This window comes from Anaerobiospirillum thomasii, from assembly GCF_900445255.1.
Classification (GTDB): domain Bacteria; phylum Pseudomonadota; class Gammaproteobacteria; order Enterobacterales; family Succinivibrionaceae; genus Anaerobiospirillum_A; species Anaerobiospirillum_A thomasii.
Window position 1 is genome coordinate 55,947 of record NZ_UAPU01000005.1, and the last position, 57,671, is coordinate 113,617.

The window sequence follows — 57,671 nt, forward strand, 5'->3', positions numbered from 1 at the left end:
TCACCTGGTAGATCATCACAATAATCGTAGCACTCTGCAGGAAATTAGATTTATGCTCAATTGCGAATTTGATTCTGGCAATCCTCTGAGTCTAATCCTCTCTGGCCAGAACGAGTTATGGGACTTGATAGCACATAAAGATCATAAGGCTATTATTCAGCGCATAGATCAGATCTGCAAGATTCCGGCTCTGGATAACTGGCAGGTTGCTCAGTACATAGAGACACATCTCAAATATGCAGGAACCGATGACACCATAATTTCATCGGCCGCTATAGAGATGATAAGTAACGCCTCAGCTGGCGTGCCTAGAGTTATCAACAAAATCTGCACACATTCTCTGATCTATGCAGCTAAATGCAGACAGTCTGTGATCAATGAAGATCTTGTTAGAGCTGTCATTGAAAGAGAACTGCCACCAAACATGTGTTTGGGATAAAGAAGATAATACAAGAAGGATAATACACGAAAATGGTCCCTATATGGGATCATTTTTTTTATGTGCTATTTGAGGTTATTTAATACAATTAGAACAAAATGCTTTAAAGGCATGACAAAATGACTTAGCTAAAATGCGTCATTCTCATTTAGCAGTGACAGCACTAGATTTTTTTGATTTATTAGTTGAAATGCCAATACCCGCCAGACAGAAATTTAAAGAAAATCTAAAGAAAACAAATGTTTTAATTCTGGATGATTTTGCATTAAAGCCAATGGAGGAAGATCACCGGTTAGAGCTATTTTCTGTTATTGACGATAGACAACGTCTAGGATCAACAATTATTTCAACCCAACTGAATCGCAACGGGCTTGAATACTCAATGGGACAAGATACAAAGGGAGAAGCAATATGTGATCGACTGTTTAACCCATGCATTGAGGTTGAGCTAAAAGGCCCTTCCAGACGGCAGGAGATGTCAAACGTAATATAAAATAAAACAAATGTAATAAAAAAATGGTGGGCAAAAAAACCTGCCATTTTATTTTTTGACAACAAAAATATTGGATTGTGATTTAATTTTAAAAGATGCAAATTTAATTATATTGGACTAATGATTAAAATTAATGAAATTTAGTTGAATGAAATCCGGAATTCTCAACTGCAGAAGAGGCCATGAAATTTCTTTTAAAATGAAAGTAGAGTTCTCTAATAAGTTTTACAAAAAATTTAAAAAACTTAAAAAATCAGCCCAATTTGAAAAAAACAAGTAAGAATTTTAAAGAGGTGCTTGATTGCTTTGAGTCTAATAAATCCATTCCGTCTAAATTTATCAACCATAAGCTTAATGATGATAAATATTACAAGGATTGCTGGGAGTGTCATTTGTTACCCGATGTGCTTGTTATTTATCAGTATATAGATAACAGAGCAGTAATTCTTTTTATTAACATTGGCACACATGAACAACTTTTTTAATTGGGTTAGATATGAAATACAGAATAGGTTGGCCTTTTTGGAAAACTGTTTATAAGCTTGGTTTCCCTATGTATTATAGGTATAAAATTTTATTTGATGTTGACTGTAAAAGATACATAGGTAGAAGCCCTGATATTAAAGGTCTTATTGCTGAATGTGACACTGTTGAAGAAGTTCAAGATGTCATTGAAAGCAATGCTAAAGATCTAGCTAATTGGGATGTTTTTAAAACTTTAACGCCGAATGTTAAACACTCTCAAATTAACGGCTCTCAATCGCTAGGACATTTAATTCATGGGTAGTGGTTATTATAATGATATTATTAAAATCTTAAAAAGGCATGGATTTAGATATATTGATAACTTAAAAGGATCTCATTAGTTATGGGCGCACAAAGACGGTAGGAGAGCTCATGTTCCTTACTCAACTAAATCCAAATTTACAGCTCAATCTGTATTAAAACAAGCAAATATAAAAGAGAAGCTTTAGTTAAATGAAATACAGAATAGGTTGGCCAGGGTGGAGACTTATCTATAAATTAACCAACTGCACCCTTGAATATAGGTACGATATATATAAAAGTAAAGAAAGCGGTGATTTCTTAGCAGATAGCCCTGATATTAAAGGGCTGTTTGTTGAATGTAAAACCTTAGACGAGTTGCTAGAGTTAACGCCACAACTGGCTCAAGAGTTAGTTGCAGATATGCTTTACGAAGATAGGCAGATAAAACTTGTCGCTATTTCTCCAATAGGTATAGTTTGATGGGTTCTTCTTATCTTAATGATGTCGTTGCTTTACTTTTAAAAAATGGCTTTGAGCAGATAAAAGATGGTGATGCTATTGTAAGCTCTTATTTCCCATCTAAAGATATGACAGATAAAATACGTAAGGCAATTGATGAGGCCTATGCTAGCCCAAAATTTCAGGGAAGAGACGCAGATTTTAGGCAGTTATATACAAAGCTATAGATCAAAAGTGGCCAATTCACATATATAAATATCATTAAATATATTTAAATCAATGGTTTATTCATAGTGGGAATTCTTATCTAATATAAAACTTGCACATTTTTGCAAAAGCATATAAAACTTATAGCTTTAATAAAGATAAGATTTGTTCGGAGATCGTATATGAATATAGTGCATGATGAGCAGAAGATGCAGTTTAGCTGTGTAGTAGATGGTTTTGAATGTGTGGTTGGTTATGAGCTGCATGGCCATATCTTTGATGTGGTTAAAACCTTTGTGCCAAAAGAGGTTGGTGGCAGAGGTATTGCCGGAGCTCTGGTCAAGGCTGCTTATGACTATGGCAAAGAGCAGGATTATGAGCTTGTAGCCACCTGCTCTTATGCTGTCGTCTGGCTTGAGCGTCATAAGGAATATCAGGGCAGAGCCAGCGACAATTATGTTGAAGGTGCCTGCAGAATCTAAAGCAGTATCTTATTCACAAGCGCCTCAAGCTCTTTTCTTTTAATTTTATAGGTTTCTGTCATAGGGATTTTATCTATAAACACAGTATGCTTGGGCCTGTGGTAGCGTGGCAGAGCCTCAATTTTTGCTTCAAGAGCCTTATTGTCTGTAAAGTCAGAGGAGCTGCCTTCTATAACAAGAACTATCTGATGCCCATACACGTTATGTGCCACCTTTGAGATGGCAAAGGCTCTCTTGCTAAAACCATACAGTGCCTTTTCAAGATCCTCTGCTAAAACCTTGATGCCACCGGTATTGATAACATTATCAATACGTCCTGTAACTCTAAAGTGTCTGTCATCTATAAGCTCTATAAGATCATTGCAGACAATATCCTCATCACAAAGATGTCGGGCCTGAATAATGGCAGTGCCGTTTTGCGACAAAGACAGTTTTACATTATCAAAAAGGGTGTAGATATCACCATCATGTCTTATATCTAAAAGAGCTATATGTGAGAGAGTCTCGGTCATGGCATAACTCTGATAGATGGCATTAGGACTTTTTTGTAAAATGGCCGCTACATCTGCATTTAACGGTCCGCCGCCTATAATAGTATTTTTGCAGGCAAAAAGTCTCTCAAGACTTTCATCATTCTCTAAGATACAGGCAGCCTGCATGGTGGTAATGGCTATAAAGTCAAAATGGTGCGGATAGTCTATATTTAAAAAAGGATCGCGCCCTGGATTTGCTGTATACAGTTTAAGCTCTCCGAGCAAGGCTCTTAGTGCCATCATCTTGCCTGCTATATAATCAAGCGGCATGCACAAAAGAGCGCTGTCATCAGCTTTGAGCTTAAGATAGTTTAATGTGGCACGCGCTGAGTTTTGCATATACTCTTTTTTAACGCTCATAAGCTTGGGAGTGCCGGTTGAGCCTGAGGTTTTAACCTGCATACAGGGGTTTTGGTTTAAAAAGTCCTGATAAAAGAGGGCAAGCTTTTGTAAAAAGCTGTCTTCTGGTGCCTTTGCATACAGCGCTGACGGTCTGCTGTCAGAACCTTTCAAACTTTGAGCAGAGTAAAAAGTATCGTTTATATAAAGACCTTTCATCTTTACATTACCCTTGAGCTGTCACTTAAAAACTTTTCATAGTCAATTGCTGCTATCAAAGATCTGTCAAAATAGAGTTTCTCTCCTCTGACAGAGAGTGGATAGTCTATATTGTTTGAGTATAAAAGACCTGTACCAAGACCCTGCGGTATAGTTATATTATGCATAAAAGCATATTGAGCAATGGCATTAAGACCTATATTTGATTCAAGAGCCGAGGTCAGCCAGAAGCCAATATCTCTTTGACGACAGAGTTTTATAAACTCGCTGCATCCGGCAAAACCACCATGTAAACTTGGTTTTAACACTATGTAATCTGGCCTGATGCTATCTAAAAGCTCTGCCTTGTCTTTTAAATCATGCACGCCAATGAGCTCCTCATCAAGAGCTATAGGAATGATTTTAGCCTCACACAGACTTTTCATCAGAGCATAATTGCCAGTCTTGACAGGCTGCTCTATAGAGTGCAGATCATAGCATGACAGAGCCTTTAGCTTATCTGTGGCCTCATGAGGTGCAAAAGCACCGTTGGCATCAACTCGTATTTGAATGGTATTTTTATCAAAACGCGAGCGAATCTTCTCTAAAAGCTCAAGCTCTTTGTCAAAATCAATGGCACCAATCTTGATTTTAATACACTTAAAACCATCATTTATCTTGCTCTCAAGTCTTTGAGCCATGGTTGCAAAATCACCCATCCAGATAAGACCGTTGATAGCAATAGGCTCTGATTTACTGGTAAACGGACTGTCAAAGAGCACAGGTGAGCGGTGGGCAAGAGATAAAAGTGCTGTCTCAAAGCCAAAGATTATAGATGGATAGCTTTTGTAGGTATCAAGATCAAGATGTCCTGAGGCCATGACAGCATGGGCACACTCTTTGAGTACATTTTCATAATTGTCATTATGATCGCAGCTAAGATCAGGCAGGGTGGAGCACTCGCCATAGGCACTAAAGCCACTTTGATCTTCTATCTTTACAATGTAGGTATCTTTTGTAGTGTAATAGCCGCGTGAGGTGCCGGCTTTAAAGGTAAAATTTAAAACTTTTTTATAAATACTGATGTGTAGTGGCATTTTTCTTAATATATAGACCATTGAATAAAATAATTGCAGCCGAAGCTGCAATTTAACCTTTAAGATCCCGTTGTTATGGACATCTTGGATCTTTGTTGAAATTAGGCTTTCTCTTTTCTAAAAAGGCTCTGCCGCCTTCTTTGGCCTCTTCTGTCATATAGTACAGCATAGTGGCATCACCGGCCAGCTCCTGAATACCTGCCTGACCGTCAAGCTCGGCATTAAGACCTGCCTTAATCATACGTATGGCCAGAGGACTGTGCTCCATAATGGTTTTAGCCCAGGAAACAACCTCATCCTCAAGTCTGTCAAAAGGCACCACAGTATTGACAAGACCCATCTCAAGAGCCTGAGCTGCTGTGTACTGACGGCACAGATACCATATTTCACGGGCCTTTTTCTGACCTACAACGCGGGCCAGATAGGATGAGCCAAAGCCTGCATCAAATGAGCCTACCTTAGGGCCGGTCTGACCGAAGATGGCATTGTCAGAGGCAATGGAGAGATCGCATACTACCTGCAGTACGTGACCGCCGCCTATGGCATAGCCGTTGACCATGGCAATAACAGGTTTGGGAATGGATCTTATCTGCTTTTGCACATCAAGAATATTAAGACGTGGTACGCCATTTGAATCAATATAGCCACCATCGCCTTTGACATGCATATCGCCGCCTGAGCAGAAGGCTTTGTCGCCTGCACCTGTGAGCACTACAACGCGTATATCGCCACGCTCACGGCAGATATTGAAGGCATCAATAAGCTGCATTACAGTAGTTGGTGTAAAGGCATTGCGATAGCGCTCACGATTGATGGTGATTTTGCCAATACCCTCAAAATACTCAAAGAGAATATCTGAATACTCTTTTATACTTTCCCACTTTCTGCTCATGTTTATTCCTCAAATTTATGTTTTACATCTGTGTAATATTGTTTCAGTAACTCTATATCCTGCCCATTGTCGGTAAATACCTCAAGCAACATGGCTCTTTCACTGCCTTCTTTTAAAGCTGCAACTGAGGCTGTAAGATCCTCTGTATTGTGCGCCTCAAGATACACAAGACCTGCACTTTGAGCCCAGCCTTTAGCGCTGAACTGATGGGGAGCTACAATATAGCGTGAGCTCTCATCATTAAGAGACAGACCTGGCAGGGCAGCGAAGATCTCGCCGCCTGCATTGTTTATAAGCACTATACGTACATTGCGTGGCACATGCATATTAAACAGGGCATTCATATCATAAAAGAAGCTTAAATCGCCTATTATGATATAGCTTAAAGATGATGTGGCACATGAGGCGCCTATGGCTGTAGAGAGTGAGCCTTCAATGCCGTTGACGCCACGGTTACCCTGAATACTTACATCCCTGTCAATGCCAAAGAGCTGGGCATAGCGCACACTTGAGCTGTTTGACAGGTGCAAAGAACTGCCATCACTCAAGGATGCTATGACAGAGCCTATTGCCTGTATATGACAAAAAGGCAGAGCAGGCGGCGTAATTTTCTCTGACAGAGCATAGAAATTATCTACATAATCCTTATTGGCTTTGAGTGTGGCATTTTGCCCAAGTACAAAGGATAGAGCCTTATCCACTGTGGCATTGATATGATAGGCAAGAGAGCAGAACACATCTGCAATCTCATCTCCTGGCATAATATTTACATGCAAAAAGGAGCAGGAGCGCAAAAAGATCTTGAGCTTTTTGGACAATATATGCCCGCCAATGCTTATAACAAGAGTAGGTTTGATACTCTCTTTTTGCTCATCGCTCAATGATGCAAGTAAAAGCTCAATATTATCTATGCCTCTGACATTATGTATATTGCTAAGATGCTCTTTGATAAAGACAAAGTTGTCTGTATTGCCATTTAACTTTAAAACATGCTGATTCTGACCTGCTATGACCATAATCTTTTTGTGCTCATGCATAAGTTTGTGCAGATGTTCAAAGTCAGTATAGCGTATGGTACGAACGCATGGCAGATTAGGCACATCCTCTTTGAAAAAAGGATCTGAGATTGGCACATTGATATGCACAGGACCTGTGTCATCAAGGCTTAGAGCTAAAAGAGCCTCATTGATAAGACGGTTGCACAGCCAGTGTGAATCGTTATCATGAATTTCAGGTAAAGACACCTGCTTTTTGGTAATATCAGGAAAGATTCTCTCCTGATTTATAGTCTGACCATCCATCTGTCCTATAAAGCTTTTCTGCCTGTCTGCTGATATGACAAGCAGCGGCAGTTTCTGATAGAAAGCCTCTGAGATGGCAGGTGCTGTATTTAAAAGAGCTGAACCTGATGTAATACACAGGGCGCATGGCTTTTTAGTCTCAAGAATAAGGCCCATGGCAAAAAAGGCAGCTGACCTTTCATCTGTTATTGAATAGCATTTAAACAGCTTGCTTTTGGCAATGCTTTTGACAATAGGTACATTGCGCGAGCCCGGGCAGAGCACAATATGCTCAATATGGTGAGCATGCAGCAAGGAGACTAGCTCCAGAACATTTTTCTTATTGGTATACATATACAAACAAAAATTACTGGGAGCCTTGGCTCCCCAGGATATCAATAGCTTTTACTTGTTTTTCAAAAGAGTCTTCATGGTTTCAAGCTTATGACAGGTTTCATCAAACTCATCTTCAAAGTTTGACTCAGGAAGTACGCCGCCTCCGACATAAAGCGATGCAGTCTGTTTGATAATACGCATACAGCGCAGATTTACATAGAAGGAAAATTCACTGTTGTTGATATAGCCTACCATGCCAGAGTAATACTCTCTGTCATAACCTTCATTTTCAACTAAGAAGGCTTTAACCTCATCCTTTGGCAGACCGCAGACAGCAGGGGTTGGATTTAGCTCGCGGGCTAGCGACAGAGCAGTGTGCAGATTGCCAACATGGGCCTTAAAGTCTGTCTTTAAGTGCATGACAGGACCTGCCTTGGCAGTATAGACATCACTCTTGTGATAGGAGGAGGTGTATTTTTTAACTACATCCTCAATATAATCTGTTACAAGCTGCTGCTCTTTCTGATTCTTTTCAGACCATTTGGCAAGAGACAGATCTTCAATTACAGGCATGGTTCCTGCAAGTGATACTGTTGAGAGCACATTGTTGTTAAAGCTTGCCAGAATCTCAGGTGAGGCGCCAATCCATATGCCTTTGACATCATTTTTAATAAGATAGGTAAAGGCTGTATCTTTATACTTGCCAAGACAGGCATCAAAGACAGAGCCCACACTCTTTTCAAATTCAAAGTCATTGCGGCGTGAGAGTACAAGCTTGCGGCACTCATTCTGACGTATAAAGGTTGAGGCACGGTCAAAGGCATGACGATATATATCCTTTGACAACTCTTCCTTGATAAAGTCGGCACCGTCGGTGAAGAACTCAGGCATGCTCATCTTTATATAGCGATAGAATGAATAGATATCATAATTGCGCTTTATAGCCTCTGAGTTATGCCTTTGAATATAGATCATGTACAAGACAAGATTGCAGGTCTTTTTAAGATCTGGCAGTGAGTTTAATGAGGCATGCAGGAGCATACGTGAGTAGACATTAAAGAGCAGATTGATAGCAAAGTTAATAATATTGTCCTTGCCTATAATTACATTGTTGTCCACCTTGAAAAAGACATTTTCATTATTGTGGTTGGCACAAAATGGGAAGAAGATAAAGCCGCTCTGTCCTGCAAGATTCTCAAGGGTGCAGTCATGTCTTACATGTGATGGATTAGAGACAATAAGACACAGCTCGCCGCTCTCCTTTAAAGGGAAGATGGCAAAGTTTTTATATAAAAGATTTAAAACATCAACAGCAAAGCCGATGTTAAAGACTCTGACCTCATTGCTCTTGTTGATACGCTGTGAAAGCTCATTGTTTCTGACTAAGTTTAAAATCTTGCACAGTCTGTCAATAGCCGGTGACTTTTCATGAATGTGCAGACGAATTAAATCTAAAAACAGCTGTGAGTATAAAAGATTGAGGGCATCAAGCTCTTTTTTAAAGTCAAATGGGACTTTGCTGGCACTGTAGTCGCGTTTGCTGTCCTGTGCCTTGCGCTCAAGATCGCCACGCTTTTTCAAATAGCGGTTCATGACACGTTTGAAGCGCTTTTTAAATTCAGGATCCTGATCGACAAGATTAAACTCTTTAATAGGATGCTGAATATTAAATGGTGAGAATTTGGCCGAGCTTGGCATAAGCTCAAGTGTACTCTCAGGTACTCTTGAATTGTGCACCAGCATCTTGATGGTGGACATGGCAATATTGTCATAATATGACTTGTGGGTGGAGTGATTTAAAAGTGAATTGAAAATCACATCAGCCTTGTAGCGATCTATAGAGCTTTGATATTTGACCAGGGTCTCAGGTATGGCCACATTGGCATCCTTTAAATCCTCAGCATCTGGGGCAAGCTCATTCTCATCCTTTAAAGAATAATTACTCTCATCCTTTGCTGTATCAGTGCTCTGAGCGTGGGTAACAGTCTCTGCTGTCTGTGCTTCTCTGACAGGGCTGTTACTCATATCAAAAGGATTTGAGTTGTCAGATAGGGTAAATGGCATATCATCAGCGACAGTGGTATCATCAAAGGACTGTGCCTCGGCAGCTGTCGGCTGTGAGGAGGTCAGCAGTTTGTTTTTATCAAAGTTTTCAATGTATCTTGCAGCGGCTGCATTGGTTTTGGCAAATTTCTTTTGCAGTGCAGTTTTTGAGACAATGGTATTGGTAATCTGCAGTGTACTTATAATTCTTTTGTCTGAATTATAGATTTTTACATCCCAGATGTGATGAATGGAGCCCTGATGCACAAGTGTGGCAACTGCCAGAATTACAGAGTCAAGCGGGGCTGTATTTATATGATTGGCATGCACTGAGCTGCCAAGAGCTACCTTGTCATCAGGCAGAATATAGGTTGAGGCCGCCCCTGAGAGTATTTCAGCCATGGCCAGCAGCGCGCCGCCATTGACAAAACCAAAAGGCTGTATAGTGGCTGTTGATACCTTCATACGCGCCATAGCCTTGTTTGAAGAGAGCTCTAAAAACTCTATACCCATGTGATCTTGCATACTCTGCATTGGCACTTCACTCATTTTTACAATCCAACCTGAAAATATATGTAATAGATTCGATATTATAGCGAAAAACTGCGCATCAATCAGCATGGCAGTGCACATTTAATGAATGATAAAACTGACAAAAGTTAGCAACTGTCATCTGCTATTATTGCTATAGGGTATCTTTTAAGATAGGGATGAGCAGGGTCATTGAAAAAAGAGGTTTATCAGTTAGGGTCAATATAGTTGCACAGTTGCAACAAAAAAGTTAAGAAAAATGGCTCAAGGAAAAAATCTGTCGAATTTTTCTTATGCAGAGTATTTTTTGTCTTGATGTATCCATTAACTTTTTAAAGCTTTAGCAAATACAAAATACTGTCAGTCAATGATTGGCAAAGTCACCCTTAAGGCTTGTCATTGACAGAGTGTATTTACATTTTTATCTGGTTATTATTAATATAGGGGAAAGTGCCCACATTGATGCACAAAGAGTAGATTTTTTAGTGCTATGAAAACTATTTCGGCGTAAAGAATATGTTTCGGAATCTTTTATATTTTATTAATAAAGTTGATGAGTTTTTTTGATGGCGTTTTTCTACTTAGAAATGCATTTGCAATAATATTTGTGTGGTTCTTTTTATTTTTAATGAGTTTATATTTTTATATAGTAACTCCGCCATCTACTATATTCAGGTACGAAGAAACAGTTGCATTACTAACAGGGGTTTACTTTCCGATATTAGTTGCCTATAAGGTAATGAATGAAACGGCTTATTATATTACATTTGCTTTGTATTTTATTTATATTTTAAAGTCAAAGATAATCTTTTTAATTCTTAGTATATTACCATATGTTTTTAGTTTTTTTATATAGTTATTGTTTACAATGGGGCATGGAAATATAGTTAACTAATTAAAGCTATTTTTGAATATTGCAAGGATAAAATGATTATCTGTACAAAAAAACAAGATTACTAGATAAGTGATAGTTTAGGACTCTTAGGTATTATTTTTTGTCTCCTGCGCACAAGACGCAGGAGGCATATATTTATTTCAATGGTGAGTTACCAATACTCTGTTCATAGCCTACAGGAGTTGGCATCTGATCAGGTGGATTGCCCTTTATAGGATCCCAGCCCAACAGCAGCAGGTAGACACCAAAGCCAAAGATAAAGGCTACAGGAATATGCCAGCCATAGCGCAGCCAGTTCATAAAGCTTCTGGCCTTAGGGAACATATCGCACACAGCAACACCTGCAGAGGAGCCAAACCAGATCATGGAGCCGCCAAAGCCTACAGCATAGGAGAGCAGCGGCCAGTCATAACCACCTTTAATAAGGGTCAGCTGTGTCAGAGGTATATTGTTAAATACAGCAGAGACAAAGCCTATGGCCATGGTTGAGAGTATGGAGGCCTCAGGTACAGACTCAAGTGGAACAAGCTCGGCACAGAATACCAGGGCTACCAGGAAGATGGTTGAGTCTGTAGCATTGATGGCTACCTTTAAATTGATCTTGGTTATAAACAGACCTGCCAAAATACCCATCCATATACCAACGGCAGGAAGCTCAAAGAAGTAGTTGAAGAATATGGTTAAAATCAGAATTAAAAATACTACAAAGAGTTTTTTCTTGTCTGCTCTTATATATTCAGAATCCAGACTTACAGCAGGGCTGTAGGCATGCTGCTGACGTGAGGCAAAGAAGGCTACAATGACAAAGGCTGCAAGGGCAGGGATAAAGGCCTGAGCCAGTACCAGAGGATCCTTGCCAAAAATCCAGATAATTGTAGTTGTGGTATCACCTACAACAGATCCGGCACCGCCTGCGTTGGCGCAGGCACAGATGGCTGCCACAAAGCCTATGTGCACCTTATTTTTATACACGGCTGCAGCTATGGAGCCACCAATCATGGCAGCTGCAATATTGTCTAAAAAGGAGCTTAGTATAAAGACAAAGAATAAAAGCACAATGCCAGAGGCCATATTTGATGGCAGATAGCGCGGAATTAAAGATGGCACCTTGGAGTGCTCAAAGATGTCAGCTAAAATGGCAAAGCCTGGCAGCATTAGAATAAGATTAAAATAGGTGCGCCAGGAGCCGTGGGTTACAGTGCCATCAGACAGTGTCTGACCAAAAAGGCGATCTAAAATAGAAAAACCCTCGGTGAACTCATATTTAAACAGACATAAAAGCACAAGTCCTGTTATGGCTACCTGACGGGTCTTGGTATAGAAAACGGCAACGCCTGCGAGCATCAGACCGAAAATAATCATCTCATAGCGTACGCCATAGAGTGCTGTTTTAGTAAAAATCTCCTGGGCGCAGCCAAGCGCTGGTGTCAGCAGCAGGCTAAGAGTAAAAAGAAGTTTTGACATGGTACTATCCTAGATTTTTCTTTTATTATCATTTTGTGCAGCATTAGTGCGCTTGTGACCCTCAGTCTCATCATAGACAGGATTTGGGTATTTTTTCTCAGAGCTGCCAAAGAGGATCTGACTTGCATCCTTGTAATCTTCGTGAAGCTCAAGTCTTTGTATCCAAACAAAGAAGGCCAGGGCAATATAGTGGGCAAAAAGAATGCGGATAGTTAAAAGACCATATTCTTTAAACATGGTAATAACCAGAACGGCAACAAGCGGGCCTAGCATCCAGCCGCAGAGCACCATAAAGTATTTACCTTTACGGGCTACTGTAATCTGACGTCTGAAGTTTTCATAAAAGTAGACACAAAGAGCGGCTATGGCCACAAACAGACCTATCATAAACATAGCCTTGTTGATGGTAAGGGCCACAAAAAGCATACCTATCATAAAAATAAGCACATCCTGCTCATAGATGGCTTTTGCTCCATAGCGCGGCACCAGATAGCGCAGAGCCACCATGGCACAGACACATGAGAGTATGAAAGAGGCGCTTATGCCCAAAGACGCCTGCATGAAACTTACCTCAAGATAGGAGGTAAAAAGAGGAATGCTGGCAAAGACAGAAAATACTGTACCTGCGCACAGATAGCCTACGCTCATAAAGACTACAAGACGTATAAAAGATTCGCTTTTAAACATTGTTTTATCCTGCTTTTTTTGTTAATACCCATAAAATTATAGGCATTAGTGATTATAGATCAACATGGTGCACAAATGCTTTAAAAAAACTGCATTTTATGATATAAGAACTTTGATTTTTAAGGCTAAAATACTAAAAAAGCTGTGCTGCTGTCTAAAAGCTGTGCACTGCATTGATGCAAGAGCCTGTACTGCCTTTAGTCAGCATAAAATACAGCACAAATGCAAAAAGCCGGCTCATAATCAAGCCGGCTTTTATAAATATTTAAAGCTTTAAAACTTCAAAGAGTGAGATTAGATGTCTTTTGCAAAGGTTGCAGCTCTGCCAATATAGCTTGCAGGGGTCATAGCCTTGAGTCTGGCCTTGGCCTCTTGTGGTATTTCAAGAGTGTCTACAAAGTTTTGCATAATCTCCTGAGTTACTCTCTGACCGCGGGTTAGTTCCTTTAATTTCTCATAAGGATTGGCAATGCCATAGCGGCGCATTACAGTCTGATATGGCTCGGCTAAAACCTCCCAGTTCTCATCAAGCTCTTTTAGCACATGATCTTTGTTGGCCTGCAGTTTGGATATACCCTTTAAGGTTGAGGCATAGGCTAAGATTGAATAGCCACAGGCCACACCAAGGTTGCGCAGTACTGTAGAGTCGGTAAGATCGCGCTGGAAGCGTGAGACTGGCAGTTTCTGAGCTAAGTGGCTAAAGAGGGCGTTGGCAATACCTAGATTGCCCTCTGAGTTTTCAAAGTCAATAGGGTTGACCTTGTGTGGCATTGTGGATGAGCCAATTTCACCTGCAATGGTCTTTTGAGTAAAGGTACCATAGGAGATATAGCCCCAGATGTCACGGTCAAAGTCTAAAAGAATAGTGTTAAAGCGCTCGATGGCGTGGAAGAGCTCGGCTATATAATCATGTGGCTCAATCTGTGTGGTATAAGGATTGAAGGTAAGGCCAAGATCCTCTTCAAAATCCTTTGAAAACTTGTACCAGTCAATCTCAGGATAGGCACTTAAATGGGCATTGTAGTTGCCAACGGCTCCATTTATCTTGCCAAGAATCTCAACCTCTGCAATCTGCTTTCTCTGACGGCGCATACGATAGACCACATTGGCCATTTCCTTGCCAAGGGTGGTAGGTGAGGCCGGCTGGCCATGGGTTCTGGCTAAAAGCGGCAGATCGGCATAATCGTGAGCAAGCTTGGTTATAGCCTCTATAATCTCATCAATCTGAGGCAGAATAACCTCATCTCTTGCTGTCTTTAACATAAGAGCATGAGAGTTGTTGTTGATATCCTCAGAGGTGCAGGCAAAGTGGATAAACTCTCTGACACGGGCAATCTGCTCGTTTGAGGCTGTCTTATCCTTTAAAAAGTACTCTACAGCTTTAACGTCATGATTGGTCACAGCCTCACGTCTTTTTATATCCTGTGCATCCTCTTCACTGAAGTTTTTGATAATTGAGTCAATAAAGTCCAGAGTCTCTTTGGAAAACTCCTCAACCTCGGTGATTTCTTTACATAAAGACAGATGTTTGAGCCATACAAGCTCAACCTGTACGCGAAAGCGCATCAGACCGTATTCAGAAAAAATTGATCTTAGCTCTTTAACCTTTGATGCATAGCGGCCATCTAAAGGAGAGATGGCAGTTAGGGTTGATAACTCCATAATTAAACCTCAAGTCAGTTGAATTTATGTAAAGATGAAACTGTGTCACGGGCGCACTGAATAATGGCATTGCGTCTGAAAATAAGATAACGGCGGCGGCCTCCGAGCTGACGCCAGAGCACTATGGCACGGATGGCGGATAAAAGCAGAGCTCTTATTTTGGACTGATTGCTGTCCTCCTTTAAATGCTCAGGGGCACCATAGATGACAAGCTTTGGAAAGTTTGGACTTATAATGGACTGATAGAGTGATGAAAACTCATTGAGGCAGTCTTCACTTAAAATCTCACTGTCTGATGCATTTTCATAGTCGCTGTGACGCGAGAGTATGCTCTGACGCACCTTGTCAATGTTCTGTCCTAGCATATTAAAATAGTGCTGATTCTTCTCTATGGCCTGCTCTAGCGTGATGAGTTTGAAGGCAATAGTGGTAATTTCAAGCACATCAGGACTTTTCTCCTTGGAGCCAAAGCCAAAGGAGGCAGGGATCTGCCTGTAGCCCTGGGCCAGGGTTGATGACTTGTAGATATCCTCGCAGCTTTTTGGATTGGTAATAATAAGACCGCGTATTACAGGGGCCATGGCGCTTTCATCGCCCTGACCTGTTCTTGCAATTCTCTGGATCTGTGCACATGATTGAAACAAAGCTGCAAGTGAAAGTGTTTCATTAAAGATGTTGCTCATTGCTACTCCTTGTGAGCTTTATCAATGACAGCACCGCCAAGGCAGATGTCACCATCATAAAAGACTACAGACTGACCTGGGGCTACAGATGAGACCAGATCTTTAAATTCAACATAAAGACCGTTTTCATGCTCATGGATAATGCATGGCACATCAGGTTGTCTGTATCTTATCTTGCAGCTGCACTCAAACGGCAGTTGCGGGCGCCTTACAATCCAGGTGTCATCAGAGGCAAAAAGTCCTTTTGAGTACAGTGATTTGTGATCATGACCCTGTGCAATAATAAGGGCATTGTTTTTAAGATCCTTGTCAACCACGTACCACGGCTCACCGCTGCCATCGCTCATACCGCCTATGTGCAGTCCTTTTCTCTGTCCTATGGTTGCAAACATAAGACCGTCATGCTCGCCTACAACCTTGCCCTCAACAGTTACAATAGGGCCTTTTTGTGAAGGCAGATAGCGCTCAAGAAATTCATGAAAGCGCTTTTCACCAATAAAGCAGATGCCGGTTGAATCCTTCTTTTTGGCAGTGACAAGATCAAGTGAGGCTGCTATGTCTCTGACCTGACTTTTTTGTATATCGCCTACAGGAAAGAGCACCTTGTTTAAAATGCCAGGGCCTATGGCATGCAGAAAATAGCTCTGATCCTTGAGATTATCAAGACCGCGCATCAGATAGGCATCATCTGTCCCAAATGAGCGGCGGGCATAATGACCTGTGGCTATAAAGTCGGCATTGAGATACTTAAGGGCATAGTGTAAAAAGGCTTTGAACTTGATTTCCTTGTTGCACAGAATATCAGGATTTGGAGTACGGCCTTTTTTGTACTCTGATAAAAAGATCTCAAAGACATTATCCCAGTATTCTGCTGCAAAGTTTATGGTCTTAAGCTCAATGCCAAGTCTGTCACATACAGATTGCGCATCCTCTCTGTCCTTGGCTGCGGCACATACTGTATCAGTGTCATCCTCCTCCCAGTTTTTCATAAACAGGGCTGTGACTTTAAGGCCATGCTCTTTTAATAAAGCGGCACTTACAGATGAGTCAACGCCGCCTGAGAGTCCAAGCACTACATGGGCGCCTTTTAAATCCTTATAGGGAATGCTTGCATCTGGGCTCATACTATGGCACCACTGTGGTCAAATGAGACAGGCTTATGCTCTTGCCATTTAAATAATCATCAAGGTTGTAGCCTATAAGACGGGTACGCCAGCTGTCCTTTTGATCTAGCATCTCATCCTTTGAGTACCACTTTATAGCAAGAATATCACCGTCAGGATCGGCAGGGGTCAGGGACATAAGATCGTGTGCATCTTTAAAGTGGGCTTTAAATAAAAAGCGCAGTATGGTTTCATCATCCTTGACATAATCATAGATACCAACAAGATGGTCAAGCTCCACCTGACGACCTGTCTCTTCAAATCCTTCGCGTATTGCGGCCTGCACTATACTCTCTTTGGCATCGACATGACCTGCAGGAAAACCAAATACCAAATTGTCGTATTCGTCCTTTTCCTCAACTACAAGAAATCTGCCTTCGTGCTCAATCATAAGAGCTACAGTAAGGTATGGCTTAAAGCGTGATGACATATGTATATAGCCTGAAAATCAACATGTAAAAAATATAATTTGAACATTATAGCAAAATACAACTAAAAACTTAATGAGGCATGTCAGATGCAAGCCTTCAGTGCAATAGCTTGATATACTATGGCCTGAATAGTGTAAGACGTGTATTATATGACAAGATTTACAAAGGCACGTCATGCATACAAGGCAGACATGCGCGTCTTAAATCAACTTTCACAAGAGATAAGCAGGCATTTTAATTTGAGGAGCAAATATGTCATTTGTCAGCAAGGTTCAGATCCCAGATGGTAGCAAGATTAGTGTAGATAGCAACAATAAACTTATTGTACCTGATAATCCAATTGTGCCTTTTATCCGCGGTGACGGTATAGGCGCAGACATTACTCCTGTCATGCGCAAAGTTGTGGATGCAGCTGTAGACAAAGCCTATGGCGGTAAAAGAAAGATTGCCTGGATGGAGATCTTTGCCGGCGGCAGATCAACTGAGGTCTATGGTGAGGGCGTATGGATGCCTGATGAGACCTATGATTTTATCAAAGACTATCATGTGGCTATCAAGGGTCCTTTAATGACACCTGTAGGCGGCGGCATGAGATCACTTAACGTATCACTGCGTCAGACCTTGGATCTTTATGTCTGTCTGCGTCCTGTACGCTACTTTAAAGGAGTTCCTTCTCCTGTGCTGCACCCTGAGAAGGTGGATGCCGTAATTTTCAGAGAAAATGCCGAGGACATCTACTGCGGTATTGAGTGGGAGGCAGATTCAGCTGAGGCCAAGGCTGTCATTGAGTTTTTAGAAAACAAGATGGGCGTTAAAAAGATACGCTTTACCGATATGTGCGGTATTGGTATCAAGCCTATGTCACGTCAGGGTACAGAAAGACTTATTCGCGCAGCTCTTGAGTACGCTATTGATCATGACAGAAAGTCACTGACCATTGTCCACAAGGGCAATATTATGAAGTTTACCGAAGGTGCCTTTAAAAAGTGGGGCTATGAGCTTGCAGCCCGTGAGTATGGCGCCAAGGTCAACAACAGCGGTGTCATGACCTTTACCAATCCAAAGACAGGACGTGAGATTGTCATTAAAGATGTGATTGCCGACGCTTTCTTACAGAATATTCTGCTCTATCCTCAGGATTATGATGTAGTAGCCTGCATGAACTTAAACGGTGATTATGTATCAGATGCCTTAGCTGCCGAGGTTGGCGGTATTGGTATTGCCCCTGGAGCCAATATTGGTACAGGCGTTGCCATCTTTGAGGCCACCCATGGTACAGCACCTACCATAGCAGGCAAGGGTCTGGCCAATCCTGGTTCTATTATTCTCTCAGCTGAGCTTATGCTGCGCTATATGGGCTGGGAGGAGGCCTCAGATCTTATAGTCTCTGGTATGGAAAAGGCTATTCTCTCAAAGAGAGTAACTTCAGATTTTGCAGGTCTCATGGAAGGGGCCTGTCAGATAAGCACCGATGAATTTGGTGATGAAATAATAAAAAATATGTAGTTTTTAACTCATAGTATGAGGAGATATATTAAGTTATGAAGAATCTGCTAAAGAAAACAGCTCTGAGCTTAGCTATTGCCATGGCTTTAACTTCATGCGAGAGCACTACATTAGGCGGTGTGTCTGGCAATGACAGATCACAGCTTATGCTTGTAGATTCAGCCGAGGTCAATGCCAAGGCTGAGCAGGGCTATGCTGATGTACTGCGTCAGGCCAAGGCACAGAATGCTCTTAACACTGATAAGAAAATGACCAGGAGGGTTAAAAAGATTGCCGATCGCATTATTGCCCAGGCTCCATCTTTCAGACCTGACTGCGCCAACTGGAAGTGGGAGGTTAATGTCATAAATTCAGATGAGCTTAATGCCTGGTGTATGCCTGGCGGCAAGATTGCTGTCTATACAGGTATTGTAAAGCAGCTCAAGCTTACTGATGATGAAATTGCCGTCATTATTGGCCATGAGGTAACTCATGCCCTGCGTGAGCACTCACGTGAGCAGATGAGTACACAGATGCTCAAAAACTCAGCACTGAGCATTGCCTCAATTTTTGTGGACAGCTCTATCATAGGTATAAGTGATACTTTAGCTGATTTAGGTCTGATGCTGCCGTTTTCAAGATCACATGAAACCGAGGCAGATGAAATTGGTCTTGAGCTGACCCACAAGGCAGGCTATAACGTTGATGCCGGTGTCTCTGTCTGGAAGAAGATGGCAGCTATAGGCGGTGAGAAACCACCTGCAATTTTAAGCACCCATCCTTCAGATGAGGACAGACTTGCAAATCTTGACCGTCTGGCCAAGATTATAAAAGAGGGCAAGAGCGAGAAGAAATAGAGTCTGATCTCTACTTTTTTATATTAGCTCAGTCATAGCTTTATATTTAGCCGAGAAAATCTAAAATCTCGGCTTTTTTTATTGCATAAATCTCATCGGCAAGAGTTACCAGATCTTCCATCTTTGAAAAATCATCAGGTGAGATAAGATTATCCTGCTCAAAGTTGATACGCAAAAGCTGACCTGGCGGCAATAGCTCGCGTACTCTTTCATAGGTGGTCTGTGACTGCACCGAGGCTACAAATTCTGTAAGTGTTCTTACCTTCCAGCCGTTGATAAGTCCCCAGCGTACAGTTTCATGGTCATAGCATTTGTTAAAATGTCCTGTACCAATAGAGAGTATCTTTATATTCTCAAGTTTAACCCCGCACTGACTTAGACTTTTAGTAAGGGCCAGCGCACTTGGATTGTTGGCATGCAGTCCGCCGTCAGCTAAAAGTTTGCCATCAATCACTACAGGGTCAAAAAAGGTAGGGGCGGCACAGGAGGCCATGACGGCCTCATAGACTCTATGTGTACGGCTGTTTTCAAAGGAGCTGAAGATATAGGCCGAGCCGTCTTTAATATTGGTTGCAGGGATGACAAGAGGTATATGTACATCGTAAAGACGCTTTTTGCCCATGATATGGCGCAGCACTACCTTTAATCTGTCGTTGTCATAGGGACTGTGCAGAGCCTTTTCTATAAGCTTTGGGGTAAATTTAAGGCGTCTTTTGAAAATATGGCGGCTGGCGCTTAGATAGAAATTGACTATATCGCAGCATGTGTAGTTAAGAGACAGACAGGCTGCAATTATAGATCCTGTAGAGGTGCCGCTTAGCATATCAAACTTTGCAGCAACAGGGGTTTTAAGATCCTGTTCTATATTGTGCAGTATGCGTGAGGCAAAGACACCGCGAATGCCGCCGCCGTCAATGGAGAGTATGGTGAAAAAACGCGCCATGGTATCAATTAAATCTTAACTTACAACAGTTTATCTCTTATAGAGCTTTTTAGTGTAATACAAAAGTCAGGCTCTGTGCACAAGAAGATGGCGTAAATGGGACAAGGGCGGGTGTTTTAATATAAAGTGCAAAAAATTTGCATATAATAAAGTTTTTAATTTACAATGCCGATAGCATAAAACTGTACTATCTTAGAGAGAAAATTTTTAAAGGTGTTAACTGTGTCACAAAAATATAAAACTCTAATTGGTTCACTGCTGGCTCTGCTGGCATTAGGCTCTGTTTATGCCTGGTCACTGTTCAACCGTCCACTTGCTGATAAGTTTGATACCGATCTTGGCAATGTGGCTTTTACCTTTGGTGTTATGTCACTGGCTCTGGCTATTGGCGGCTCTATCTCAGGTCAGCTCAAGCTTAAAATAGGTATTACCAATGTGGTGATATTAAGTGCCTGTCTGGTTGGAGCAGGCTGTGGCCTGGCTGCCTTTGCGCCTAATACCATTATTCTATATCTGACAGCAGGTCTGCTTTTAGGACTTGGTGACGGTATGGGCTATATGCTGGTTTTAACCAACTGCGTGCGTTTTTTCCCAAACAACAAGGGTCTTGTTTCAGCGCTGTCTATTGGTGCCTATGGCGGTGGCTCTCTTATCTTTAAGATGTTAGACAGCTTTATGATGAGCTCCTATGGTATTGAGACTGCACTTTTAGTCTGGGGTATTGTAGCCTCAACTGTCACAGCCTTTGGTGCCATGCTTATCTATGATTCAATTCACTCCATCAAGGATAATAAGAAGGTCGTTCATTTAAGAGATTTTGATTTAAAACAGTCAATTAAAACCAAGGAATACTGGATTTTATCTGCCATGTTCTTTATTGACTGTATGTGTGGTCTGTATGTTATCGGTGTGGTCTCAGACATTGGTACCAATTTTGTAAACTTAAGTTTTGATGATGCTGCCGCAGCCGTATCTGTAGTGGCTCTGTCCAATATTTTAGGCCGTCTTATCATGGGAATGCTCTCAGACAAGCTGCCGCGTATCAGGCTTATTACCTTTGATCAGGTATTATCCCTCATAGCTATGCTGATCTTACTGCTCCTGCCTGTGGATAAGACAGTATTTTATATCTGTGTGGCTTTAATTGCCTTCTCCTTTGGCGGTACACTGACTATCTATCCGTCAATAGTTTCAGACTTCTTTGGTCTTAAGAACTTTGCCAAAAACTATGGACTTTTATATTTAGGCTTTGGTATAGGCTCATTGAGCGGCTCTATCATTGCCATTGCTCTTGGCAGCTTTACTATTACCTTTGTCATTATTGCTGTGCTGTTGGTTATTGCCATTGTGCTTTCACTTATGGTGGTGCTGCCAGCCGATCTGCAAAAGGGTCATAAAAAGCTTGTCTCTGAAAACAAGCTTAACAATGCATCAGCTGTGGTTAAAGATACAGTTATCATTGGTGATGATAAAAAGGATGATATGAGCAATGATGCTGCAGCAGATACAAATGTAACTGATGACAATAGCTCTTTAGATGACAAGGTAGCATCTGATAACAAAGATGAGAGATCAGATCTGAAGGAATCTGCTGACACAGAGGATAAGGCTCAGGAGTTAAAGACTGATGCAAAAGACTCAACAAAAGATACTGATGCTCCAAGGAGTAAGCTATCTGATAAAGATGCCAATGAAAAGAGCATATCAGATAGCAGTAGATAGATTTATATGTAATAAATCTCCTATAGTTTGTGTTTAAACTTATAAGTAAAAAGGTCGCAGACGCGGCCTTTTTTTTACGTGCGCATCAGGCAGAGAAAAGGTCCCCGAGTTTGACAGTTTGTAATCACGACAATTAATACAATTGGCTTTCCATCGAGGATCGCCAATTTTTTTTGACTAAAAACTTATTGAATTCTATTATTGCAAACTATTGCGAATTTTATAGATACAATATATAATGGTGCTATAGTTAAGCTTATAGGGGGTCTTGCTATGTCTACTATTGTCGCCGTTAAAAAAACTAAAGGCGTCCAATATGTCTCCATTGTTGAGGTTACATCTATAAAGGTTAATGGTGTCAAAAAGCAAAAACAGAAGACTATTAAATCTCTTGGACCATTAGATAAGCTTCTTGAGAAAGATCCTGATGCCTTAACCAAATTACGCAAGGAATATCAAACCCCTACTTTAAAATATAGAGAGCAAAGGGCAGATCTAGTTGAGAAACATATTAAAGGCATTGATATTACCCAGGCAGATTTACAAAGAAAGACCGTATCCATAAGTCTTAACTATGGGCTTTGGGCTTTAAAACCTTTATGGGATAACGTACTGACATTAAAGCGTCATATTTACTATATTCAGAACAGTAAAAGCTCTGTACAGTTTGATGTAAATGCTGTGTTATCTTATCTGACTTTTCTAAAGGTGGTTGATCCAAAATCTCAGTTTAAGGCCTTTAATCATCAAACAAAGTTTTTATGTTCGCCTCTTAAGGATATAGGCTTGCACGACCTATACAGGGCTTTGGGCTTTGCCCATAAGTTTAAGGATGAAATTTTTATCCATATACACAATCGTATCTGTGATAATTTCAATCGCTCGATGACCATGGTCTTCTATGACTGCACTAACTGCTATTTTGAGTCACCATATGATGATAAACAGCTTTTAGAGCGTAAGGTAATCAACTATATCAAGGCTCAAAAACTTAATGATGGTATGTCACTTAAGGAGTTTGAGGAGTACATTAATTCTCAGGAATTTAGTGATGCCTTTACAACCAAGTTCAATGAAGCCATAGATGATGGTGAGCAACTTGTACGTATGCATGGTTTATCGAAGGAGCATAGGTTTGACTTACCACTAATTTCTGTAGCTTTAGTCATTGATGATAAAGGCATACCAATTGATTTTGAAATTTTTGCAGGAAATACCTCAGAGTATAAGACTTTACCTGTTCTTATTGAGCAGATGAAGGGTAAATATGACATTAAAACAGCAGTCGTTGTTGCAGATAGAGGGCTAAACTCACTTGGTAACCTTTTAAATCTTTTAGATCACAAACTTGGTTTTATTGTAGCTCAAAAGGTTACTGCGCTTAGCAGTGAACTTGAATCTCAGATGCTAGATCTTAAATCATACACTAAGACCTGTGCACAGGATACCAATATACGAGCTTCTGATGTAAGCTTTATCGATATATTTGATGAAAATCTTGATTATATTGATAAAGAAATAAATACATACGGGGCTAATAATCTGTACTACCGTAAACTTCCATATGTAAAGAGCGGTTATATTACCGACCCATCAACAGGTAAAAAGCGTAAGGAAAAAGTAGAATGTCAGATTGTCTTTACCTTTAGTGAGTCTCGTAAAAAAAGAGATATAGCACAACTTGAGAGTGATATTATCAAAGCGCGCAAAGCTGTTGAGGACCAAAAAGATATGGCCCCCGTATGTAGCTCTGGCTGGCGTTCTATAGTACAGGTAAAAGTTACAGATGCAGACAGTGCACAGGGTAAAAAAGAAAGCCTGTATATAGCAAAGGGATTAAAGGAAGAGCTAATTAAAAAGCGCAGGCGTCTTGCCGGCTTTAGTGCTATGGTTTATAAAAAACCTGAAGATATAAAAGAAGAGCTTAATGATGCTGATATTCTGAGCTCTTACAAAAAGCTTGTGCGTATTGAGGATTGCTTTAGAGTAATGAAAAGCAATTTTTCAATAAGACCTATGTTTGTGAGAAATAAAGAGCATATTTCAGGACATATCTCAATTTGTGTTATGGCTTTGATCTTATTGCGCATATTACAAATCAAGATTGAAGAAAGTGGCAATAAACTTAGTGTAGATGAAATAAGCAGTGCTTTAAGAAACGCCAATATAGTAGCTCATAGCTCTAATGGTATTGATGGATATTTTACTAATGCCCAATGTCACGACAACATTTATTCTATTGAAAACACAAAGATAGATCCTCTTGATCCTATGCTTACTCCTATTGATAGATATATTAATAAATTAAAAAATGGGCAAAGTCATATAGATATTATTCTGAAATCTGTCAATTTGGCTTCATTGATTGGAGCTATGAATGCAAAGGATGTAGCAAGAAGCCTAAAGGTTTTTGGTGGCTATGAACAACTAGTCGGTGCTGACAACTGCAAGATTCAATCTTATATGGCTCAGGCATAATTCGCAATAAAGAGATTCACAAAATAAAAACGCTATGATGGCGATTTATATGCCGTTTATAGCGTTTTTTAATTTTTAATACTGTTAAACTCGGGTTTATATGTAATAAATCTCCTATAGTTTGTGTTTAAACTTATAAGTAAAAAGGTCGCAGACGCGGCCTTTTTTTTACGTGCGCATCAGGCAGAGAAAAGGTCATATGATCAGGATACAAGATGGCGCTTTTTAGCATAAGGCCTATAGGCTGGATAATTTTATATGCAAAAAGGGCGCCTTTATATATGCTTTACATTCTCTGCTGCTCTTTACAGACAGCTGCAGGTAGCTCTTATTTTTACTTATATAAGATGTACAGGTTAAACAGGGGGTGGCTTTATAAAAATAGCGGGCATGAAAAGAGGGCAAACCATGGATATTATTCATTTGGTTTGCCTGTCTTTAATCAGTGATTTGAATTTGTAGTTTAGCGAGCTCTGAAGGTGATACGGCCTTTGCTCAGATCATATGGGGTGATCTGCACGGTAACTTTGTCGCCGGTTAAAATTCTGATGTAGTTTTTACGCATCTTGCCAGAGATATGGGCAATAACTACGTGACCATTTTCAAGCTCTACACGAAAAGCTGTGTTTGGCAGGGTTTCAAGTACAGTACCCTGCATCTCAATACTTTCTTCTTTAGCCATAAAATCTGCTTTTAAAAAATCCTACAAAATGGGAAACAAAAACCTGCGCTATTATACACAAAAAAGAGGGCATACTCTAGATTTGCACGCCATTAAAACAAGAAATATCGCATATATGTGCCTATTTTAGATCACATTTATCAGAAATTTAAAAAAGCAGTGGAATGAAAAAACTAAATCAGAGCTATTTAGATTATGTATTGTATAAGTAGTAAAAAAGTGCACAGGGACTGTGAATATAGGACTGAAAAAAGTTACAATCAGAATAGTATAACAATAATAAAGAGCTTTACGGCCCTTTACACATGGGGGATCGAAAAATGACATCTGAATTCATGAAACATAAACCACGGACCAACAGTATACCGACCTATAGTTTATATGACTTTGAGGCGTCTTTGAATTATAAGCCCATAGAATACTATACATCATTAAGTACAGATGAATACAATAAGCTAGGTACAGAATTAAAGGCTAATATTGAGTTTACTAAATGGGCCTATAAAATCGGTGTAATTGGAACCTATAGATGCCGCTACATGGTCGACACTTTTACTTTAAAACATAAAATTTATAATTTCTTTCATTGGCAGGTCTTTAATTGGATTATTGTACCTGTAACGTCATGTATTTGTATATCGTTTTTTGTTTGGTGGATCCTTGAATTGTTAGGGTTTTAAAGATAAATATTTGCTTTTAGGGGCTTTAGTGCCCTTTTTTTATGTCTGTTATCAAAGTGGGGTGATATGTTTATTTGATGTTAAAAAGTGAAAGAAACGCCATAAAGTTTTGATATAAGAAAGATAAGACCCTAAAAGGGGCACAACAAAAGGGATCTGGGTCGAAGCTGCAGAAAAAAGTTATGACCTGTGTCAAAGAAGGACCATGTCCCTGCATTTAAATTGACTATTAGGGGAGACAGATACCTGTCCTTCTTTTAATGCGTACAGTAAATATCCGTATAAAAAATATATTTGATAAGCGTTCGGATTTAACGGACCAAAGTGCAAAAGTTAAGTAGAATTTTACTATCGAATCCTGTAAAACCAGATTAAAACGGAAAATTTTTTAAGGTTAAATTTTGACGGTTCTTGCAAGAGCATGAATATAAACAGCTATTTTTACAAAAATCATTTATAATCAGCTTTAATAAGTAAGTGCTGATTTTTAAACGCACCTGTCACGCTTTATATGGCATAGCATAAGTTTTATTTTGTGCCTTGGATATTTATAGTTTATTATATTTGTATAGCGTGATACATGCATAAAGAATTTAATGATGATGGAGGATTGCTGATGGCTTTGCGCAAAGCAGTTATTACTGGATATGGTATTGTGTCTAGTATTGGTGTTGGAAAAGACGCCGTACTTGACTCTCTTAAAAATGGCCGTTCTGGTATTGTAAGTGAGCCAGATTTTATCAAAATGGGAATGCGCTCACAGGTTGCCGGCCTGGTTGACCTTGATTTGCAGGAAGTTATCGAAAGACGTGATTTGCGTTTCATGGGTGAGGCAGCAGCCTACTCCTATGTGGCCATGAAAGAGGCCATTGAGCATGCAGGTCTTGAGCAAAGCGATGTATCAAATGAAAGAACAGGTCTTATTGTAGGTTCAGGCGGTGGTTCCACCAAGACCACTGTAGGCTCTGCAGACATTCTGCGTGAAAAGGGTGTCAAGCGTATTGGCCCATATGCTGTAACCAAGACCATGAGCTCAACTACATCAGCATGTCTTGCCACACCTTTTAAAATCAAGGGTGTGTCATACTCTGTAAGTTCAGCCTGTGCGACCTCAGCCCACTGTATAGAGGTTGCATGTGATGAGATTGCCCTAGGTCGCCACGATATTATCTTTGCAGGCGGCGGTGAGGCAGCTGACTGGACCATTGCCTCATTATTTGATGCCATGGGTGCCCTCTCAACAGGTTACAACGATACTCCGCAGAAGGCTTCAAGACCTTATGATGCAGATCGTGATGGCTTTGTCATCGGTGCCGGCGGCGGCATTGTGGTTATTGAGTCAGAAGAGCATGCCAAGGCCCGCGGTGCCAATATTATTGCCGAGGTTGTAGGCTATGGCGCAAGCTCAGATGGTGCTGACATGGTGGCCCCATCAGGCGAGGGTGCTGTACGCTGCATGCGTCAGGCTTTAAGAGATATTGACGGTCCTATTGATTATATTAATACTCACGGCACATCTACTGTGCTTGGTGACAACAAGGAGCTTGAGGCCATACGTGAGGTCTTTGGTGACAAGTGCCCACCAATTTCATCAACAAAGTCAATGACAGGTCATGCCCTGGGTGCAGCCGGTGTCAACGAGGCTATCTACTGTCTGTTAATGATGCAGAACAACTTTATTGCCCCATCTATCAATGTTGACAGGCTTGATGATTTTGCCGCCAATTTTGATATTGTAACTTCAAAACGTGATGTGGAGTTAAATACTGTTCTGTCCAACAGCTTTGGCTTTGGCGGAACCAATGCCAGTCTGATTTTAAGACGTTATGGATAAAAAGAAAAAAGCAAGGCTTGATAAGTGTGTTGCCCATGTATTTGATGTGACACGCAATCAGGCCTTTTCTCTTATTAAAAACGGCAGAGTCAGTGTAGATGATAAAATCATCTGTGATCCTGCCTTTAAAATTTCTTTAGAGCAAAAACTCTGCCTTGATGATGAATATGAAGCAGAAGTTGCAGAGGGTTTTGCCCCCCGTGTCTTTATGCTCAACAAGCCTAGTGACTATGTCTGTGCTGACAGAGATAAAAGACATCTTGTAGCTGTATCTTTGTTCAATGCCGAGCCGCGCTATGAGAGCCTGCACTGCGCAGGGCGCCTTGATATAGATACCACAGGCCTTTTAATTGTCAGCGATGATGGCAATCTTATTCATGAAATAACCTCGCCTAAAAAGGATATTCCAAAGGTTTATCTTGCTGTTACTGATGATGACATCCCACTCTCAGCCATCAAGGCTTTTGCCTCAGGGCTTAAGCATAAAGAAGAGTCACGCTGCTATAAAAGCGCCATTCTTGAGATTCTGGAGCCAAGATTAGGCCGTGTAACTGTAACAGAGGGACGATTTCATGAGGTTAAGCGTCTTTTTGAGTGTGTAGGACTTAATGTGCTTGAGTTAAAGCGTGTGGCTATTGGTGCACTAAGCCTTGATGAGGATCTTCAAGAGGGTGAATACCGCGCTCTTAGCGCCGAGGAAATTGAAAAGCTTTTTGCATAAAATCAAAATAGGGAGTAAAAATGGAAAAGATTGTTGTTTTAGATGCTCTGGCCATTCCTGAGGCCTATCCTTTAAAAAGACCATCCTTTGAGCATGAGTGGGTTGAATATCCAAACTCAAAGTATGAGGATCTTGTATCACGCGCCTTAGATGCTACCATTGTAGCCACCTCAAAGTGCCGTCTTGACAGTCAGGTGCTTTCACAGCTGCCAAAGCTCAAGCATGTTGCAGTTATGGCCACAGGTTATAACAATGTAGATGTAGCCTACTGCAAGGAGCATGGCATTGCTGTAACCAATATTCAGGATTATAGCACTGAGTCTGTAGCCGAGCATACTATAACAATGATGCTTATGCTCTCACGCTCCATGCTAAAGACCAAAGATACAATAGCCTCAGGTGCCTGGTCCAAATCCCCGATTTTCTTTATGATGCCAGGTCCAATTGTTGATCTTAAAGGTGCCACTTTAACTGTAATTGGCGCAGGTGCTATTGGCAGCAGAATTATTGAGCTTGCCAAAGCTTTTGGCATGAATACTCTAAAGGCTGAAAGAAAGGGTGCTGCCAGTGTACGTGAGGGTTATACCGAGTTTGACAAGGCCATTGAAAGTGCCGATTTTATCTCTGTAAACTGCCCTCTTACAGCTGATACTGCAAACTTGATTGCAGCTGAGGATTTTGAGCGCGTCAAACGCAATCTTATTCTTGTCAACAATGCCAGAGGCGGTGTTGTCAATGAAGAGGATCTGGTTGAGGCTATACTCTCTGGCAAGATTGCAGGTGCTGCAAGTGATGTGGTTTCAGCAGAGCCACTGCCAGAAAATCACCCATACAATAAGATTTTAGGTAATGACAACTTTATCCTGACTCCACATCAGGGCTGGTGTTCGCATGCAAGTCTTGTAGTGCTGGTACAGCAGCTTGTGGACAATATGGAAGCTGTATATAACGGCAAAACATTAAGGCGTGTAGTTTAATGAGCTATACCTTTGAGATCTGCGCCAATGGCATTGACAGTGCTATCAATGCCATGCAGGCAGGAGCTGCACGTATTGAGCTGTGCTCTGATCTGGTTGAAGGTGGCATCACACCATCCTATGGCACTATAAAAAGAACAGTGGAGCTGGTCTCTTCATCTCTTGTGGTGCATGTGCTGATTCGTCCACGCGGTGGTGATTTTCTTTACAGTGAAGATGAAATTGCCATTATGTGTGATGATATAGCCACAGCCCGTGATCTTGGGGTTGACGGTGTGGTTATAGGAGCCCTTAAAGAGGATGGCAGTCTTGATGTCAAGGCCATGGAGCGCATGATAAAAAGCGCCTCTGATCTGTCTGTAACCTGTCATCGGGCCTTTGATATGTGCAAAGATGCCTATGCTGCCATTGATGTGCTAAAGGATCTTGGTGTCAACAGAGTTTTAAGCTCAGGACAGAAGCCTAATGCACTTGAAGGTGCCATCAATCTTAAAAATTTTGCAGAGTATGCAGGCAGCTCTCTTGTCTTTATGGCAGGAGCCGGTATCAATAAAGGCAATATTGCCTTTATAAGAAACAGCTCAGGTTTAAATGAATTTCATCTCTCTGGCAAAAGCAAAGTTCTATCTGCGATGAACTTTAAAAATGAGGAGCTGTCCATGTCTTCATCCCATGTGGTCATAGATGAATATGCAAGGGATGTAAGCTCGGTGCAGATTATAAAGGATGTAATGGGCGCTTTAAATTAAGGTAGACATTTGTCATTATCTTTTAAATAAAGCTTTTTATGCCTAAGATACACATGATCCTTTGGTCCAACACCTACAGATATAAGGAGAGGGGCAATGAGATCATGTTTTTTAGGCTCAATATGACAGAGTAAGGCAGCCTTATCTTAAGTCATTAGAGTCATTAACTATTACCGGCAGAAAATAGACAAGTATGGTTGTATCGTACTTGAGCTGCCAAGACCTCTACAGGTGTAAGATATAGAGCCTTCGCATCAAAAAACAGGGACAGGATTTATATTTTTCCAATACAACCTAATTGAATACTTAAGCATGCATATGCACAAGCTCTAAGAGTCCTACAAAGGATTACGATTTTTTTAGCATCCTACATGTTAATTAAAGCCTATATGTCAAACCTTACGCGCTTGAAACAAATTAAAACTTATAGTGTAAGTGATAGGCTCCTATGATCTGGTTTTTAAAGCATAGACATCTGTATTCTAATTTATAAAGAATACTTGTATCATAGGAATATAGTACTGATATGGATGCACTAAAAGTCATAAAAGTACAATACAAAGCACCACATATTTTTAGGAACATTAAAGGTTTTTATTATGGACATAAATGACATGATATCTGTATTGCCAGGCTGTGAGAGCTTTGAAAAGCTTATTGAGTCTAATGCTTATTATGTAGATAAAACCTCATTCTTAAAAACACTCTTTTACAGTCCTAAAGGGGTGGAAAATGCCTTATTTACAAGACCCCGTCGCTTTGGAAAAACTTTAAATATGTCCATGATAAAGGCCTTTTGTGAGCTTGACTATAAAAACCCAGGCGATACCACCTATCAGCAAAAGCTCTTTATAGACAATGGCCGTAATCTTGCTGTAGCTCAGGATGAGTACAAAGAGCTGCGTGATAAGGTTATGGGACAGCTGCCTGTTATCTATGTCTCCTTTAGAGGTGTTGAGGGCCTATGTTTTCATCATGCTGTTGATAAAATTATTACTAAGATAGCACTGCTGTATAAATATTTTCTGTTTCTTGCTGATAGTAAAAAAATTCCTCAGGCGCAAAAAGATCTTTTTTTAAGTATTTACAATTTTTGTTTCAAACACAAAGGTGAATTAAAAAATGATGCTTTGCTTGATAAGGCAATATCCTATTGTGGAACCTTCATACCAACACTAGCTGATATGCTCTATACAGAGTTTGGCAGACAAGTTTTAATCCTTATAGATGAGTATGATGTCCCATTGCAAAAGGCTGTTGTAGCTGAGAAGCCTTACTATAATAAAATGCTTGGCATAATACGTGATATAAGTGTTAATACCTTTAAACAAGATCCTGATGCCTGGCTGTATAAGGGCATTATTACAGGCTGCTTAAAAATTGCCCATCAAAGTGTCTTTACTGATGCTAATAACTTTACCACCTTTAATATTAACTCTAAGCTCTATTCCTCGTTCTTTGGCTTTACACAGGATGAGACTGATAAAATTCTATGTGACTTTGGGGTAGAGTCAAAACGAGATGAGATTAAAAAGTGGTATAACGGTTATAGATTTGGCCATGAGAATGTCTACTGCCCGTGGTCTTTAATGGAGTACTGTTTATCAGTAACTGATGGTAGCGAGGAGCCTGAGGCCTATTGGGTCAACACCTCTGGCAATGACATTATCACTCTGTACACAAAAAACTCAATTGAGGCTAAAAAGCAAGGTAATATTGATAAATTACAGGACTTAATGGATGGCAAATCAATTGACATAGAGCTATCTGAATTTACTGTTTATCCTGATATTAAAAGTGGTCTGAAATTTAATGCCTTTAGCACTATGCTGCTGCAGACAGGTTATGTTACCTTAGCTGATGACTCAGCACTAAGAGGCAATGTCAGAGTTAAAATACCAAATTATGAGGTAAGAAAGGCCTTTGAAAACAGGCTTGGTGTTTTATATTCAGAGGACGATGCAACCTGGAGTGCACAAGGTTATAATCTTTTAGATGCATTACTGTGTAATGATATTGCCAAGGCTCAGGATATTATCAATACAGTATTAAAAACCTATATAAGCATTAGACATTCAGGTCATGAGCAATACTATCATGGTTTTATGCAGGGTCTTTTGATAGAGGCTGTAACCGATTGTGGTATTACTATGTTAGATGAGAGTGAAAGTGGTCTTGGCTATAGCGATATCGTGCTTAAAGATTTTATGCACAAAAGAGCTGTAATTCTTGAGTTTAAGCGTGCCACAAATGAAGAACAATGTTATAAGGCGGCACAGCAGGCTACTGAGCAGATAATTGAAAAAAGATATGTAGATCTTTTTGATACGCAATATACACATGTATATGGCATAGGCATTGGCTTTTGTAGAAAATACTGTGAGATAGCATCTTTGGGCAATATTGCAAAGCAGGGCAGATCTGAATAAGAAGGGTGGTATGTATGACAGTTATAAGGTGCCACAATATTATAACTTAAGCATAAGGTGATTTTAGTTATAATCTACAGAGTCTTTGGTATCTTACTTTATGATGCTGAGCACCGCACAATACGGTGCTCAGAGTTTATGGGCACTTAGCTTTTAAACACGCCAAAGTGCTGTTTGGAGAAGGCAACTCTCTGCTCAAGTGACATAGACTGTCTTTTTGGCAGAGCCTCAATAAGACGCAGGCGTGGCAGGAGGCCTGCATTGTTGGCTGTCTGAATGGCAAGACCAGGTCTTGCATTAAGCTCAAGCAGCATAGGGCCTTTATCTCGGTCAAGCACAATGTCAGTACCTATATAGCCAAGGCCTGACATGTTATAGCAGGAGGCTGCCAGGGATAAAACCTTATCCCAGTGCGGTACCTGCAGCTTGTAGAGATCTTTGTCAGTATCAGGATGGAATTCAATCACATCATTGTGCTGCACGGCACGCACAGCACGGCCTGTACCTATGCAGATACCCACACCTACAGCACCCTGATGCAGATTGGCCTTGCCATCTGAGGCTGCTGTTGACAGACGCATCATGGCCATTACAGGAAAGCCCTGAAAGACAATAACACGGGTATCAGGTACACCCTCATAGCTATAGCCTGAGAATACCTGATCAAAGTGTATAAGATCCTCAATAAGGGCAATATCCTGCTTGCCTCCAAGTGAGAACAGACCTGCCAAAATATTGGATACATGACGGCGCAGATCATGGATATTTATCTCCTGACCTGAGGCCTTGGTAAAGTACTTGCCGTTACGGCCTGTAATAACCAGAATGCCCTTGCCGCCAGAGCCCTGTGCCGGCTTGATGCAGAACTCACTGTGATCGCCCAGGATCTCAAGAATATTCTGAGCATCAACCTGATTTTTAACAGCTCCAAGCAAAGTAGGGGTGGTTACACCATGGGCAATAGCCATCTGCTTGGTCTTGAGCTTGTTGTCAACTAAAGGATAAAGCCTTCTTTTATTGTATCTGCCAATATAGCTTACATTACGCTGATTCATGCCCATAATGCCATATGAGAACAAATCAAGCGGATTGGCATAATTTTGCCTTATCCTGTCAATAAAGTTCAGGTTCATCTATTTGCCCTCTTGTTCAGAGCCTTTGTCCTCATCTTTTTTAGCAGCCTCTGACCATTTGGCCATAGTCTCATGAGGATTTGATTTTAACTGTGATCTTTCCTGCTTGAGTCTTACAGATTCACTGACAGTTTCATCACCGTTTAAATTGCCCTTCATCTGAGCTACAAGTGGCTTGAAGCGCTTGAGCTCGGTAAGTCTGAAGCCTGTGTAGTTACCCATGGTAAGAACCAGAGCTAAAATAACCAGCTGCAGACCCAGGAAGTTGAAGGTAATGTGCTGTATAAACAGGCTGTTCATGGCTAAGAAGGCACATACTGCCACAAAGAGAGAACCGCCACCTTGCTTGATAACTTCCTTGTAGCCTTCTTCCTCCCACAGAATTGACATTCTCTCAATGGTCCATGACAGAATGATCATAGGGAAGAAGGTAACCTTGATACCCTCGGTAAGACCAATCTTATAGGTAATAAGAGAGATGGCACCGATAATGGCAATAACCGTGATAATCACAGCCGAGATTCTGGCAACAAGCAGGAGGTTTAAATGCGACAGCCACGATCTGACTACAAGACCGATACAGACAATAGAGACAAAGCCTATAAGACCTACAGTAAGTGAGGTCTGCAAGAAGGCCATGGCAATAAGCACAGGCATGAAGGTACCTGAGGTCTTGATACCGATAATAACGCGCAGGAATACTACAATAAGCACACCAATTGGCAAAAGCAGAATGCCTTTGAACAGTGACTGCTCTTCAATTGGCAGTGTAGCAATGGAGAGGGAGACAATATCCTCGCCTGAGGCCTTTTCAGAGGCTGCCTTTAAAAGGCCGGCCTTTACAACAGGTACCTGATTTTCAATAATTGAGAATCTGACACGGCCGTTGCTGCCACCCTGAATATCTAAAAGTGAGCCTGAGTGATCAGTCCATATAAGCTGGTTTTCGCGTATGCCGCTGGCCCCTGACTTAGGATCAAAAATCTCATAGTGGGTACCGTCAAAGACAGCCACACGTGAGGTTAAAATACGGTTGCGACGTCCATCTTCAAGATCAAGAACGCTTACTGTACGTGACGGGATCTTGGCCAGATCAAGAATATGTACAAGCAGTGTGGCTCTGTCATATTTTGACATAAGCAGCTGTGCTATCTCCTTCTGACGGTCAAGCTCATTTATAACCTGTACAGTAAAGGAGAAAGGATCGGATGACTTTTTGTGCGCAGCATCGGCAATCTCACCCATAGCAGTGGCATAAGGTTCAGCCTCAACGTTCTGAGAGAGCTCAGGCACTGTCATTGATGAGTTCTGGGCATCAGGATCGCGTAAAAACTCAGCTCTGTAATATAAAGTCTGCAGGCCTAATGGACTTCTTTTGGTCCACTGCACATATGATTCATTATTTCTTTGAATATATGATGTGCCAAAGCCTACAGAGGCTGTAGTCTGTTTAAGCTGTGTAAAGCCCGGCTGAATGGCAGGCAGGGCAAAATCAACTTTTGCAGATGAATTGTTAGGCTCAAATTCAATTTTGGCCTCTACAGTCCATACCTGACGCTGAGAGCCTGGGAAGAAAGGCACCTCAAAGGTCAGATGCTGGTAGATCATAAGAAGTAGACCTACTAAAAATAAAATGGCTGTTACTACATAAAAAACGCCACGTGAAACCATGTTCTACCTCTTTACTGTTTTGCGTTCTGCTTGCTGGAAATTTTTTCTCTGACCTCAGGCAAAGAAAGGTCGGCATCAGTGCCAAGATTTGAGCCATAATCTTTTGATGGATAGGCTATCTGTCCTGCCTGATTCTTGTTCTTTCTTTCAAATTCCTCATTTGGATTTATGCCTTTTTTCTTGAGTTCATTGTAATTATCACGGCTTAGAATCAGCAGAATGTCAGAGTTTTTATCCTGCTGTACGTGATTGCGTGATACATCAACTACAGCAATATCCTGAATTAAAGTACGGCCAATGAGTACAGGATAGTTTAATTTGCGTCTGTCTGCCAAGGTAAACTCAGAGGTATTGGAGTAATCGCCTATTTTGACATTGAGGCTGACTACAGGACGTTCTGTGGTGGTTGACTTGCTTGACTGTCTTATAGTTGAGTAACGTACAAAAGGGGCCTCAAGCTCCAAGGTTCTGTCATTGACCTCCATGGTAAAGCGATACCATTTCTTGCCCTTTCTTTCAAACTCGGTGATATTGGTAGCGCTGATTGATGATACAGCGGCACCGGTATCGATACGGCAGTCAAACATGGCATTGGCCTCTTTGATATAGATAAACTCATCTTCTCCAAAGTACATCTTGCCATCTGGTGTCTGCAGGTCATAATTTCTTACAGGTTTGACATCCATAACATTTCCCTTGGCGTTATTTGAGCCGCCGTTTGAAAATAAAGAGTCAACTAAAGACTGATTCTGACGTCTTAGGGCTTTAAGCTCATTGAGAACATTACGCTGAAAGCTTGAGTTCTCGCGCTCTAGATAATCAAGATTGGAATTGATTTTTCCAATACTGGCGCGCTGTGAGGACAGCTCCTCGTTGATGCTCTGTACTGTACCTTTAAGTTCAATTACAGAATTGTTGTCATTGCCATGGGCACTTAAGGAGAGAAGGGTGCAGGCAAGCAGCAGTGATATGGAACTCTTGCGCATTTGTATCCTCATTTGAAAGTTGTTAGATATTTATAAATTCTATGCATAAGACCTGATATGAATGACGCATAGAATGCTTGTTTTAACATGAGTCAAAAATTCAGACAATTATAATATTTTTTATATGTTTTTACTAAGCAAATCACATTAAATTTGCAATTAATTGACTCTGCGGTTTGGATATATAGGCACTTTTGCTACAAATTGAAGAGTATTTTTATATATTGACTAAAAAAGGGTCATTAGTGAAGTATAGGATAATTAGGAAAGATAAGGCAAAAATACCGCTCTTGACTATACAGTATAAAAATTAGTAGACACTTAGTGTGTTTAAATTAAATATTCTTAAATATCAATAAATTAAAACTTTACTATACAGTGTGTATGTAAATGTATTGTAAAGAGAATTTAAAAGGCAGACAATAGCCACATATTTTTTATTTCAGTTAGGATTATATTATGAATTTTGTAAAAAGCTCAGTTTTTGCAGCAGCTGCACTTGTATCATTTAGTGCCAATGCCTTTTATATCAATGCTACAGGTTCTTATGATGGCAAGGCTGACTTAAAAGACAGCAATCAGGATGTTGAGATCTCTTCATATCGCATCTTCGGCGGCAATGAGTTTTTAACACTAGGCTATAAGAAAACAGAATTTGACTGGTCAGATGGCAGATACAATCTTGATTCATTGAACTATCTGTATGCTGATATTCACTATGGCGGTGCTATTGCCGGCAACTTCACCTATCATGCAGGTATAGGTTTAAGCTCAGGCTTTGAGGATGACTGCAATCTGTCTGAGAATTATTCAATCTCCCCACGTATTGCCTTTGGCTACAAATTCAACCAGGACTGGGAAGGTTTTGCAGGTGTTGCAACTCAGTTTAACGAGGTAGAGAACAAGTTCCTGCCAATCATTGGTGTCAAGTACCGCGATGATGGTGCTCTTGGTTTCTCAGGCTCTATAGCCTATCCAGCCACCAAGGCCACCTACAGATTCAGCCAGTTCCTGGCTTTAAATGCCACCATGCTTGTGCATCAGGAGCTCTATCAGTTATCTGACAGCAGCAATATCTCACGTGAAGGCTATATCTTTGATGAGAGCGTAGGTACAAGCTTTGGCGTCAGCATCACTCCTCTTAAGATGCTTACCATTGATGCAGGTCTCAATACCTACTTCAATCACGAGTACACTGTTTACGATAAAAACGGCAATGAGTTAAGAAGCATTGAGGTTGATCCATCAGCCGGAGCCTATGTCAACGTAAGAGCAGCTTTCTAATCTCTTCATAATAACACAACGCAACTATTCAATGAGCCTGAGACTGTCTGCAGGCTCATTTTTGATCTTTAAATCATCTGTGTCTATATGCTTCTTTTATACAAAGGCCCTAAGGTTGGTGTCTCTTTACCAAAAATATCACGTACCTGACATAAAAAGAGCTCGGCTGTAGCTACGCTGTCAGCTAGTGCATTGTGCGCCACATATGAGGGTAGATGCCTTTTCTTTCTTATGGCAGACAGGGAAAGATCTGATACATTGCCAGAGAATGAGACAAGCGAGCGCTCAAGCTTTAGTGTATCTAAAAACACTAAAGGCACAGTGCTGTCAGCATCAAGTCCGTAATGATGCAGAATAAAGTTTTTTTCAATGGTGGCGGCATGGCACAGTACTATTTTATTGCGCATGAGGGATAAAAGCTCATCAAAGGCCTGTTGTGTATCCTCACCTGATATAAGCTGCTCTGGTGTAATCTGATTGATAATGGCACTGCCAGATTTTATAACATTCTGCACATTTAAATATTTATGACAGCTGGTATTAAAATCTATAGCACCGTTTTTAATGATGACATAACCCATAGACAGGACAATATCTTCATTAAAATCAAGACCTGTGGTCTCAAAATCAAGACTTATAATCTCATGCTCAAAAAGATAGCTCTTATCATCAAATACAGTATCTGTATACAAAGCTTCAAGGGCCGGTGGCAAAGAGCCTAAAGCCTTTAGCTTGTAACTTTTAGCATAGAGCTTCTCAAGAGGACTTTTTATAAAAAGAGCCATTAAAAGCCTCCTTTGAATCTAAAGGAGGCAGCCTCCTGCTGCTTGGCAATAATTCTAAAGGCATCTTTTAAATGATTGCGCTCAAACTGACTTAAACTCTTTGGATCTATGGTATTTGAAAGCTTTTCACCTTTGTTTAAAGCTAGGATCTGATGTGAAAAACGCACCTTGTTGATAAAGCTGTAGGCCTCACACAGCTCACGTAAATCCTCTTTTGATAAAATGCCGGCCTCACAGGCATCATTAAGTCGGCTTATGGTGTCAGTATGCTTTGAGCCTGCCTTTAGCGCATAGATGCGCCCAAGCTCCACAACCAGAGCCACAGCATTTTTCTTGATATCAAGCACCTCGCGGTTATCACCATCTTTTGTCAGCACAAACTGTCTGAAAAGACCCAGTGGCGGGGAGACTGACAGTGAACACAGCGCCATTAGGGAGAGGAAACGGGAGTTTTGAGCTATGGTTGTACTTACATAGTTTTTAAGCTTGGAGATTAAAAACTCATCGCCATAGACATATCTTATATCCATAAAGACAATGGAGTTTAAAAGCTTCTTTTCTGTAGCTTCACAGATCCATGAATAGTAGTATTGCTCAAAGGTTGAGTAAGGTACGCAGAAATCTTTGTTGGCGGCCATATAGTTGCCAGAGCAGAGTTTATAGCCACACTCATCAAGACTCTTACACAGTATATTGGCAAAATTGTGAAAATAGGCCATGTCATTGTCATTAAGCTTATCCTGCACAATGATGGCATTGTCCTGATCTGAGAGCAGATGGATTTCATTGCGGGCCTGTGAGCCTGCAACCATAATGGCAAAAGGGCATGGGCTCTGACCTAATTTCTGCTCTGTAAGTTTTGCTATACGTATATAGAAGGCATCGGCAATACGGGTCATGACACGCTCAATAGCCGTAGGCTCAAGACCTGAGCTTACAAGAGTTATAAAAATCTCTTCTTTTTGAACTGAGAGGGCTTTGAGTGTTTCAAGATTCTGCGCTTTGTTTATATTCTTTAAAAGGAAGATGGACTGCAGCTGAGAGTTTAAAAGCAGCTGCGGGGCACCTATTGAGCCTACAAGACGGCCGCCATCGGTTACACCAAGACTCTTTAGGTTATAGCTTATCATCAGATCAAGGGCGGCAAAGAGGCTTTTATTTATATCAATACACACAGGGTGCAGTGTCATAATAGATGATATAGGCTGCTTTATATCTGTGCCTTGAGCCACTACGCGCAAGGCCAGATCGGATTTGGTGACCACACCGCATAGCTCATCATCTTTGCGCATAATAAAGGCCAGTTCGCTGTTTTTACGGCCAATCTCAAGGGCTGTATCCTGTATGCTGTCAGTATCGCGCATAATGGCAATATCTTTTTGCACAAAGGCACGGATCTTTTGCATAAAGCCTTTGTTGATACCATTGTCACTCATTTCAGAGTCATTGTGCGTCGATGACAGGCGTACCCATTCATGTGAGTCAAAATACTGTGCAATCTTCTCATTCTTGCTGATAAGAAAATCAAGCATCTGCTTTGATACAAGATATAAAAGGGTGTTTTCAAGAAAGTGGACGCTATAGTCGCTTTTGCCGCTCTTTTTTAACTGTGTAAAGCCAAAGGAGTCGCCTACACCCAGACGGCAGCGCAGGGATCCATCATTGTTTATCTGCTCCAAAGCACCAGTGCGTATCATAAAAAGTCCTGTAGAGCACAGGCTTTCATCGCGTATGATGTCATCCTTGGCATAATAGACAATTTTAATGGAGGTAGCCATGGCATCCTTTTCAATGGTTGAGAGCAGTGAAAAAGGATGGGTATGACTTATAAAATCATAGATGTTTGGCAGTAGTGACTGATCCATATGTCCTTCTTATTCAGTGACGGGAGTTTATGTAATAAGTATAAGTCAAATAGCGTTGTATATCACATATTTTTAGACAATATAAAATAAGTTAAGACAACACAATTTAGATTTTAATAAAGCGGTTAGTTTCAAAATAGACTACAAACGAGATATAAAGCATATCTTGAAGATTGGGCAGGCCAACTGGAATGTCATATTCTCCAAGACTGGCTGTTTGTCTGGTGCAAAGAGAATGATGTTCTGGTGCCAACGCTAGATCTTAGAGTGCTCAACTCTGGGCGTTTTGATATAGAGATCTTATTTACCGCCTCTTTCAATACAGTGTTATGAGTGCGTGATAGAAAGTAAAAGCCGCCATAGAAAATTCTATGGCGTTTGGGACAGAAAAAGGGTGCTGATATTTGACATCAGCACCCTTTATCCTGCCAGTCTTTAATTTTTGGACTTAATATCGTGTCCCTTGCCTATCAAAACATTGATTTTACAGGATTTAATCATGTTTTCTTATTAGGAGGCAAGTCGTCAAGACAGCCTCCTTATGGGCTTTTATGAATCGTATTTTGAAGTGTCACTTATAGCTTCACTTATATTTTCACGGGCTGAGCTTAAACCACCGCTGCGGCCTGATTTTTCAAACTCAAAGCCATACTCTGACTCTCTTGCAGCAGTGCTGGCTCTAAAGTCAAGCTCATAGCTTTGTGGAGTTGAGATCTCATCCAAGGATGCATATACCTTAGCACCACTGAAGCCACCAGAGCGACCTGATGACTCAAACTCAAAGCCTGCAGCAAAGTCTCTTGCAGCTGTGCTGTTGGCAAATGGTACCTGCTCATCAGGACCTTGGCCTATGGCACAGTCTACATAGGTAACCTTGACAGGGCGTATGCCTTTTTGCACTGCAGGAGGCTCAAAGGCTGACATAGGGTCAAGCTCTCTTGCTCTTTGAGCGGCACGGGCCTGAGCTACAGCAATAGGCACAATCTCAGAGCGTGGCTTTCTTACTCTCTGACGTCTTGGACTCTCCTGCACTGCAGTGCTTTCACTCTGCTGAGCATATGGATTGACAGGAGCCAAAGCCTGAGCCTCTTCATTCTTGATTGTCACCACGGTTGGAGTATTGACATTGCGCACACGGCCTTTGCGCTCTCTGCGCTCTTTGACTGGTGGCTGCACTGCAGTGCTCTCAGGTGAAGCTACTACACTCTCCTGATTGATTACAACGCTCTCTTCAGTACGCACAGGCTTTCTTGGAGCTGCTTTGCGCTCCTTGCGGTTGCGTACAGGTGCGCTGCTCTCAGAGCTCTGTGTGCTCTGTGCTGCACGTGGATTTCTGTTCTGACGCGGATTTCTGCGATTCTGGGCAGTGCGTGAACGTGAATTGCCTTTTCTGCCGATCTCTGAGCGCTCGCCTGCTGCCTTATCCTTGCTCTCATCTGAGCTAAAGAGGGACTTGAACCAGCCAAACAGACCGCCGCTCTTCTTGCTCTCATCCTTTCTGGCAGGACGTGGCACAGCAGCAGGTTTTGGAGTGCTGGCAATAGATGAGATAACCTGTGAATCAACGGCAGGTGTATCATTCTCATCCATCTTGGCACTTTTAACTAAGTTGTGCTCCATAAGCTCGCGCTTTAACATTTCGCGGGCCTGCAGATTGCGCTCGGTTAAAATCTGTGTTGACTTGTCGCTGCCTGAGTTGTCGCGAACAGACAGAGCAATCTCATAATCTGTAGGCATCATATGCTGATCAGGAATAATGGTGATCTTTATATCATGACGCTTTTCAATTTCTGAGAGTGAATTACGCTTGTCATTGAGGATAAATGAAGCCACATTCAAAGGTACTGTGGCAATCATGTCACGGTAATTGTCCTTGTGATCCTTGTGGGCCTCTTCCTCGATAATGCGCAGTATGGACAGAGCAAGGGATGGAGTATCGCGTACAGTACCCTGACCCTGACACATAGGGCAGACATGGGAGCTTGACTCCTCAAGAGATGGACGCAGTCTCTGACGGGAGAGCTCTAAAAGACCAAAGCGTGAGATACGTGAGAACTGAATACGGGCACGGTCCTGACGCACAGCATCACGCATTCTCTTTTCAATCTCGCGCTGATTTTTAATAGGGGTCATGTCGATAAAGTCAATGACGATAAGACCACCTACGTCTCTTAATCTTAACTGTCTTGCAATCTCTTCTGCAGCCTCTATATTGGTCTGCAGTGCAGTCTCCTCAATATCGCCGCCGCGGGTGGCCTTAGCTGAGTTGACGTCAATTGAGGTTAAAGCCTCGGTAGGGTCAATCACAATGGCGCCGCCTGATGGCAGACGTACTTCACGTCTGTAGGCAGATTCAATCTGACTTTCAATCTGATATTTGGAGAACAGAGGAATATCGCCTGTATACAGATGGACGCGGTTTGCAAATTCAGGACGTACAAGCTCTATCTGACTTTTTATCTGGGCAAAGACCTCGGTGTCATCAACAATGATTTCACCAATATCAGGACGCAGGTAGTCACGTATGGCACGCAGGGCAATATTTGACTCCTGATGAATGAGAAATGGAGCAGGGCGTGAGGCTGCTGCTGTATTTATCATCTGCCAGAGCTTGGTTAAAATGGATAAATCCCAGTCGAGCTCTTCAGTGCTCTTGCCCACACCGGCTGTGCGCACAATAACACCCATGCCCTGAGGAATGGAAATGCCCTCAAGAGCCTGCTTAAGCTCGGTACGCTCCTCACCTTCAATACGGCGGGAAATACCGCCGGCTCTTGGGTTGTTTGGCATAAGTACCAGATAGCTGCCGGCAAGAGAAATGTAGGTGGTAAGGGCAGCACCTTTCTGGCCACGTTCTTCCTTTTCAATCTGAACAATGATCTCCTGACCCTCACGCAGAGCGTGCTTGAGGGAGGCATGATCTGAAAAGTTGGTGCCCTCAGGGAAATACTCTCTGGCAATTTCCTTTATAGGCAGGAAGCCGTGACGCTCAACACCATAGTCAACAAAGGCGGCCTCAAGAGAAGGCTCTATTCTGGTAATGGTGCCTTTGTAGATATTGGCTTTTTTATTGGCATGCTGCGGGGATTCAATATCAAGGTCATATAATTTCTGACCGTCAACTAAAGCTACGCGAACCTCTTCTTGTTGGGTCGCATTGATAAGCATTCTTTTCACGTGAAAAGATCCTATAGGTAAAAGTAGTTTTAAACAATAAAATTACAACCTTATATATTGAAATATAAGGTTTTTTCTAAAACTACACTGGTTTAAATAAACGTAAGATAAAGTCTCGCCTTACCTTCTTAAAGGAGGGGATTTTAAATTACACCGCATCAAGGCTCTTTATCTGTCCTACCTTTTTGCAATAGATGCTATCAGACAGACGCAAGGCAGTACCTGTGCAGAGCGTCAATGCTATTTAAAAAACAGGGATCATGTTCTTTTTGATCACCGTGATTTTTATATTTGCTATTATCTATATAAATCCTTTTATATACAAGTAAAAAAGGGTCACATATCAAAAAAATACGTAAGATAAATAAATTTTCTGACTAAGATGGGGCACAGTGGTAGGCTTTAATGTCCTGTCCCTTTAAAGGGTGCAGTAAATAAGGCAGATCATTTGAATTGTGTAAAGCTTTAAGGGTAAAAAATGTGCGCTTTGTGGTAAAATCAGCACAGTTTTGATAAAGAGGCTATAAGTTGTGAGTGTAGATGCAAAAGAGCAGATAAGTTTAAAGGTAAGTTATAAAACAGCACTTATTGATGATGTTGAACAGAGACTTGACAATTATCTTGCCAAACACCTAAAGGGTGTGCCACGCAGCATGATATACAGAATACTGCGCCGCGGCGAGGTGCGTGTCAATAAAAAGCGTGTCACTCCATCTTATAAACTTAAGTTAAACGATGAGATTCGCATCCCTCCTGTAAAGGTTTCAGCAGGTCCTGTGACCATACCTTCATCCAATCTGCATCTGGTAAAGGATCTTGAAAATCATATCATCTATGAAAATGATGTGCTTTTGGTGGTGGACAAGCCAGCAGGCCTTGCAGCCCACGGCGGCAGCGGCATTGAATTTGGTCTTATAGAGGCGGTACGTGCCCTGCGTCCTGACTGTGAGTTTTTAGAGCTGGCCCATCGCCTTGACAGAGATACCTCAGGCTGTCTTATTATTGCCAAAAGACGCAGTGCTCTGCGCTCTTTACATGAGCAGTTCAGACAAAGGGTGGTTAAAAAAAGATATCTGACCTTGGTGCCAGGTCAGTGGGACAGAAGAGTAAAGCTCATTGAGGCTCCGTTGAGGCGCAATGAATTAAAATCAGGCGAGAGAATGGTTGAGGTCAACTTTAAACATGGTGCTCCGTCAGCCACAGGTTTTGATATTGTAGAGAAGCTTGACAATGCCACGCTTTTAGCTGCCATGCCTCATACAGGACGTACCCATCAGATCCGTGTGCACTGTGCCTATGCCCGTCATCCTGTGGGCAATGACAGTAAATATGGAGACAGGGAGTTTAATGCCCGTTTGTCCTCCATTGGTTTAAAACGCATGTTTTTACATGCCTTTAGAATAACCTTTGTTGATCCGCAAAGCGGTGAGATTAAAAAGATTGAAGCACCGCTGCCATTAGAGCTTGAAAAGGCAGTTGAGGCTTTGCGCATTAAAAAATAAGGATTAGTCATGGATTTTGTCGCAGGCAGACGCGATCTGCATTATATATCTGAAGATTTTGATAAAAGCAAAGTCAAGGCTGTAGTGCTTGATCTTGACGGTACTGTAGTTGACAGTATTGATCAGATAGTAAAGTGCACCAGACATGCCTTTGCCCTTTTAAAGCTGCCAGAGCCTGATATTACTGATATAAAAAGTATTATAGGCAAGAAACTTGAAGAGGGTCTGACCTTTTTGCTGCCAGAGGATAAAAAGCATATGGGCGCTGAGGTTACCTCCTGGTACAGACAGAGCTTTATAGATAATGATACTTATAATGAGCAGGTGCTCTTTGACGGTGTATCTGAACTTTTAGATTATCTGGCCACAAAAAACTATGCCATAGCTGTAGCCTCTGGCAGATCAACTATAGGTATTAAGCGCGCCATTGAAACTACTGTGCTTGGTAAATATGTACATGTGTTCTGTGCAGGAGATGAGGTACCGTCAAAACCTCATCCGCAGATGGCTTTGACTGTAGCAAGACGCCTTGGTATTGAGCCAGAGACCATGCTGGGAGTTGGTGATACTGACATGGATATTGAGCTTTTTCAAAATGCTAAGGCTATGAGTGCTGCCGTGCAGACTGGTGTATGGTCAGGTGATGCCATAAAAAGTCTCAATCCTGATATTATTGTGCCATCTCTTGTTGATTTAAAAGATATACTCTAAAGTAAAGATGGTAAAGAGTTTTCTTTGCCATCTTAAAACTCTGATTTTTATCTTTTTGCCCATATCTGGCATTACCATTTTCTTTTATCTCCTTTATCTTTTGCCCTAAAGCTATAACTACAATATAGGCAGTGTGTAGTTCTGTTATTTATACAAAACAGATTTAAACACAAAGGCTATGCTTCTTTTAAACTCTTTTGTAATAGGAAATTTTAGATAGTAATTTAAGACAACAAAACTTAGATAAAAAAAGAGAGTTGACAGTTACAGCATTTAAGGTGACAAAAGAGAAAGGGGCGGGTAGATTAAAATTAGGATATAAAAAAAGATGTGGTGTTTAGCCACATCTTTCTATCTAGAGCTGTTAGTGTTAAGCCTTTTTCAAATCAATTGTGAGAATCTTGTGATTAAACTCAGAGTTAACTTTATCTAAGGTGCTTCTTTGAATTTTGAAGAACTCAAGATCCTTGGTAATGTTATCAATTAATGACAGAGCGTCATCTGAAATGGCCACTGCCTGATTGGCAACCTCATGAGAGGTCTGAGCAATATTGCTAATGCTCTGCATGTTGGATGAAATCTCAGATGTAGCTGTGGTCTGCTCCTCAGCTGCAGTGGCAATCTGAGTAATCTGGGCATTAACCTCATTAACGCTGTTCATAATGGTGTTGAGGGTTGACTCAAGCTCGCCTGCCTTTTCAGCAACCTTCTCCATCTGTACTACAGACTCATTCATAGAATCAGTTGCAGTCTTGGAGTCCTCCTGAATAGAGCGCACCATGGCGGTAATTTCCTGAGTTGATTTTGAAGTGCGCGAGGCCAGGGCACGCACTTCATCGGCAACCACAGCAAAGCCTCTGCCTGCCTCACCGGCACGGGCAGCCTCAATGGCGGCGTTTAAGGCCAGGAGGTTGGTCTGAGCTGCAATCTCATCAATGGTGCCAACGATAGAACCAATCTTCTGGCTCTGCTCGGCAAGACGCATAACCTTTTCAGCATCTTCACGGGTAAATACACTCTGTTCTTTAATTGAAGCTACAGTTGAACGTACCTTATCTACACCGATATTGGTCTCATTACGGGCAACCTCAGAGGTCTGAGAGGCAATATAGCAGTTCTTGGCAATATCAGAAGTGGTTGAAACCATCTGATTGGCAGCAGCTGCTACAGTAATTGACTGATTTTCTGCATCGTGGGCGCCATCTCTGATCTGCTTTGAGGCAGCGTTGAGATCCTTTGACTCTGTAGCCAGAATATTTGAAGTTACAACAACCTTAGCCAGGGTATTTGACAGAGTATCTATTATATCGCGGTTAGACTCATAAATATCACCGATTTCATCGTGAGGGAATTTCTTGGCATCAAGCTCAATGGCGAAGTTACCATTTCTGATCTCAAGAGCTGTATCCTTGATGGTGTGGGTGTGATTCACTATGTATTTTGAGATGATATAGGCAATTGACTGTGCAATGATTACACCTAAAACAGTCAGGGAGATAACTATATATAAAGAAGTTGTCAGATTCAGTTTGCTGGCCTCATCCGATAAAATGCGGTTATAGTTTAAGGTAATCTCCTGGAAGTTCTTGGTGGCTATAGACATGGAGGCTGCAATTCGTGTGCTTAAAAGCTTCATGGCCTCATCTTCCATACCGCGCTCAAGATATGGGAGGTAGCCTTCTGAAATCAGATTGGCTACTTCTCTCATTGAGTTTCTTGTCTCTACAACCTTATCGGTGAAGATATTTGTTTTTGGTGTTGACTCGGCCCACTCTAAAGCCTTGACCATTTCACCTACAACGATACGGCCAGTTTCAATATACTGTTTGCTGGTTGCATCGACTACTAAGATATCGGTGACCCAGTCTCTGACCTTGTCATATCTGTCATTTAATAAAAAGGTACGGTGCATATCAACATTGATAGTATGTTTTAATTGCTTTTCTACTTGGACAGAAACCTGAATAGCATAGATGGCAACAGCAGCCACGATCAACGCCAGTATGGTAACCAGGGTGAAACCACCAAGCAGCTTGGCTTTGATGGATAGGTTTTTAATGAAGGACATTGTTGAACCTCAGATGATTTTAAATTATTGCAGTCAAATAGAGTTAGGTAGATTACTCAAAATCACAGCACCAGCAGTCTACAGTGCAGTAAATTGACAGATGAAATGATATCAATCGAGGTAAAATAGATTTTAAAGAGATCCACAACCATAAAATTAATATCAAAATCAAATGTTATTACTGTTATAAATTGCAAAAATCTAAAAAAATGAATAATATTTTTTTTGTTTTAGTGCTGATTCTTTAAGTAACCTGCATTTTTTCAAATCAATGACTACAATTATAGAATATTTTTTTGGCAATCTCAACGAATTTTTCTAACTAAATCACATTTTTAATGATTAACAATGATAAGATATTTTGGTCAATAATTTATTTACATAAGCTGGCAATGATGGCTTAAAAATCACAGAAAATGTTAATATTAGTATAGTTAGTAACCATATATTAAGTTTATACTTGAAGGGGTGTGGTAGAGTAGTGTGGAAAAACATTTTTAAAAACAATATGTTACTTTCAAAAGTTGTGTTGATAAAATATTCATCAACGACGGTGGTCAAGGGATGCTTCATATAAAAGTCTACTTTATAAAAACATATACTACTAATCTAAAAATCTATTGTATGAGTATTATATAAAAGAATCTTACAGTGGTGCTTGGAATTAAATAATAGATTATAATGTTATTAATTTTTATAATTTACTAATTTTTTGTAATATGATAATTAAATTAGTTTTGATTCTAGTATGCTCGATACAAATATTGACATTGATTTATTATAATTAACAGTAATTTTAAGGAATAGTTTAGTATATATGCTAATAATAATTTACTTCATTTTTAATAATTTTATGCTGCTATATCATTTAAGTAACCTATTTTAAATGATTTAAGATATGTTATCTTTTATACTGTAAAAAATGCTCCACAATCACTCCTCAAGAACATAAAAATACCTTTAAATAATTGATTTAATTACAAAAAATATGCTATCTTGCCTATATTGGTGGCTACATGTTTAAAAAAATACATAAGTTAAAAAATGTCAGACAATTTTTTAATGAAGTTTTATGGCGAAATTATAAGAATGTGTCACATCACATTTAATTTCAGCCGATTATTAAAAATATGAGTCTACCTCATATGTAGTTCTTTAAAAATTTATCAAACCACTATTTTTTGTCCAATAGATGTCCAAAAGCCGACTTTATTGGTGATTGGGATATATTTAGGGATATGGCTTTACCACTGAGCAGCAGTGGTTGATGTTGTGTATGGACTTATTCAGAGTGTCCAAAGAACTCAATCAGACGATGCAGAGTATAATCAAGAGGTCTGCTTCTGAATTTTTCAGCAATACTCTTAAAGGTAGGTGGGCGTCCTGAGTTATCGGTATTAGCGCTATTCCTTATAAAGGAGTGGATGTTGTGCACTATTTTATTTATGCCCACATGGTTGGCAATTAAATTATCGTTGCATGACTGTAGGTCGTCCTGGGCTAAAGAGCCACAGTCAAGGTGTCCATGATGGTAAGTCTCAATTGCCCAGTACTCATCAATACTCCGCGCAATCTGATGTAGTGTTGATTCTTCACCATACTGCAGAGAGCTTATATAGTATCGGGTGTTAGATGTGCTGCTAACCTCTTTACCATTAATGATTTTTGATGTCGCCTTGGTATACATCACGATAGTGTTGATATTAGCGTATAAGCCTCTGACCTCATCGCTAAGAAGAGAGCCGTCCAATATGGATATCTCAATCTTTTCTTTGCGAGAGTGCCCTGTTTCTTGCCTACTTACAGTTAAAGCATCCTTAGCCAGCGATGAGGAAAATATCTCAGATAACGCCGCATTTAGCTTTTTCCTGATATTCTTTTTGATTGGCAGAAGATAATCGCAACCTTTCTGAGTTATAAGCTTTGCAATATATGGCGTGCTGTTAAGAGCATCAGCCATAATTACCGCATCTTTTATTTCAGTGGTCGAGAACATCTGAATAAAGGCAAGGCCTTCGTTATTTTTCTTGTTCGTCAGATAGTAGTCTAAGGCCAGCTTTTCAGTGCAGTTATATAGAGTAACAGCAATCTTCTTTTTCCTGCGACTCTGCTCTCCTTTAACAAACGTGCTTATCAGCTCCTGTCCATCAAAGGCTAGAGTATTTTTTATTGGAAGTACAATTCTTTCACTGTTTTTAGCCTCTTCTGGCGTATTCATGGCTTTTGTTACAGCGCGAGGTATTACACCAAAGAACTCAGTAAAAAACTTACTCATTTGCTCCTGATCAACCATACGTAAAACTCTGTTTACACTGGCAGGAGACAAAGAATGTTCAGGATCAGGCATACCATCGATTAGTGCGTGTAGCTGAAGATAATTTTGATTATAAAATTCAGCAATCTCATTTGCATCGGTTCGCCCCTGCAATTTTGCAAACAGTATGACACACAACACAACGTCCAAGGTATAGACCAGAGAGTTTTCACTTCGTGTATCTATAAAGAGCCTTCTGATTTTTTGCTGAAAATTAAGAATTTGATCGAGCTTTGATGATTTAAGTCTCTTAAGCATTTTTTGCAAGGACAAAAATTCAATCTCAATGTCATCTTCAAGCTTCTCTATTTCATAATCAATATCAAATTGATTTTTAGAGAATTTATTAAGAGTCTGATTAATACGCCTATTTCTGTATTTTTCTTCAAAGGACAATGATGCCTTAGGTATAGCAGATCTGGAACGCGATCTCGCTACAACATCTTGTAATCCCTGTGAAACCTGAAATACAGTCATAAAAACCAAAACGAAAGTTAAACTTTCATTATTTGATCAGAATCACGAAAATAGCACAAGCTATTTTATTGAAGTTTGATCCTTAGCTCACAAAAATATTTAAAATGAGATTTATAGCAAAAAACCAATAGTGGTTAGATAGATTTTTAAAGAGCTACATAATCAGGGTAGACCTGATTAAATTTTAACTATGGCCTTATTATAAAATGTGATGTGACACATTCCCGTAATTTCGCCATAATGAAGTTTTTAGTAACATAAAAGCATACAAAGGCTGTGTTTTAATTTTATACTAGGCTAGTTGTGTTAAATATTGTATGACAGTATTCATAAGATGAAACGGCGTTTTAATATTCAATTTACTGCCATTTTAGTGTACTTTGTATTTTTATCTTTTTAGATTGTTATTAGTTTTATAGGTGGAAAGAGCCCAGATTGATGCACTAAGAGTTGATTTTATTTATATTTTATCAGTAATACCACTATCTTCTGCAGGGCCTTTAAACTTTAATTATTATGGTTTTAACTACTAATTGACAAGTACAGTAAAAGAACCAAAATAAAAGGCCGCCAGAGGCGACCTTTTGCATACTAATCACGATTTAGAGTTTTAAATTTGCGATTAAAGTAGAGCAGGGCATCACGCTCATTGACCTGTATATGCTTAAGCTCCACAAAGTAAAGATTGTGGGTGCCAAGCTCATCCTGTTTGGCAATTACGCCCTCAAGTGAGGATATGGCATTTTTATTTACAGGCTGAAAAAGCTTGCCTTCAATCCATGAAGGATCTGCAAGACGCTCTTGCATAGTTGAGCCTTTCATACCTGCAAAGTGGGCAGTAATGTCATCCTGACCTGCAGAGAGCACATTTACACACATAGTGCCGTTTTGCTCAAAGACTTTGTTCATCTGGCTTCTTTTGTAAACACATACTAAAACTGTAGGTGGAGTGTCTGTGATTGACATTACAGCTGTCACTGTAATGCCGCACTTACCGCCAGATCCGTTTGTGGTAACGACACTGACAGCAGCGGCCAGATTTGCCATTGAATCTTTGAACTTTAAGTGCTGCTCTTCTACATCATTGCTCATAAACTTATCCTGTCTTTTTATTGATTATTTGAGTAGGTCATCAATTTTTACCAGATCCTCATTGTTATGATAGATAGGGTTCTTCCAGCAGTTTCTATCATAATCTGCCATACATCTGTCAATCAGATCGGTCATCTGCTGCATGACACCTGACTGCTTGGCCTGTCTTAGACACTGCATACGGATCTTATCCTGTGTAATTGATCTCATAGAGCTCATGACGACCGCCAAACTCTGAGCCGATGGCATCCCACATCAGTCTGAGAATCTTGATACGCTCCTCATAATCCATACCGTTAGAGCCACGTACATATTTGGCCAGGTATTTTTCAATCTCAGGATTGTTCATATCGCGGATTGATGATGGCAGATAGACAAGATCTGAAGTGAGGTTACGCTCTACAATATTCTTAATCTTGGTGTAGGCCATTGGAGCTAATACACTATAGGTCATAATTGACTTGGTGTCAGGCATCCAGGCGCCGCCGTTCCACTCTTTAGCTTCAGCCCACATAGCATCGCTCAGAGCCCAGAACATATGTCTCCTGGTTACAACTTCACCTAAATCAGCCTGTACGTCGCTAAACTCTGAGACACCGGTGCACTCTAATGACTTTTGCAGCAGGCCGGCAAGGAAGTCAAGTTTGACTGCAAAGCGGGTACAGGCCTGGAATGGGAACAGACGGGCAAAGCCACCGACCATGGTTCAGGAACGGGCGCGGTCAAAGTCACGGTAGATAAGTACGTTCTCCCATGGTATTAATACATTATCAAGAACTAAAATGGCATCATTTTCATCAAAGCGTGATGACAATGGGTAGTCAAATGGTGATCCTGTTACACCTGCAACAAATTCATATGAGGCACGTGAGATAAGTTTGACACCAGGAGCATCCATTGGAGCTACGAACATTAAGGCAAAGTCTGGAACGGTGCCCATAACGTAAGCTGAACCAAAGCCTATGAAGTTGTAGTGGGTTAAAGCTGAGTTTGTAGCTACTACCTCCCCACCTGATACAATAATACCTGCATCAGTTTCCTTTACGAGCTTGATGTATACGTCCTATACCTCATTTACAGGCTTATGTCTGTCAATAGGCGGATTTACAATAGCGTGGTTGAAGTACAGTACGCTTTCCTGAATTCTCTTATACCAGTTTCTGGCATTTTGCTCATATGGGCCATAGAACTCTGGGTAGGCACCTAAAACGTTACCAAAGGCTGCCTTATAATCTGGGGTACGGCCCATCTAGCCATAGCTTAAACGTGACCACTTGGCAATAGCATCACGCTGCTGTCTTACTTCATCCTTGCTTCTTGCATATCTGAAGAACTTGTGGGTATAACCGATGCTGCCTGCATCAGTTTCCCAGCACAGTACATCTTTGTACTGAGGATCATGAAGAGCGTCATAAATGCGGCCTATTAAGCCTAAATTCTGCATGCCCTATAGTATACAAGATCTTAGAGAACGCATGGTTTAAACCAGCTCTATAGCCGACAGATCAACACCTAATGCACCTAGGATGATTTTTTGGGTTTTTGTCAGAGCCTTGGTCAGAAAAATATCCGATTTCGAGCGTTTAATACTTATATCATCAAGCTCTCTTAGTAGTTTCTCATAGGTCATTTTAATAAAGCGTTTTGGCTCTTCGACCTTTAACTTATTTATAACTTCCTGTATAAAGCTGTGTACAACTAGAGCCATAAAAATCACAAACATTTTACCTCTTGCAGTATTAGAGTTATGAATTTTTAATCTATCGCAGTCTAAAGTGTTCTTGGCAGTATCAAAGATCTTTTCCTGCACATCTTTGTGCCTGTAGGCAGACAGTACATCAGCGCCACTAAGATCAGAGTTAGTAGTAAACAGTGCAAAAAAGCCAAGCAGCTTCTGAGCTTTTATTATTTTATCTTCATCCTCTTTAAATACGTATCCACAAGGGTTACTGTCATCTTTTATGCAATTGTGAAACTTGCACAGAGACTTAGCTTTTCTTTGTGTTATTGGCATACCATCATCATTAACTTCCTTGATTTTTTCAATCTCAGCGGCAACTTCTTGACTGAGTATTTTATTATCGTCATAACACTTATTCATATCATGGTAAATATGCAGGACCCCTTTTACATCTTCTATTGTATGCTCTATGTGATGGCCGTAAATTCCTGGATATTCAGACAATTCATATTTTGGCAACCTATATGCCTGAGAGTTAGACAGAGCCTCAATAACCTCAAGGGCTTGCTTATACCTGCTAAGAGAAACACCAACAATGAGTTTTAGCCCAGCATTGTCAAGAAAAGTAATACCTTTCTGGCTAAAGAAACCTCTGTCAAAGGTGCAGACATTGCGCGTGCTGATACCAAGACGCTTGGCATCATTGATTACGTATGGTAGTTGCGTAGAATCATTCAGAGAGCCATTGTACATTGAATAATACAGTGGCTTTTTACTTTTTATACTTGAGAACATGCCAAGATTAACCTGTGGCAAATCCTCTTTATCTCTGTTATAACCAAACTCAGCATGCTGTATCTCTTGTGCATATGAGGAAAATGAAGTTACGTCGTAACATATTGCCTCATTCAAATCCTTATGTTTTTTCAGCCATAATTCGAAAAATGAATCTATATCTTCCTGTTCACAAAGAGAAAACAGCCTTGATATTGTTGAATCACTAACAGAGCCAATCTCAGGCTCATCAAAGACAAATGTCTTTGAAAAGTCATCAATATTACTCATAGTTGAATCACCAGAGGCTATAAGACATGCTGTTGCAGTTAAATAGTCAGACTCTTTTTTATCAAAGATATTTTTTATACAGTCGCTCAAACCTGTATTTTCAAAAATCTTTTTTAATATCAGAGAGCTGCCTTTAACAACATCACCATTAACCACAGGTACACCATGAGATATAGATGTAATCTTTGAACCTCTTTTTTGCTTTTTAGCTTTACGCTCTTCCTTTTTATCTAATACCACCTGAGGGATGGCCGCACCGGTAATAGCAAAATATTTGTCATTAGGGTGAAACAGTGTTGGATCAGTCTCACTGACTCGACCAACGATAACAGACTTATTGCGGGACTGTCCTTTTTCATTTCTAAAAAAGGAAGTGTACATATACAGATATTTAATAGGCCTGCCACCACGTATTTCAGACTGTGTATAGCACCTGCTTTGAGGAACAGCATATGTTATTTCGTAATAAATCATGAAAAGCCCCTAAAATCACTACTATACAAATAACTTAAACTGGTAATATATAGTATACAGAAAAACAATAAAAAAGCAATGAGTTTTACTAAAAAAATCATTGCTAACAGTAAATTATTTAAAAAATGATCAGTAAATATAAATGGCTGGGCAAACTACTATATATTGCATGAAAAATTTAGGATTAAGGCAGCTGAGTTTCTAAAGGCAGGGTGGGTAGTAATATCATCTACTCTCTTGCCATAGGCAAAGATTTAACGACCATCGCGGAATGATTCAAAAAGATCTTTGGAGTTGAAAAGACGCTTTTTATCTTTTTTCGAGCTAAAAATTACTCATAAGACCATATAAAAAAACACCACTCCACGGATCTTCTAACACAAGATCGTCAGATCTTCTTCGCAATATTCAACATGATAAACTCAACACTCTTGAAGAGTCGCAAAAAGATCTTGTAGAAACCTTCAAACAGAATAGGGTGTTGTTTACAATATCATTTTTTATACGCATTTTTATACTATGTCTTTTCTAATTTATAAGGCTTAGAGTGTAGGCACTATTAAAAATAAGGAAAATACATATATGAAGATTTTGCACAAGGTTCCACTGCAGGCAGCCATTATTTTTGTGCTGCTTAGCATACTCTCCTTTATGTCAGTAAGTCCTTTTAGTGAGGTCAGCAATAAAAATTTTATCTCCGATCTGGATTTTGTAAGTGGTGCCAGCGCTTTTTGCCTGGCCTCCATAGTCATAATTCTGGCCCTAAAAAACAGGCTTTTAGACAGTGTACTGCCTCTTGATAGTATCTACAGACTGCACAAATACCTGGGTATTGGCGCTGCTGTTATTCTGTGCGCTCATGTCTACTGCCATGATATTGTAAAACCTGTACTGCCTTTTTTGCGCGATCTTTTAGATGCCAGTAATGATGCACCTGTTAATAGAATACCTGGTATTTTTGAGATAGTGGGCAGAAAGACAGCTGAGAATATAGGTGAGTATCTTGCCATTGCTGGCCTTGTAATTTTGCTTGCCACCTTTATAAACAGGATCTCCTATAAAAGATGGCTCTCATTGCATCATATCTTTGCCTATTTGTATCTTTTATGTGCTCTGCACATTCTGCCTCTTATCACATCTGACAATATTATAAGTCCTCTAGGTTTTGCCTTTGTAATTTTAACTGTAGCAGGCTCCATCTCTGCTGTGGTTATTATCATGCACTATCACAATAGCCTTGGCTCTTATAAAGTTAAAAAGCTTAAAAGCTCAGTTACAGGCAATATGATTTTTTTAAAGCTTGATGCCTCGAGACTTGGCAATATAAGCAAGGATGATTCACACTTTTATCTGTTAAAGACCCAGGGTTTTAACTATCATCCATTTACCGGTGTCTATGATGATAAAGAGGATGCGCTTGAATTTGCCATAAGAGAGCATGGCTCCTTTACCTCATATCTTAAAAACAATATTGATAAGATTGATGAGTTTACACTAAAAGGTCCATTTGGCGCCTTTAAGGCCAGACTGCCAGATGAGGGACACAAGGCTGTCTATATTGCCAATGGCGTAGGTGTCATAACCTTTGTGCCATTTATGCGTGAGATTATACGCAGCTCCATATTAAAAGGTGATATAAGCTTTGTCTTTATTGCCCGTGATCAGGATGATCCGGCCTTAGGTTTTGTAAACAATGAGCTTGAGGCTCTAAAGGCTATAAACATCAAGGTTAAAGTCCTTTATACAAAATATGACGGCAGACCTGATGATGCATTTTTTGTTAAGGCTTTATCTGGTGCTGACATGGTGTATGCCTCTGGCAGCAGCTCCATGATTGCCACTATAAAAAGAGCCAGCCGCCGCGCCTGCAATAAAGGCTATGTGCTGCATCATGAGTATATCAACTTTAGAAAACTGCTCTAGTATGTACTTTACAGCTTAATAGGCGCATTGTTTTAAAATAAATTGAGGCTGGATTTTTATTAAAACAAAGCCTCAATGCTATTTGATATTTGAATTAATTAGTGCTCTAAAAGGCATAGTTAAGAGCAAGATTAAGACCGTAATTATTCTCGGAGGATAACTGTGCACTGCCTCCTGCTATAAGAGTAAAGTTACTGTTTATGGCTTTTTGAGCAGACAGCTGCACTCTTATAAAGTCTTTATCCTCGTTATGACCGCAAATATGCATAGATGAGCCGTCCATAAAGCTAACAGTCATACCATCATAAGCTCCGCACAATGCTCTTTGATAGCCAGCTGAGGCCATTACTGATGCAAAGCTAAAATCATATGTAAGCTCAAGTCCTATATCTGCATTGGTTCTAAAGTCAGTCTGTGCATCAACTATATGTGACACAATGCCGGCACCGCTTTCTGTAAAGCTCTGATTGCGATAGCCCATGACACTTAGCATGGCATAAGATCTTAGATGGTCAGAAAGTATGAATTTATGGCACTGACACCTATAAGGTTGTGTTTTAGCTCTTCAAATACAGTGCCACCTAAGGCATTTACTACAGGATCCAAAGTGCCTTCATTGCCATTGGCATTGATTAAAAGTTTATTGTAATTAGCCATGGCATCCTTATAGCCTATAGCTAGGGTGTCATCACTTTCATAGATCTCTTTAAGATCATCAAAGGAGTTGAAATCAGCGCCCTGCGTATCAAACAGTACTGACAGTCCATGACTGTTGTTTATAACTTTAATATCTTCTCTTTGATTGTAATATTCATAGCCTTTTA

General features: G+C 40.5%; 46 protein-coding genes and 2 pseudogenes (2 of these 48 cut by a window edge). 20 read left to right on the forward strand and 28 right to left on the reverse strand.

The features are described from left to right. The 7 genes from DRZ93_RS00650 to DRZ93_RS00680 all read left to right on the forward strand — a co-directional run. A protein-coding gene (locus DRZ93_RS00650; protein ID WP_113743087.1) for an ExeA family protein crosses the window boundary here: on the forward strand, positions 1 to 439 show its 3' portion. 416 nt of this gene lie to the left of the window's left edge; the window shows 439 of its 855 coding nt (coding positions 417-855); its start codon lies off the left edge, out of view; the stop codon is at positions 437 to 439. 133 nt (positions 440 to 572) lie between these two features. Further along, positions 573 to 932 (forward strand): ATP-binding protein, encoded by a 360-nt coding sequence (locus DRZ93_RS00655; RefSeq protein WP_113745500.1) that lies wholly within the window; start codon positions 573 to 575, stop codon positions 930 to 932. Positions 933 to 1,150: 218 nt separating this feature from the next. Then, a complete protein-coding gene (locus DRZ93_RS13965) occupies positions 1,151 to 1,417 on the forward strand; it encodes a type II toxin-antitoxin system YafQ family toxin (protein WP_113745501.1) in 267 nt (88 codons plus the stop codon). Positions 1,418 to 1,428: 11 nt separating this feature from the next. Then, positions 1,429 to 1,719, forward strand: coding sequence for a hypothetical protein (locus DRZ93_RS00665; RefSeq protein WP_113745502.1), 291 nt, complete (start codon positions 1,429 to 1,431; stop codon positions 1,717 to 1,719). A 191-nt stretch (positions 1,720 to 1,910) separates the two neighbouring features. Next, positions 1,911 to 2,180 (forward strand): DUF1902 domain-containing protein, encoded by a 270-nt coding sequence (locus tag DRZ93_RS00670; protein WP_113745503.1) that lies wholly within the window; start codon positions 1,911 to 1,913, stop codon positions 2,178 to 2,180. Further along, entirely contained in the window at positions 2,180 to 2,386 is a 207-nt protein-coding gene (locus DRZ93_RS00675) for a hypothetical protein (RefSeq protein ID WP_113745504.1), read from the forward strand. The genes DRZ93_RS00670 and DRZ93_RS00675 overlap by 1 nt, the downstream gene beginning before the upstream one ends. 162 nt (positions 2,387 to 2,548) lie before the next feature. Next, the gene (locus DRZ93_RS00680) at positions 2,549 to 2,848 is read left to right on the forward strand and encodes a GNAT family N-acetyltransferase (protein WP_113745505.1); all 300 of its coding nucleotides are present in this window, start codon (positions 2,549 to 2,551) and stop codon (positions 2,846 to 2,848) included. Here DRZ93_RS00680 and DRZ93_RS00685 read toward each other — a convergent pair. From DRZ93_RS00685 to DRZ93_RS00745, 11 genes are all read right to left on the reverse strand, one after another. After that, a complete protein-coding gene (locus tag DRZ93_RS00685; RefSeq protein WP_113745506.1) occupies positions 2,845 to 3,939 on the reverse strand; it encodes an AMP-binding protein in 1,095 nt (364 codons plus the stop codon). The genes DRZ93_RS00680 and DRZ93_RS00685 overlap by 4 nt on opposite strands. Before the next feature lie 2 nt (positions 3,940 to 3,941). Further along, positions 3,942 to 5,015: an o-succinylbenzoate synthase gene (locus DRZ93_RS00690; protein WP_113746070.1), complete on the reverse strand. Its 1,074-nt coding sequence runs from the start codon at positions 5,013 to 5,015 to the stop codon at positions 3,942 to 3,944. Positions 5,016 to 5,088: 73 nt separating this feature from the next. Continuing rightward, complete coding sequence (gene menB / locus DRZ93_RS00695) at positions 5,089 to 5,907, reverse strand: 1,4-dihydroxy-2-naphthoyl-CoA synthase (RefSeq protein WP_113744244.1); 819 nt, start codon at positions 5,905 to 5,907, stop codon at positions 5,089 to 5,091. 2 nt (positions 5,908 to 5,909) lie between these two features. Beyond that, positions 5,910 to 7,541, reverse strand: coding sequence for a 2-succinyl-5-enolpyruvyl-6-hydroxy-3-cyclohexene-1-carboxylic-acid synthase (gene menD / locus DRZ93_RS00700; protein ID WP_113745507.1), 1,632 nt, complete (start codon positions 7,539 to 7,541; stop codon positions 5,910 to 5,912). Positions 7,542 to 7,592: 51 nt separating this feature from the next. Then, complete coding sequence (locus DRZ93_RS00705) at positions 7,593 to 10,115, reverse strand: chorismate-binding protein (RefSeq protein ID WP_172457977.1); 2,523 nt, start codon at positions 10,113 to 10,115, stop codon at positions 7,593 to 7,595. A 1,012-nt stretch (positions 10,116 to 11,127) separates the two neighbouring features. Further along, positions 11,128 to 12,456, reverse strand: coding sequence for an SLC13 family permease (locus tag DRZ93_RS00715; RefSeq protein ID WP_113745510.1), 1,329 nt, complete (start codon positions 12,454 to 12,456; stop codon positions 11,128 to 11,130). Positions 12,457 to 12,465: 9 nt separating this feature from the next. Then, entirely contained in the window at positions 12,466 to 13,143 is a 678-nt protein-coding gene (locus tag DRZ93_RS00720; protein WP_113745511.1) for a hypothetical protein, read from the reverse strand. 294 nt (positions 13,144 to 13,437) lie between these two features. Beyond that, complete coding sequence (gene purB / locus DRZ93_RS00730; protein WP_113745513.1) at positions 13,438 to 14,805, reverse strand: adenylosuccinate lyase; 1,368 nt, start codon at positions 14,803 to 14,805, stop codon at positions 13,438 to 13,440. A gap of 14 nt (positions 14,806 to 14,819) precedes the next feature. After that, positions 14,820 to 15,488: a DUF489 family protein gene (locus tag DRZ93_RS00735; RefSeq protein WP_113745514.1), complete on the reverse strand. Its 669-nt coding sequence runs from the start codon at positions 15,486 to 15,488 to the stop codon at positions 14,820 to 14,822. Between the two features lie 2 nt (positions 15,489 to 15,490). Beyond that, complete coding sequence (gene mnmA / locus DRZ93_RS00740; protein WP_113744256.1) at positions 15,491 to 16,612, reverse strand: tRNA 2-thiouridine(34) synthase MnmA; 1,122 nt, start codon at positions 16,610 to 16,612, stop codon at positions 15,491 to 15,493. A 1-nt stretch (position 16,613) separates the two neighbouring features. Then, positions 16,614 to 17,081, reverse strand: coding sequence for an NUDIX domain-containing protein (locus DRZ93_RS00745; protein ID WP_113744257.1), 468 nt, complete (start codon positions 17,079 to 17,081; stop codon positions 16,614 to 16,616). Positions 17,082 to 17,334: 253 nt separating this feature from the next. Between DRZ93_RS00745 and icd the strand changes: the two genes are divergently transcribed. Beyond that, positions 17,335 to 18,588 carry an NADP-dependent isocitrate dehydrogenase gene (gene icd, locus DRZ93_RS00750; RefSeq protein ID WP_113744258.1) on the forward strand — a complete coding sequence of 418 codons (1,254 nt, stop codon included), beginning with the start codon at positions 17,335 to 17,337 and terminating at the stop codon, positions 18,586 to 18,588. Between the two features lie 35 nt (positions 18,589 to 18,623). Then, positions 18,624 to 19,424: a M48 family metallopeptidase gene (locus tag DRZ93_RS00755; protein ID WP_113744259.1), complete on the forward strand. Its 801-nt coding sequence runs from the start codon at positions 18,624 to 18,626 to the stop codon at positions 19,422 to 19,424. A 46-nt stretch (positions 19,425 to 19,470) separates the two neighbouring features. On the opposite strand, the gene DRZ93_RS00760 is transcribed toward DRZ93_RS00755, so the two are convergent. Continuing rightward, positions 19,471 to 20,367, reverse strand: coding sequence for a CBASS cGAMP-activated phospholipase (locus DRZ93_RS00760; protein WP_113744260.1), 897 nt, complete (start codon positions 20,365 to 20,367; stop codon positions 19,471 to 19,473). Positions 20,368 to 20,589: 222 nt separating this feature from the next. Between DRZ93_RS00760 and DRZ93_RS00765 the strand changes: the two genes are divergently transcribed. Both DRZ93_RS00765 and DRZ93_RS00770 read left to right on the forward strand, forming a co-directional pair. After that, positions 20,590 to 22,089, forward strand: coding sequence for an OFA family MFS transporter (locus DRZ93_RS00765; protein ID WP_245933757.1), 1,500 nt, complete (start codon positions 20,590 to 20,592; stop codon positions 22,087 to 22,089). Between the two features lie 273 nt (positions 22,090 to 22,362). Further along, the gene (locus DRZ93_RS00770) at positions 22,363 to 24,567 is read left to right on the forward strand and encodes an IS1634 family transposase (protein WP_113745516.1); all 2,205 of its coding nucleotides are present in this window, start codon (positions 22,363 to 22,365) and stop codon (positions 24,565 to 24,567) included. Between the two features lie 463 nt (positions 24,568 to 25,030). On the opposite strand, the gene infA is transcribed toward DRZ93_RS00770, so the two are convergent. After that, positions 25,031 to 25,249, reverse strand: coding sequence for a translation initiation factor IF-1 (infA, locus tag DRZ93_RS00775; RefSeq protein WP_113744264.1), 219 nt, complete (start codon positions 25,247 to 25,249; stop codon positions 25,031 to 25,033). Between the two features lie 1,302 nt (positions 25,250 to 26,551). On the opposite strand from infA, the gene fabB reads away from it, so the two are divergent. The 5 genes from fabB to DRZ93_RS00805 all read left to right on the forward strand — a co-directional run bounded on the left by fabB (position 26,552) and on the right by DRZ93_RS00805 (position 32,639). After that, a complete protein-coding gene (gene fabB, locus DRZ93_RS00785) occupies positions 26,552 to 27,763 on the forward strand; it encodes a beta-ketoacyl-ACP synthase I (RefSeq protein ID WP_113746071.1) in 1,212 nt (403 codons plus the stop codon). Then, positions 27,756 to 28,484, forward strand: a complete 729-nt coding sequence (locus tag DRZ93_RS00790) for an RNA pseudouridine synthase (RefSeq protein ID WP_113745518.1) — start codon at positions 27,756 to 27,758, stop codon at positions 28,482 to 28,484. Before fabB ends, DRZ93_RS00790 begins: the two co-directional genes overlap by 8 nt. A gap of 20 nt (positions 28,485 to 28,504) precedes the next feature. Then, the gene (locus DRZ93_RS00795; protein WP_113745519.1) at positions 28,505 to 29,461 is read left to right on the forward strand and encodes an NAD(P)-dependent oxidoreductase; all 957 of its coding nucleotides are present in this window, start codon (positions 28,505 to 28,507) and stop codon (positions 29,459 to 29,461) included. Then, complete coding sequence (locus DRZ93_RS00800) at positions 29,461 to 30,210, forward strand: copper homeostasis protein CutC (RefSeq protein WP_113745520.1); 750 nt, start codon at positions 29,461 to 29,463, stop codon at positions 30,208 to 30,210. The genes DRZ93_RS00795 and DRZ93_RS00800 overlap by 1 nt, the downstream gene beginning before the upstream one ends. 599 nt (positions 30,211 to 30,809) lie before the next feature. Further along, positions 30,810 to 32,639: an AAA family ATPase gene (locus DRZ93_RS00805; RefSeq protein ID WP_113745521.1), complete on the forward strand. Its 1,830-nt coding sequence runs from the start codon at positions 30,810 to 30,812 to the stop codon at positions 32,637 to 32,639. Positions 32,640 to 32,785: 146 nt separating this feature from the next. On the opposite strand, the gene DRZ93_RS00810 is transcribed toward DRZ93_RS00805, so the two are convergent. From DRZ93_RS00810 to DRZ93_RS00820, 3 genes are read right to left on the reverse strand one after another with little or no spacing between them, the layout of a single operon-like run. After that, entirely contained in the window at positions 32,786 to 33,772 is a 987-nt protein-coding gene (locus DRZ93_RS00810; protein ID WP_113744270.1) for an alpha-L-glutamate ligase-like protein, read from the reverse strand. Then, positions 33,773 to 35,443, reverse strand: coding sequence for an inactive transglutaminase family protein (locus DRZ93_RS00815; protein WP_113745522.1), 1,671 nt, complete (start codon positions 35,441 to 35,443; stop codon positions 33,773 to 33,775). It abuts the gene before it with no gap. 11 nt (positions 35,444 to 35,454) lie between these two features. Next, positions 35,455 to 36,429, reverse strand: coding sequence for an ATP-dependent zinc protease family protein (locus tag DRZ93_RS00820; RefSeq protein ID WP_172457978.1), 975 nt, complete (start codon positions 36,427 to 36,429; stop codon positions 35,455 to 35,457). A 459-nt stretch (positions 36,430 to 36,888) separates the two neighbouring features. Here DRZ93_RS00820 and DRZ93_RS00825 point away from each other — a divergent pair, with 459 nt between their 5' ends. Beyond that, positions 36,889 to 37,713, forward strand: a complete 825-nt coding sequence (locus tag DRZ93_RS00825) for a hypothetical protein (RefSeq protein ID WP_113745524.1) — start codon at positions 36,889 to 36,891, stop codon at positions 37,711 to 37,713. Positions 37,714 to 37,796: 83 nt separating this feature from the next. Here DRZ93_RS00825 and DRZ93_RS00830 read toward each other — a convergent pair whose 3' ends face one another. The 3 genes from DRZ93_RS00830 to rne all read right to left on the reverse strand — a co-directional run bounded on the left by DRZ93_RS00830 (position 37,797) and on the right by rne (position 43,540). After that, entirely contained in the window at positions 37,797 to 38,498 is a 702-nt protein-coding gene (locus DRZ93_RS00830) for a 3'-5' exonuclease (protein ID WP_113745525.1), read from the reverse strand. Beyond that, positions 38,498 to 40,363: a putative nucleotidyltransferase substrate binding domain-containing protein gene (locus tag DRZ93_RS00835; RefSeq protein WP_113745526.1), complete on the reverse strand. Its 1,866-nt coding sequence runs from the start codon at positions 40,361 to 40,363 to the stop codon at positions 38,498 to 38,500. Before DRZ93_RS00835 ends, DRZ93_RS00830 begins: the two co-directional genes overlap by 1 nt. A gap of 549 nt (positions 40,364 to 40,912) precedes the next feature. After that, a complete protein-coding gene (rne, locus tag DRZ93_RS00840; protein WP_113745527.1) occupies positions 40,913 to 43,540 on the reverse strand; it encodes a ribonuclease E in 2,628 nt (875 codons plus the stop codon). 530 nt (positions 43,541 to 44,070) lie between these two features. Here rne and rluC point away from each other — a divergent pair. After that, positions 44,071 to 45,042, forward strand: coding sequence for a 23S rRNA pseudouridine(955/2504/2580) synthase RluC (rluC, locus tag DRZ93_RS00845; RefSeq protein WP_172457979.1), 972 nt, complete (start codon positions 44,071 to 44,073; stop codon positions 45,040 to 45,042). Between the two features lie 9 nt (positions 45,043 to 45,051). Continuing rightward, entirely contained in the window at positions 45,052 to 45,753 is a 702-nt protein-coding gene (locus DRZ93_RS00850; protein WP_113744277.1) for an HAD family hydrolase, read from the forward strand. Between the two features lie 370 nt (positions 45,754 to 46,123). On the opposite strand, the gene DRZ93_RS00855 is transcribed toward DRZ93_RS00850, so the two are convergent. The 7 genes and pseudogenes from DRZ93_RS00855 to DRZ93_RS00875 all read right to left on the reverse strand — a co-directional run bounded on the left by DRZ93_RS00855 (position 46,124) and on the right by DRZ93_RS00875 (position 54,924). Next, on the reverse strand, positions 46,124 to 47,821 hold the full coding sequence (locus DRZ93_RS00855; RefSeq protein ID WP_113745528.1) for a methyl-accepting chemotaxis protein: 1,698 nt from the start codon (positions 47,819 to 47,821) through the stop codon (positions 46,124 to 46,126). A gap of 1,282 nt (positions 47,822 to 49,103) precedes the next feature. Beyond that, complete coding sequence (locus tag DRZ93_RS00860; RefSeq protein ID WP_113745529.1) at positions 49,104 to 50,612, reverse strand: ISAs1 family transposase; 1,509 nt, start codon at positions 50,610 to 50,612, stop codon at positions 49,104 to 49,106. Between the two features lie 591 nt (positions 50,613 to 51,203). Further along, the gene (gene hpaC / locus DRZ93_RS00865) at positions 51,204 to 51,704 is read right to left on the reverse strand and encodes a 4-hydroxyphenylacetate 3-monooxygenase, reductase component (RefSeq protein WP_113745530.1); all 501 of its coding nucleotides are present in this window, start codon (positions 51,702 to 51,704) and stop codon (positions 51,204 to 51,206) included. Between the two features lie 24 nt (positions 51,705 to 51,728). Next, positions 51,729 to 51,923 (reverse strand): hypothetical protein, encoded by a 195-nt coding sequence (locus tag DRZ93_RS13625; protein WP_218564228.1) that lies wholly within the window; start codon positions 51,921 to 51,923, stop codon positions 51,729 to 51,731. Then, the gene (locus DRZ93_RS13630) at positions 51,892 to 52,407 is read right to left on the reverse strand and encodes a 4-hydroxyphenylacetate 3-hydroxylase C-terminal domain-containing protein (RefSeq protein ID WP_218564229.1); all 516 of its coding nucleotides are present in this window, start codon (positions 52,405 to 52,407) and stop codon (positions 51,892 to 51,894) included. Before DRZ93_RS13630 ends, DRZ93_RS13625 begins: the two co-directional genes overlap by 32 nt. Before the next feature lie 3 nt (positions 52,408 to 52,410). Next, positions 52,411 to 53,148: pseudogene (locus DRZ93_RS13730) on the reverse strand (4-hydroxyphenylacetate 3-hydroxylase N-terminal domain-containing protein). A 36-nt stretch (positions 53,149 to 53,184) separates the two neighbouring features. Beyond that, positions 53,185 to 54,924 (reverse strand): IS1634 family transposase, encoded by a 1,740-nt coding sequence (locus tag DRZ93_RS00875; protein WP_113745531.1) that lies wholly within the window; start codon positions 54,922 to 54,924, stop codon positions 53,185 to 53,187. 582 nt (positions 54,925 to 55,506) lie between these two features. Between DRZ93_RS00875 and DRZ93_RS00880 the strand changes: the two genes are divergently transcribed. Continuing rightward, complete coding sequence (locus tag DRZ93_RS00880; RefSeq protein WP_113745532.1) at positions 55,507 to 56,847, forward strand: ferric reductase-like transmembrane domain-containing protein; 1,341 nt, start codon at positions 55,507 to 55,509, stop codon at positions 56,845 to 56,847. Between the two features lie 106 nt (positions 56,848 to 56,953). Here DRZ93_RS00880 and DRZ93_RS00885 read toward each other — a convergent pair whose 3' ends face one another. Both DRZ93_RS00885 and DRZ93_RS00890 read right to left on the reverse strand, forming a co-directional pair. After that, positions 56,954 to 57,340 (reverse strand): autotransporter outer membrane beta-barrel domain-containing protein, encoded by a 387-nt coding sequence (locus tag DRZ93_RS00885; RefSeq protein ID WP_113745533.1) that lies wholly within the window; start codon positions 57,338 to 57,340, stop codon positions 56,954 to 56,956. 11 nt (positions 57,341 to 57,351) lie between these two features. Continuing rightward, a pseudogene (locus DRZ93_RS00890) lies at positions 57,352 to 57,671 on the reverse strand (S8 family serine peptidase) (its annotated part continues 112 nt past the right edge of the window); the annotation flags it as partial.

Excerpts from the sequence above, each read along its gene's own strand:
- DRZ93_RS00655 (WP_113745500.1), top strand. The coding sequence starts at position 573 with ATGCGTCATTCTCATTTAGCAGTGACAGCACTAGATTTTTTTGATTTA.
- DRZ93_RS00665 (WP_113745502.1), top strand. The coding sequence starts at position 1,429 with ATGAAATACAGAATAGGTTGGCCTTTTTGGAAAACTGTTTATAAGCTT.
- DRZ93_RS00670 (WP_113745503.1), top strand. The coding sequence starts at position 1,911 with ATGAAATACAGAATAGGTTGGCCAGGGTGGAGACTTATCTATAAATTA.
- DRZ93_RS00675 (WP_113745504.1), top strand. The coding sequence starts at position 2,180 with ATGGGTTCTTCTTATCTTAATGATGTCGTTGCTTTACTTTTAAAAAAT.
- DRZ93_RS00680 (WP_113745505.1), top strand. The coding sequence starts at position 2,549 with ATGAATATAGTGCATGATGAGCAGAAGATGCAGTTTAGCTGTGTAGTA.
- DRZ93_RS00685 (WP_113745506.1), bottom strand. The coding sequence starts at position 3,939 with ATGAAAGGTCTTTATATAAACGATACTTTTTACTCTGCTCAAAGTTTG.
- DRZ93_RS00690 (WP_113746070.1), bottom strand. The coding sequence starts at position 5,015 with ATGCCACTACACATCAGTATTTATAAAAAAGTTTTAAATTTTACCTTT.
- menB (WP_113744244.1), bottom strand. The coding sequence starts at position 5,907 with ATGAGCAGAAAGTGGGAAAGTATAAAAGAGTATTCAGATATTCTCTTT.
- menD (WP_113745507.1), bottom strand. The coding sequence starts at position 7,541 with ATGTATACCAATAAGAAAAATGTTCTGGAGCTAGTCTCCTTGCTGCAT.
- DRZ93_RS00705 (WP_172457977.1), bottom strand. The coding sequence starts at position 10,115 with ATGAGTGAAGTGCCAATGCAGAGTATGCAAGATCACATGGGTATAGAG.
- DRZ93_RS00715 (WP_113745510.1), bottom strand. The coding sequence starts at position 12,456 with ATGTCAAAACTTCTTTTTACTCTTAGCCTGCTGCTGACACCAGCGCTT.
- DRZ93_RS00720 (WP_113745511.1), bottom strand. The coding sequence starts at position 13,143 with ATGTTTAAAAGCGAATCTTTTATACGTCTTGTAGTCTTTATGAGCGTA.
- purB (WP_113745513.1), bottom strand. The coding sequence starts at position 14,805 with ATGGAGTTATCAACCCTAACTGCCATCTCTCCTTTAGATGGCCGCTAT.
- DRZ93_RS00735 (WP_113745514.1), bottom strand. The coding sequence starts at position 15,488 with ATGAGCAACATCTTTAATGAAACACTTTCACTTGCAGCTTTGTTTCAA.
- mnmA (WP_113744256.1), bottom strand. The coding sequence starts at position 16,612 with ATGAGCCCAGATGCAAGCATTCCCTATAAGGATTTAAAAGGCGCCCAT.
- DRZ93_RS00745 (WP_113744257.1), bottom strand. The coding sequence starts at position 17,081 with ATGTCATCACGCTTTAAGCCATACCTTACTGTAGCTCTTATGATTGAG.
- icd (WP_113744258.1), top strand. The coding sequence starts at position 17,335 with ATGTCATTTGTCAGCAAGGTTCAGATCCCAGATGGTAGCAAGATTAGT.
- DRZ93_RS00755 (WP_113744259.1), top strand. The coding sequence starts at position 18,624 with ATGAAGAATCTGCTAAAGAAAACAGCTCTGAGCTTAGCTATTGCCATG.
- DRZ93_RS00760 (WP_113744260.1), bottom strand. The coding sequence starts at position 20,367 with ATGGCGCGTTTTTTCACCATACTCTCCATTGACGGCGGCGGCATTCGC.
- DRZ93_RS00770 (WP_113745516.1), top strand. The coding sequence starts at position 22,363 with ATGTCTACTATTGTCGCCGTTAAAAAAACTAAAGGCGTCCAATATGTC.
- infA (WP_113744264.1), bottom strand. The coding sequence starts at position 25,249 with ATGGCTAAAGAAGAAAGTATTGAGATGCAGGGTACTGTACTTGAAACC.
- DRZ93_RS00790 (WP_113745518.1), top strand. The coding sequence starts at position 27,756 with ATGGATAAAAAGAAAAAAGCAAGGCTTGATAAGTGTGTTGCCCATGTA.
- DRZ93_RS00795 (WP_113745519.1), top strand. The coding sequence starts at position 28,505 with ATGGAAAAGATTGTTGTTTTAGATGCTCTGGCCATTCCTGAGGCCTAT.
- DRZ93_RS00800 (WP_113745520.1), top strand. The coding sequence starts at position 29,461 with ATGAGCTATACCTTTGAGATCTGCGCCAATGGCATTGACAGTGCTATC.
- DRZ93_RS00805 (WP_113745521.1), top strand. The coding sequence starts at position 30,810 with ATGGACATAAATGACATGATATCTGTATTGCCAGGCTGTGAGAGCTTT.
- DRZ93_RS00810 (WP_113744270.1), bottom strand. The coding sequence starts at position 33,772 with ATGAACCTGAACTTTATTGACAGGATAAGGCAAAATTATGCCAATCCG.
- DRZ93_RS00815 (WP_113745522.1), bottom strand. The coding sequence starts at position 35,443 with ATGGTTTCACGTGGCGTTTTTTATGTAGTAACAGCCATTTTATTTTTA.
- DRZ93_RS00820 (WP_172457978.1), bottom strand. The coding sequence starts at position 36,429 with ATGCGCAAGAGTTCCATATCACTGCTGCTTGCCTGCACCCTTCTCTCC.
- DRZ93_RS00825 (WP_113745524.1), top strand. The coding sequence starts at position 36,889 with ATGAATTTTGTAAAAAGCTCAGTTTTTGCAGCAGCTGCACTTGTATCA.
- DRZ93_RS00830 (WP_113745525.1), bottom strand. The coding sequence starts at position 38,498 with ATGGCTCTTTTTATAAAAAGTCCTCTTGAGAAGCTCTATGCTAAAAGT.
- DRZ93_RS00835 (WP_113745526.1), bottom strand. The coding sequence starts at position 40,363 with ATGGATCAGTCACTACTGCCAAACATCTATGATTTTATAAGTCATACC.
- DRZ93_RS00850 (WP_113744277.1), top strand. The coding sequence starts at position 45,052 with ATGGATTTTGTCGCAGGCAGACGCGATCTGCATTATATATCTGAAGAT.
- DRZ93_RS00855 (WP_113745528.1), bottom strand. The coding sequence starts at position 47,821 with ATGTCCTTCATTAAAAACCTATCCATCAAAGCCAAGCTGCTTGGTGGT.
- DRZ93_RS00860 (WP_113745529.1), bottom strand. The coding sequence starts at position 50,612 with ATGACTGTATTTCAGGTTTCACAGGGATTACAAGATGTTGTAGCGAGA.
- hpaC (WP_113745530.1), bottom strand. The coding sequence starts at position 51,704 with ATGAGCAATGATGTAGAAGAGCAGCACTTAAAGTTCAAAGATTCAATG.
- DRZ93_RS13625 (WP_218564228.1), bottom strand. The coding sequence starts at position 51,923 with ATGAGCTCTATGAGATCAATTACACAGGATAAGATCCGTATGCAGTGT.
- DRZ93_RS13630 (WP_218564229.1), bottom strand. The coding sequence starts at position 52,407 with ATGGTCGGTGGCTTTGCCCGTCTGTTCCCATTCCAGGCCTGTACCCGC.
- DRZ93_RS00875 (WP_113745531.1), bottom strand. The coding sequence starts at position 54,924 with ATGATTTATTACGAAATAACATATGCTGTTCCTCAAAGCAGGTGCTAT.
- DRZ93_RS00880 (WP_113745532.1), top strand. The coding sequence starts at position 55,507 with ATGAAGATTTTGCACAAGGTTCCACTGCAGGCAGCCATTATTTTTGTG.
- DRZ93_RS00885 (WP_113745533.1), bottom strand. The coding sequence starts at position 57,340 with ATGCTAAGTGTCATGGGCTATCGCAATCAGAGCTTTACAGAAAGCGGT.